General features: G+C 38.2%; 55 protein-coding genes and 2 other annotated features (1 of these 57 running past the window's edge). Of the genes, 35 read left to right on the plus strand and 20 right to left on the minus strand.

The features are described from left to right. Positions 1 to 94: 94 nt before the first annotated feature. Entirely contained in the window at positions 95 to 1,288 is a 1,194-nt protein-coding gene (locus tag AC07YC_RS03675) for an MFS transporter (protein ID WP_494918387.1), read from the minus strand. 119 nt (positions 1,289 to 1,407) lie between these two features. Continuing rightward, positions 1,408 to 1,707 carry an ArsR/SmtB family transcription factor gene (locus AC07YC_RS03680; RefSeq protein ID WP_171364840.1) on the minus strand — a complete coding sequence of 100 codons (300 nt, stop codon included), beginning with the start codon at positions 1,705 to 1,707 and terminating at the stop codon, positions 1,408 to 1,410. Positions 1,708 to 1,810: 103 nt separating this feature from the next. After that, positions 1,811 to 2,031, plus strand: a binding site (T-box leader). A 45-nt stretch (positions 2,032 to 2,076) separates the two neighbouring features. Here AC07YC_RS03680 and argS point away from each other — a divergent pair. The 4 genes from argS (at position 2,077) to recQ (ending at position 8,171) form a co-directional block, all read left to right on the plus strand. Beyond that, the gene (argS, locus tag AC07YC_RS03685; RefSeq protein WP_336634681.1) at positions 2,077 to 3,750 is read left to right on the plus strand and encodes an arginine--tRNA ligase; all 1,674 of its coding nucleotides are present in this window, start codon (positions 2,077 to 2,079) and stop codon (positions 3,748 to 3,750) included. A gap of 109 nt (positions 3,751 to 3,859) precedes the next feature. Then, positions 3,860 to 5,035 (plus strand): MFS transporter, encoded by a 1,176-nt coding sequence (locus AC07YC_RS03690; protein ID WP_494918388.1) that lies wholly within the window; start codon positions 3,860 to 3,862, stop codon positions 5,033 to 5,035. A gap of 255 nt (positions 5,036 to 5,290) precedes the next feature. After that, positions 5,291 to 6,391 (plus strand): hypothetical protein, encoded by a 1,101-nt coding sequence (locus AC07YC_RS03695; RefSeq protein WP_494918390.1) that lies wholly within the window; start codon positions 5,291 to 5,293, stop codon positions 6,389 to 6,391. Positions 6,392 to 6,398: 7 nt separating this feature from the next. After that, positions 6,399 to 8,171 (plus strand): DNA helicase RecQ, encoded by a 1,773-nt coding sequence (recQ, locus tag AC07YC_RS03700; protein ID WP_494918391.1) that lies wholly within the window; start codon positions 6,399 to 6,401, stop codon positions 8,169 to 8,171. A 54-nt stretch (positions 8,172 to 8,225) separates the two neighbouring features. Here the strand turns inward: recQ and msrA are convergent, their stop codons facing one another. After that, positions 8,226 to 8,747: a peptide-methionine (S)-S-oxide reductase MsrA gene (gene msrA, locus AC07YC_RS03705; protein ID WP_089986547.1), complete on the minus strand. Its 522-nt coding sequence runs from the start codon at positions 8,745 to 8,747 to the stop codon at positions 8,226 to 8,228. A 177-nt stretch (positions 8,748 to 8,924) separates the two neighbouring features. Between msrA and AC07YC_RS03710 the strand changes: the two genes are divergently transcribed. The 3 genes from AC07YC_RS03710 to AC07YC_RS03720 all read left to right on the plus strand — a co-directional run bounded on the left by AC07YC_RS03710 (position 8,925) and on the right by AC07YC_RS03720 (position 11,574). Then, positions 8,925 to 9,875 carry an LCP family protein gene (locus AC07YC_RS03710; protein ID WP_494918392.1) on the plus strand — a complete coding sequence of 317 codons (951 nt, stop codon included), beginning with the start codon at positions 8,925 to 8,927 and terminating at the stop codon, positions 9,873 to 9,875. Between the two features lie 64 nt (positions 9,876 to 9,939). Then, positions 9,940 to 11,139 (plus strand): AI-2E family transporter, encoded by a 1,200-nt coding sequence (locus AC07YC_RS03715; RefSeq protein WP_494918393.1) that lies wholly within the window; start codon positions 9,940 to 9,942, stop codon positions 11,137 to 11,139. A gap of 69 nt (positions 11,140 to 11,208) precedes the next feature. Then, positions 11,209 to 11,574 (plus strand): cupin domain-containing protein, encoded by a 366-nt coding sequence (locus AC07YC_RS03720; protein WP_494918395.1) that lies wholly within the window; start codon positions 11,209 to 11,211, stop codon positions 11,572 to 11,574. A gap of 43 nt (positions 11,575 to 11,617) precedes the next feature. On the opposite strand, the gene AC07YC_RS03725 is transcribed toward AC07YC_RS03720, so the two are convergent. After that, positions 11,618 to 12,793, minus strand: a complete 1,176-nt coding sequence (locus tag AC07YC_RS03725) for an aminotransferase class I/II-fold pyridoxal phosphate-dependent enzyme (protein WP_494918396.1) — start codon at positions 12,791 to 12,793, stop codon at positions 11,618 to 11,620. 270 nt (positions 12,794 to 13,063) lie between these two features. Between AC07YC_RS03725 and AC07YC_RS03730 the strand changes: the two genes are divergently transcribed. Next, entirely contained in the window at positions 13,064 to 13,879 is an 816-nt protein-coding gene (locus AC07YC_RS03730) for an ATP-binding protein (RefSeq protein ID WP_336634674.1), read from the plus strand. A 46-nt stretch (positions 13,880 to 13,925) separates the two neighbouring features. Here AC07YC_RS03730 and AC07YC_RS03735 read toward each other — a convergent pair whose 3' ends face one another. Then, positions 13,926 to 14,720, minus strand: a complete 795-nt coding sequence (locus AC07YC_RS03735) for an enoyl-CoA hydratase/isomerase family protein (protein ID WP_494918397.1) — start codon at positions 14,718 to 14,720, stop codon at positions 13,926 to 13,928. 358 nt (positions 14,721 to 15,078) lie between these two features. Between AC07YC_RS03735 and AC07YC_RS03740 the strand changes: the two genes are divergently transcribed. Next, positions 15,079 to 15,954, plus strand: coding sequence for a tyrosine-type recombinase/integrase (locus AC07YC_RS03740; protein WP_494918398.1), 876 nt, complete (start codon positions 15,079 to 15,081; stop codon positions 15,952 to 15,954). A 51-nt stretch (positions 15,955 to 16,005) separates the two neighbouring features. Here AC07YC_RS03740 and AC07YC_RS03745 read toward each other — a convergent pair whose 3' ends face one another. The 3 genes from AC07YC_RS03745 to AC07YC_RS03755 form a co-directional block, all read right to left on the minus strand. Then, complete coding sequence (locus AC07YC_RS03745) at positions 16,006 to 16,860, minus strand: transglutaminase family protein (RefSeq protein ID WP_008177642.1); 855 nt, start codon at positions 16,858 to 16,860, stop codon at positions 16,006 to 16,008. A 61-nt stretch (positions 16,861 to 16,921) separates the two neighbouring features. Beyond that, positions 16,922 to 17,887 (minus strand): alpha-E domain-containing protein, encoded by a 966-nt coding sequence (locus tag AC07YC_RS03750; protein ID WP_494918399.1) that lies wholly within the window; start codon positions 17,885 to 17,887, stop codon positions 16,922 to 16,924. Then, positions 17,841 to 19,331 carry a circularly permuted type 2 ATP-grasp protein gene (locus AC07YC_RS03755; protein WP_494918400.1) on the minus strand — a complete coding sequence of 497 codons (1,491 nt, stop codon included), beginning with the start codon at positions 19,329 to 19,331 and terminating at the stop codon, positions 17,841 to 17,843. Before AC07YC_RS03755 ends, AC07YC_RS03750 begins: the two co-directional genes overlap by 47 nt. A gap of 74 nt (positions 19,332 to 19,405) precedes the next feature. Here AC07YC_RS03755 and AC07YC_RS03760 point away from each other — a divergent pair, with 74 nt between their 5' ends. The 7 genes from AC07YC_RS03760 (at position 19,406) to proS (ending at position 26,390) form a co-directional block, all read left to right on the plus strand. Further along, positions 19,406 to 19,819, plus strand: coding sequence for a hypothetical protein (locus AC07YC_RS03760; RefSeq protein WP_494918401.1), 414 nt, complete (start codon positions 19,406 to 19,408; stop codon positions 19,817 to 19,819). 340 nt (positions 19,820 to 20,159) lie between these two features. Next, positions 20,160 to 21,122, plus strand: coding sequence for a tyrosine recombinase XerC (locus tag AC07YC_RS03765; RefSeq protein ID WP_494918402.1), 963 nt, complete (start codon positions 20,160 to 20,162; stop codon positions 21,120 to 21,122). Positions 21,123 to 21,175: 53 nt separating this feature from the next. Further along, a complete protein-coding gene (locus AC07YC_RS03770) occupies positions 21,176 to 21,691 on the plus strand; it encodes a DinB family protein (RefSeq protein WP_494918403.1) in 516 nt (171 codons plus the stop codon). A 322-nt stretch (positions 21,692 to 22,013) separates the two neighbouring features. Next, positions 22,014 to 22,163 (plus strand): hypothetical protein, encoded by a 150-nt coding sequence (locus AC07YC_RS03775; protein ID WP_004230023.1) that lies wholly within the window; start codon positions 22,014 to 22,016, stop codon positions 22,161 to 22,163. Positions 22,164 to 22,348: 185 nt separating this feature from the next. Then, a complete protein-coding gene (locus tag AC07YC_RS03780; protein WP_144789088.1) occupies positions 22,349 to 22,519 on the plus strand; it encodes a transcriptional regulator in 171 nt (56 codons plus the stop codon). 383 nt (positions 22,520 to 22,902) lie between these two features. Continuing rightward, the gene (locus tag AC07YC_RS03785) at positions 22,903 to 24,618 is read left to right on the plus strand and encodes a putative bifunctional diguanylate cyclase/phosphodiesterase (protein WP_494918404.1); all 1,716 of its coding nucleotides are present in this window, start codon (positions 22,903 to 22,905) and stop codon (positions 24,616 to 24,618) included. 45 nt (positions 24,619 to 24,663) lie between these two features. Continuing rightward, positions 24,664 to 24,886, plus strand: a binding site (T-box leader). Positions 24,887 to 24,953: 67 nt separating this feature from the next. Beyond that, positions 24,954 to 26,390, plus strand: coding sequence for a proline--tRNA ligase (gene proS, locus AC07YC_RS03790; protein WP_324728051.1), 1,437 nt, complete (start codon positions 24,954 to 24,956; stop codon positions 26,388 to 26,390). A gap of 48 nt (positions 26,391 to 26,438) precedes the next feature. Here proS and AC07YC_RS03795 read toward each other — a convergent pair whose 3' ends face one another. Together AC07YC_RS03795 and AC07YC_RS03800 are read right to left on the minus strand one after the other, a co-directional pair. Continuing rightward, positions 26,439 to 27,095: an HAD family hydrolase gene (locus tag AC07YC_RS03795; protein WP_494918406.1), complete on the minus strand. Its 657-nt coding sequence runs from the start codon at positions 27,093 to 27,095 to the stop codon at positions 26,439 to 26,441. 23 nt (positions 27,096 to 27,118) lie between these two features. Next, positions 27,119 to 27,595 (minus strand): NUDIX hydrolase, encoded by a 477-nt coding sequence (locus AC07YC_RS03800; protein ID WP_494918407.1) that lies wholly within the window; start codon positions 27,593 to 27,595, stop codon positions 27,119 to 27,121. Between the two features lie 224 nt (positions 27,596 to 27,819). Between AC07YC_RS03800 and AC07YC_RS03805 the strand changes: the two genes are divergently transcribed. The 5 genes from AC07YC_RS03805 to AC07YC_RS03825 all read left to right on the plus strand — a co-directional run bounded on the left by AC07YC_RS03805 (position 27,820) and on the right by AC07YC_RS03825 (position 33,839). Beyond that, a complete protein-coding gene (locus AC07YC_RS03805; protein WP_494918409.1) occupies positions 27,820 to 28,506 on the plus strand; it encodes a Dph6-related ATP pyrophosphatase in 687 nt (228 codons plus the stop codon). A gap of 213 nt (positions 28,507 to 28,719) precedes the next feature. Then, positions 28,720 to 29,046: an ArsR/SmtB family transcription factor gene (locus AC07YC_RS03810; protein ID WP_494918411.1), complete on the plus strand. Its 327-nt coding sequence runs from the start codon at positions 28,720 to 28,722 to the stop codon at positions 29,044 to 29,046. Continuing rightward, entirely contained in the window at positions 29,043 to 29,453 is a 411-nt protein-coding gene (locus AC07YC_RS03815; protein WP_025115303.1) for an SRPBCC family protein, read from the plus strand. The genes AC07YC_RS03810 and AC07YC_RS03815 overlap by 4 nt, the downstream gene beginning before the upstream one ends. 115 nt (positions 29,454 to 29,568) lie before the next feature. Beyond that, positions 29,569 to 32,739 carry an ATP-binding cassette domain-containing protein gene (locus AC07YC_RS03820; RefSeq protein WP_494918412.1) on the plus strand — a complete coding sequence of 1,057 codons (3,171 nt, stop codon included), beginning with the start codon at positions 29,569 to 29,571 and terminating at the stop codon, positions 32,737 to 32,739. A 146-nt stretch (positions 32,740 to 32,885) separates the two neighbouring features. Further along, positions 32,886 to 33,839, plus strand: coding sequence for a nucleoside hydrolase (locus AC07YC_RS03825; protein ID WP_336634660.1), 954 nt, complete (start codon positions 32,886 to 32,888; stop codon positions 33,837 to 33,839). Between the two features lies 1 nt (position 33,840). On the opposite strand, the gene AC07YC_RS03830 is transcribed toward AC07YC_RS03825, so the two are convergent. Genes AC07YC_RS03830 through AC07YC_RS03840 form a run of 3 tightly spaced genes read right to left on the minus strand, consistent with a single transcriptional unit; the run spans position 33,841 to position 37,610 of the window. Continuing rightward, positions 33,841 to 34,965, minus strand: coding sequence for a Ger(x)C family spore germination protein (locus AC07YC_RS03830; protein WP_494918414.1), 1,125 nt, complete (start codon positions 34,963 to 34,965; stop codon positions 33,841 to 33,843). Continuing rightward, the gene (locus AC07YC_RS03835) at positions 34,952 to 36,073 is read right to left on the minus strand and encodes a GerAB/ArcD/ProY family transporter (protein WP_336634658.1); all 1,122 of its coding nucleotides are present in this window, start codon (positions 36,071 to 36,073) and stop codon (positions 34,952 to 34,954) included. Before AC07YC_RS03835 ends, AC07YC_RS03830 begins: the two co-directional genes overlap by 14 nt. 16 nt (positions 36,074 to 36,089) lie before the next feature. Beyond that, a complete protein-coding gene (locus AC07YC_RS03840) occupies positions 36,090 to 37,610 on the minus strand; it encodes a spore germination protein (RefSeq protein WP_494918416.1) in 1,521 nt (506 codons plus the stop codon). A gap of 474 nt (positions 37,611 to 38,084) precedes the next feature. Between AC07YC_RS03840 and AC07YC_RS03845 the strand changes: the two genes are divergently transcribed. From AC07YC_RS03845 to argH, 7 genes are all read left to right on the plus strand, one after another. Next, a complete protein-coding gene (locus tag AC07YC_RS03845) occupies positions 38,085 to 38,966 on the plus strand; it encodes a GNAT family N-acetyltransferase (protein WP_494918417.1) in 882 nt (293 codons plus the stop codon). A gap of 147 nt (positions 38,967 to 39,113) precedes the next feature. Next, complete coding sequence (locus AC07YC_RS03850; protein WP_494918418.1) at positions 39,114 to 39,656, plus strand: glycoside hydrolase family 73 protein; 543 nt, start codon at positions 39,114 to 39,116, stop codon at positions 39,654 to 39,656. Between the two features lie 11 nt (positions 39,657 to 39,667). Continuing rightward, positions 39,668 to 40,306 carry a response regulator transcription factor gene (locus tag AC07YC_RS03855; protein WP_494918420.1) on the plus strand — a complete coding sequence of 213 codons (639 nt, stop codon included), beginning with the start codon at positions 39,668 to 39,670 and terminating at the stop codon, positions 40,304 to 40,306. Continuing rightward, positions 40,303 to 41,637 carry a sensor histidine kinase gene (locus AC07YC_RS03860; protein ID WP_494918421.1) on the plus strand — a complete coding sequence of 445 codons (1,335 nt, stop codon included), beginning with the start codon at positions 40,303 to 40,305 and terminating at the stop codon, positions 41,635 to 41,637. Before AC07YC_RS03855 ends, AC07YC_RS03860 begins: the two co-directional genes overlap by 4 nt. A gap of 157 nt (positions 41,638 to 41,794) precedes the next feature. After that, positions 41,795 to 43,090, plus strand: a complete 1,296-nt coding sequence (locus AC07YC_RS03865) for a hypothetical protein (RefSeq protein ID WP_494918422.1) — start codon at positions 41,795 to 41,797, stop codon at positions 43,088 to 43,090. A gap of 292 nt (positions 43,091 to 43,382) precedes the next feature. After that, entirely contained in the window at positions 43,383 to 44,954 is a 1,572-nt protein-coding gene (locus AC07YC_RS03870; protein ID WP_494918423.1) for an APC family permease, read from the plus strand. 31 nt (positions 44,955 to 44,985) lie between these two features. Continuing rightward, positions 44,986 to 46,305 (plus strand): argininosuccinate lyase, encoded by a 1,320-nt coding sequence (gene argH / locus AC07YC_RS03875; protein ID WP_494918424.1) that lies wholly within the window; start codon positions 44,986 to 44,988, stop codon positions 46,303 to 46,305. Positions 46,306 to 46,367: 62 nt separating this feature from the next. On the opposite strand, the gene AC07YC_RS03880 is transcribed toward argH, so the two are convergent. Next, a complete protein-coding gene (locus AC07YC_RS03880; RefSeq protein WP_494918688.1) occupies positions 46,368 to 46,976 on the minus strand; it encodes a hypothetical protein in 609 nt (202 codons plus the stop codon). Beyond that, on the minus strand, positions 46,976 to 47,608 hold the full coding sequence (locus AC07YC_RS03885; protein ID WP_494918425.1) for a hypothetical protein: 633 nt from the start codon (positions 47,606 to 47,608) through the stop codon (positions 46,976 to 46,978). The genes AC07YC_RS03880 and AC07YC_RS03885 overlap by 1 nt, the downstream gene beginning before the upstream one ends. A gap of 221 nt (positions 47,609 to 47,829) precedes the next feature. On the opposite strand from AC07YC_RS03885, the gene AC07YC_RS03890 reads away from it, so the two are divergent. The 5 genes from AC07YC_RS03890 to AC07YC_RS03910 are packed head-to-tail and all read left to right on the plus strand — an operon-like array spanning position 47,830 to position 52,033. Then, the gene (locus AC07YC_RS03890) at positions 47,830 to 48,462 is read left to right on the plus strand and encodes a hypothetical protein (protein WP_336634651.1); all 633 of its coding nucleotides are present in this window, start codon (positions 47,830 to 47,832) and stop codon (positions 48,460 to 48,462) included. Further along, positions 48,459 to 49,055, plus strand: coding sequence for a hypothetical protein (locus AC07YC_RS03895; protein WP_336634650.1), 597 nt, complete (start codon positions 48,459 to 48,461; stop codon positions 49,053 to 49,055). The genes AC07YC_RS03890 and AC07YC_RS03895 overlap by 4 nt, the downstream gene beginning before the upstream one ends. Positions 49,056 to 49,057: 2 nt before the next feature. Beyond that, positions 49,058 to 50,200: an ABC transporter substrate-binding protein gene (locus AC07YC_RS03900; RefSeq protein ID WP_336634649.1), complete on the plus strand. Its 1,143-nt coding sequence runs from the start codon at positions 49,058 to 49,060 to the stop codon at positions 50,198 to 50,200. A 13-nt stretch (positions 50,201 to 50,213) separates the two neighbouring features. After that, positions 50,214 to 51,215, plus strand: coding sequence for a FecCD family ABC transporter permease (locus AC07YC_RS03905; RefSeq protein ID WP_336634648.1), 1,002 nt, complete (start codon positions 50,214 to 50,216; stop codon positions 51,213 to 51,215). Further along, entirely contained in the window at positions 51,212 to 52,033 is an 822-nt protein-coding gene (locus AC07YC_RS03910) for an ABC transporter ATP-binding protein (protein ID WP_336634647.1), read from the plus strand. Before AC07YC_RS03905 ends, AC07YC_RS03910 begins: the two co-directional genes overlap by 4 nt. Positions 52,034 to 52,113: 80 nt before the next feature. Here AC07YC_RS03910 and AC07YC_RS03915 read toward each other — a convergent pair whose 3' ends face one another. Together AC07YC_RS03915 and AC07YC_RS03920 are read right to left on the minus strand one after the other, a co-directional pair. After that, positions 52,114 to 52,971, minus strand: a complete 858-nt coding sequence (locus tag AC07YC_RS03915; RefSeq protein ID WP_336634646.1) for a PhzF family phenazine biosynthesis protein — start codon at positions 52,969 to 52,971, stop codon at positions 52,114 to 52,116. Between the two features lie 128 nt (positions 52,972 to 53,099). Then, positions 53,100 to 54,308 (minus strand): MFS transporter, encoded by a 1,209-nt coding sequence (locus AC07YC_RS03920; RefSeq protein ID WP_494918426.1) that lies wholly within the window; start codon positions 54,306 to 54,308, stop codon positions 53,100 to 53,102. Between the two features lie 150 nt (positions 54,309 to 54,458). Here AC07YC_RS03920 and AC07YC_RS03925 point away from each other — a divergent pair, with 150 nt between their 5' ends. After that, positions 54,459 to 54,998 (plus strand): helix-turn-helix domain-containing protein, encoded by a 540-nt coding sequence (locus tag AC07YC_RS03925; RefSeq protein ID WP_336634644.1) that lies wholly within the window; start codon positions 54,459 to 54,461, stop codon positions 54,996 to 54,998. A 101-nt stretch (positions 54,999 to 55,099) separates the two neighbouring features. Here the strand turns inward: AC07YC_RS03925 and AC07YC_RS03930 are convergent, their stop codons facing one another. Then, positions 55,100 to 55,735: a TetR/AcrR family transcriptional regulator gene (locus AC07YC_RS03930; RefSeq protein WP_336634643.1), complete on the minus strand. Its 636-nt coding sequence runs from the start codon at positions 55,733 to 55,735 to the stop codon at positions 55,100 to 55,102. Between the two features lie 166 nt (positions 55,736 to 55,901). Between AC07YC_RS03930 and AC07YC_RS03935 the strand changes: the two genes are divergently transcribed. Continuing rightward, the gene (locus AC07YC_RS03935) at positions 55,902 to 57,092 is read left to right on the plus strand and encodes a YhgE/Pip domain-containing protein (protein ID WP_494918427.1); all 1,191 of its coding nucleotides are present in this window, start codon (positions 55,902 to 55,904) and stop codon (positions 57,090 to 57,092) included. Between the two features lie 60 nt (positions 57,093 to 57,152). On the opposite strand, the gene qoxD is transcribed toward AC07YC_RS03935, so the two are convergent. Further along, positions 57,153 to 57,437 carry a cytochrome aa3 quinol oxidase subunit IV gene (qoxD, locus tag AC07YC_RS03940; RefSeq protein ID WP_008177593.1) on the minus strand — a complete coding sequence of 95 codons (285 nt, stop codon included), beginning with the start codon at positions 57,435 to 57,437 and terminating at the stop codon, positions 57,153 to 57,155. Position 57,438: 1 nt separating this feature from the next. Beyond that, positions 57,439 to 57,671, minus strand: partial view of a cytochrome aa3 quinol oxidase subunit III gene (gene qoxC / locus AC07YC_RS03945; RefSeq protein WP_008177591.1) — the 3' portion only. 364 nt of this gene lie beyond the right edge of the window; 233 of the gene's 597 nt are visible here — the last part of the coding sequence; its start codon lies beyond the right edge, outside the window; its stop codon occupies positions 57,439 to 57,441.

Here is a 57,671-nt window from a genome sequence, read left to right on the forward strand (position 1 = left end):
CCGGTGCAATACCGAACTCATTTTATCCAAGCTGCCTAAATCGAAATAACCGTGTCTAACTATTAGGGGTCACTTCAAAATGAGGAGCGTTTTTTTAATGTGGATCGTTTGAATGCCGTCTGTAACTCATGAAGGTGAATGCAGATGCAATCAGTGCCAACGTTGCTGCTGCCCAGGCAAGATATTCTAGACTCCCTGAAGTGATGACAAAGCCTCCTATGGCAGCGCCTAATGCTATCCCCACATTAACGGCTACTGGTGTTAAGGAGGAAGCAAAATCTTTGGCTGATGGAGAATACTCTTCTGCTAAATCCATGAAGTATAGCTGAATTGTCGCGTTTACGGCATAAAGTATAACAGCCATTAACAGGATACTTATAAGTCCTAGCCAAAGGGAGGACATTGTAAAATAAAAGGAAAATAAGATGACTGCCTGAATGATAAAAATATAACGTAATTTACGTAATCCGTTTTTCTGTGCAATTTTACCTGCTAAAACATTACTAAAAATAGAAAATAAACCATATATTAGAAGGACGATGGCTATGTATTTTGTCGGAACACCAAGTTTATTTTCTAAAATAGGCGTAATGAATGTATAGATTGTGTATGTTCCTGCAATGGTGAAAATAGGAATTAAAAATGCAAGTATAACTTTAGGTTGCTTTAATAAGGACAATTGATCGGAAAGGGAGCCATTCTCCCCACTTAAACGTTTAGGTAACACAAACATGCTTATAATAAAAGCAACGCCCCCTAATAGGGCAGTTAACCAAAATGTCATATGCCAATTACTCCATTGCCCAATCATTGTTCCTAATGGTACACCCATGACATTAGCAATGGTAAAGCCCGCAAATATCGAAGCAATAATAGTGGATCTTTTTTCTTTTGGGATGACCGTATTGGCAATGGACATAGATAGAGCTGTTAAAACACCACTGACAACAGCAGTCATAATTCTAGAGCCCATTAGCACTACATAAGTGCTAGATAAAGCACTAATTATATTTCCAAGGATGAAAATGGCAATTAATACTAACATAAGTGGATATTTCGGAAATCTACTGACAAAGCCTGTTACAATGGGGGTGCCTATTGCATAGGCTATGGCGAATCCAGAAACCAAAGTGCCTGCTGTAGCAATCGAAATCCCGATAGATGTAGAAACCTCAGTTAATAGCCCTACAATTACAAATTCACTTGTCCCCATGACGAAAGTAAGCAAAATAAGCGTAAATGCTAAAATCTTATGCTTTTTACTAAGTGTCTGTTCTTCATGAACCATTGTATATTAAATACCTCCTTATATTTATATATCGAGAATTATCGATATATTAGATGTAATATCGGAACCTATATCTATTTATCGTGAATATTCGATATAATACTTGAATAGAAACCCACTTAATCTTTTTGGGTTTCTGATACTAAAAACATTGCAATTTCTTGAACAGTTTCTTCTTTTAGTTTGTAATACGTCCATTGACCATGACGAAAAGATTCAAGGAGACCAGCTTTTTGCATCATAGTTAAATAGTGAGAAACGGTCGATTGAGAAGTTTTTGCTTTTTCCTGAATATCCCCTACACAAACGCCTCCTTCAATACTCACTTTTGGAAAATGCTTCTCAGGTTCCTTCAACCATTGTAAGATGTTTAGCCTTGTCTCGTTTGATAGCGCTTTAAAAATTTCAATAGGTTCCATGTCTTGATGATATATCGAATTATCTCGATATGTCAATGATTAATGGATACAAAAAAATATTGACGTCAAGAAAGGACTCCTGTAGAATATGTCAAAATCATAGAAAAATTCGATGATAAAGAGAGTAATTGATGGGACAACTGGAAAGCGAGTTAGGGATGGTGTGAGCCTAATACAGAAACCATGAATGAAGCGCACTTTGGAGAAGGTTCTCGAACTACTAGTAGAGAACAGCGGGGCGTCACCTCGTTAACAATGTAAAGTGGTCATTATGCAATGGCAACTAGAGTGGTACCACGGGATTACTATGCTCTCGTCTCTAATTATAGAGGCGGGGGCTTTTTTTATTGAAAATGGAGGAGGATATACATGAATAAACAAATTGCAAACAGTATTGCTGAAATTTTAAAGCATCAGCTAACAGCTCAAGACGTGGAACAATTACTAGAAAAACCAAAAAGTTTAGAAGTTGGTGATGTGGCCTTTCCATGCTTCACTTTGGCTAAAATATGGAAGAAGCCACCTCAACAAATTGCAGCGGAAATAGCGAACCAATTGCAAAATGAGATGATCCATCAGGTGCAATCCATTGGTGGCTATGTCAACATCTTTTTAAATCAAGCAAAAGTAACGCAACAAGTGTTGGGCCTTATTATGCAGGAACAACAAAATTTTGGTACGAATCAAAACGAAATGGGCAGTGTCGTCCTCGACTTTTCTTCGCCCAATATTGCTAAACCGTTCTCTATGGGGCATTTACGTTCAACCGTCATTGGGAATGCCTTGGCAAATATTGCCGTGAAAAATGGTTACCAGGCTATTCGTATTAATCATTTAGGGGACTGGGGCACCCAATTTGGCAAGCTTATCGTTGCGTATCAAAATTGGGGTGATAAGGAAGCCATTACAGCATCTCCTATTGAGGAATTATTAAAGATTTATGTTAAATTTCATACGATGGCCGAACAAGATCCTACATTAAATGAAATGGCTCGCGCCGCATTTAAAGCATTAGAGGATGGCGATTCAGAGGCGTTAGCATTGTGGCAATGGTTCCGCGATGTTTCGTTAGATGAATTTCAAGCTATTTATGGGCTGCTAGGTATCAATTTTGATGAATATACAGGAGAAGCCTTTTACAATGATAAAATGACAGAGGTTGTGACTGAGCTACAAAACAAAGGGCTCCTAATCGAATCAGAGGGTGCCTTTGTAGTAGAGATGGAGGGAATGCCACCTTGTTTAATAACAAAAACAGACGGCGCCACGCTTTATGCAACTCGTGATTTAGCGGCTGCCTTTTACCGCCAACAACAGTATCAACCGAATAAAATTTTCTACGTAGTTGGCAATGAACAAACGCTCCATTTTAAACAATTATTTCAGGTGATCGAAAAGATGGGGTATAGTTGGGCAAAAGATTTGCAGCATGTACCATTTGGGATGATGCTTAAAGATGGTAAAAAAATGTCCACACGTAAAGGTAAAGTGGTGTTATTAGCGGATGTGCTAGCCGAGGCGATTGCCACAGCTAAGCGCAATATAGAAGACAAAAACCCTCATTTACAGCAGAAAGAGCGAGTAGCGCAGCAAGTAGGAGTTGGGGCGGTTATCTTTAATGACCTAAAATATCATCGCTTAAACGATATTGAATTCTCCATCGAGCAAATGATGAATTTTGAAGGGGAAACAGGGCCTTATGTACAGTATACCTATGCTCGTATTTGCTCTATCTTGGCAAAAGGCGATGTGCCCTCTCACATGAAGACATTTGCTCCATTAGGACAGCAGGCTTGGCCAATCATTTTATTATTGGAACAATTCCCGAAAGTGGTAGACACCGCTTTTAATCAGGCAGACCCATCCATTATCGCAAAATATGCTTTACAGCTAGCCCGTTTATTGAATAAATATTATGCCCATCAAAAAATATTAGCTGATGATGCCCAGCAAGCTTCACGTCTAGCGCTTTGTCATTGTGTAGCGATAGTGTTAAAAGAGTCATTAGCTTTATTGGGCATTGAGTCGCCAGAAAATATGTAGTGAACGGTCGCATATTGAAAGCATTGACCATTTATAGAATACATGGTAAAAGAATAGAATAATAAAAGAAAACTCTTCCATTGACTGGCAGCAGAGAGGATTAAATCAAATGGATAAAAAACAATGGACCCTTTCACTGATTTTAGTCATAATAAGTATATTCTTTGTAGCACTTAATATGAGACCCGCAGTAACGGGAATTGGGCCACTCTTTAATGTCCTTATGACAAACTTACAGGTTTCCAATACGAGTATGAGCTTTCTCACATCTATCCCAGTTTTTTGCATGGGTTTATTTGCTCCGATTGCTGTACCATTTCAGCGTAAGCTTGGAACAAAATTAGCAATCGTGGTTTTAATGGTTATACTCATCTTCGCAAATGGGCTACGCTTTTTCCAAGAAAGCTACCTTTTATTAGTTGTCACTAGTTTTGCGGCAGGCTTGGCTATTGCGATGATTGGACCTATATTAAATGCATTTATTAAGAAAAAATTTCCTCAACGCTTTACGATTGTTATTGGCATTTATTCATTTGGCATCGGCGTTGGTGCGACATTAAGTGCAGCATTGACAGTGAGCTTTTATCAGTATTTTGATAATCAGTGGACAGTTGCACTGGGCATGTGGGCCTTACTTGCTTTGGTCGCCCTTATTCTATGGAGCTGGGTAATTCCAAAAGAACAAGGGGCAGATGGTGAAGAATTAGCTAAAAATGAACCGGCACGTAATCCTTGGGTAACTGGACGTGCTTGGTCAATTTTATTGTATTTTGGTTTACAAACCTCACTGTTTTTCTCTATGATGTCGTGGCTTACACCTCTTTTACAAGACAAAGGAATGACGCTTAAGGAAGCGAGTATGATGCTGACGTTTATGTCTATTGTACAAATGATTGGGAATATTGCTGTGCCGATGCTAATGGAGAAATGGACTAATCGATTAGCGTGGGCAGTGGCATTAGGCTGTTTAGGGCTGATAGGCTTTACATTATTATGGCTTTTATCCGGTATTTATTTGTGGCTAGCCGTATTGATAATCGGCATTGTTCTAAGTGGGCTATTTCCAATCGGCCTGCTGTTACCGCTTGATGAAGCTAGAAATGATCAGGAAGCCAACAGCTGGTCATCGATGGTATTTTCAGGTGGCTTTATGCTAAGTGCCATCATTCCTGTTTTGATTGGCGTTTGCTATGACATAACAGGTAACCATACATGGACGTACGTGATCTTCCTAGCATTAATGTTAGGAATAATCGCGACAACAGGGCTATTGCGAAAAAATTAATTCAAGAAGGCATGCTATTCAAAACGCATGTCTTTTTTTTGTCAAAAATATTTTGAAGGCCTAAAATCCATCCATTTTCACAGCAAATCAGAAAATCCATAAATTTTAATAGGTAGAATGAAATAGAACTAAAGCGATTGCTCTATTTTACTACTAGATAAATTCAAATAATAATATTATGTAAACTTGAAACATCCTAAGACCTTGATTATGATAGATAAGTGAGATAGTTGAAAAGAAAGTTTTGGTGAAGGTATGTATAAAAAGATGCTCGTTTTAGGAGCGGCTACAATACTCATGACAAGTTGTGACAGTCAAATAGGTGCAGGCTGGTTTCAAGCAGAAAAAGCAGAGATGTCAGCAAAAACAGTGGCCAAGCAAGAAGAAAAGATAGTGCCTGAGGTCAAGGTGATAGGTGAGCATGGAGTTGGTGCAGGCATTATTATTCAGCAAAAGGATGATGAGCTTTATATTTTAACAAATGGCGCGCTAGTATCCTCAAAGCCAACTGCCCTTGTGCAAATTGGTCCGAATAAGCTAGTGGCAGCGAATGTTCATTTTATGTCAACGGCACATAATGTTGCACTTTTGCAGGTGACCTATAAAGCGAATGTAAAAGTACCTAAACTGTATGAGGGGGAGCTCGATCAGCTATCAGCTTATGTGGATGGCTTACCTTATACGATTCAAAAATACAAAGATAAAATTGCTGCTTATTATATTGATACAGAGGAAAAGCTACCTTTGGGAAGTCCCGTAATGGAGGCGGAAAACGGAGCAATTGTCGGTCTTTATTTTAACCGTCAGCAGCAAGGGGAAGCACAACCATACATATTGCCAATAAAGGAAATTCAACCGTTTATGCAGAAGTGGTTAAAGGAAGGCATGAAGGCGAGTGTACGCCTATCCCAATCAAAAAATTTATATCCTTATATTGAACAGGGTGATCAAGAAGCCGTACAGCAAGCCATCGACCAATATGGTGAAAATATATTTGCGTATAATATAGATGAAATCAATCTTTTTTTAGATACATTCCATAAGCATTTAAAAGGCGCTGTCACAATTCAAGATGCAAGTGTGATGGAGCCGATTGTAGGGTCAGAAGATTTGCAAGACACTTTGGCAGGTATGGTTGCCTACTATGCCTCCAAACAGGCAAAGATTCATTTCTCGAATACGGACATTCAAGATATTCGTATAGTGGATCAGCATCTACAGGTACGAGCTAAAACGGAATATGTATTGACCAATGCAGCTGGTCAGGAGGCACTTGCCCATTCCATCATGCTGTATGAAATTATGAAAAATGAACAGGGCGAGTACAAGCTACTTCGTCTTACTACTGAGGAGTGAACTTTGCATGGAGCAAGCAAGACAAATGCTACAGCATCATTTTGGCTATGAAGCCTTCCGGCAAGGACAAGCCCAAATTATTGAACAAACTTTACATGGACAATCGAGCCTTTGTGTCATGCCAACAGGTGGAGGGAAGTCTATTTGCTATCAGATTCCAGCGTTAATGCTTGAGGGGCTCACAATTGTCATATCGCCTCTTATTTCTTTAATGCAAGATCAGGTGGAAGCTTTACGAGCAGCCAATATTCCTGCTGCCTATATAAATAGTACATTAACAGCACAAGAAGTGAATGAAACGATGCAACTAGCTAGTGCTGGTTATTTAAAACTACTGTATATCGCACCTGAAAGACTTGAAAGTGCTTCCTTCCTTCAAGCATTGTCCTATTTATCCGTGCCATTAATTGCGGTGGATGAAGCACACTGTATTTCTCAATGGGGCCATGATTTTCGACCAAGTTATCGCTCCATTCAAAAGCTTTTTACACTGTGGCAGCAAAAGCCAACTGTTTTAGCGCTTACCGCCACTGCGACACCTGCTGTTTGTGAGGATATTCGGAAAATATTAACCATTGATGAAGATGCAACAGTGATGACAGGCTTTACACGTGATAATTTGGCCCTTTCGGTGTTAATTGGTGAAAATAAAGAACGTTATATTAAAAATTACTTGCAGAAAAATAAACAGGAAGCCGGTATTATTTACGCCGCCACACGAAAAGCAGTAGATGCGATTTATGACATGCTTAGTCGGTCGGGTGAAGCGGTAGCCAAATACCATGCTGGGCTATCAGAGGATTTACGGATGGCGGAGCAGGAGCGTTTTTTAAAGGATGAGGCACGCATTATGGTGGCTACCAACGCCTTTGGTATGGGAATCGATAAAAGTAATGTGCGCTTTGTGCTGCACTATCAAATGCCTCGCAACATGGAGAGCTATTACCAGGAAGCAGGGCGAGCTGGTCGAGATGGTCTTCCAAGTGCTTGTATCCTACTGTATGCCTCAGGAGATGTTCAAACTCAACGTTTTCTCATTGACCAATCACAAGATGAAGCACGAATACCACAGGAATTAGCGAAGCTCCAAACAATGGTCGATTATTGCCATACAGAGGGCTGCCTACAAAATGCAATTTTAGCGTATTTTGGTGAAGTTCAAGAGGAGCCTTGTGGTCGCTGCAATAATTGTAATGATGGCCGTACTGTGATGAATGTGACGGAGGATGCACAGAAGGTACTCGCCTGTGTTGTACGGATGGGTCAAAAATTTGGCAAGACAATGGTGGCACAAGTACTTATCGGCTCCAAAAATCAAAAAATGAATGAATTTGGATTTGCACGTTTATCAACCTATGGCATTTTGAAAGGGCATTATTCGTCTAAAGATGTTTCGAACTTTATTGAGTTTCTAATTGCCGAAGGCTTATTGGCAGTTAAGCACGGCACGTATCCGACTATTTATGTGTCAGCCGATGGCAAAGAAGTTCTACTTGGCCAACGACAGGTCATGCGGAAGGAAGCTGTAACGGTTAAAAAACTGGTTGATAATGATCCTTTATTTGAACATTTACGTGTGCTGCGAAAAGAAATTGCAGATGAAGAGAAAGTTCCACCATTTGTAGTATTCTCAGATAAAACTTTACGTGATCTATGTGACAAGAAGCCCGCAGTACTGGATGATTTACGCCATATTAGCGGTATCGGTGAAGTGAAATTTGATAAATACGGCAAACGTTTCTTTGATGCACTACAATCATTTTTAGAAACACCCATCTAACATTAGTTAAAAAAGAGAGGTGTCTCAATGGAAAATTGAGGCACCTCCGTTTGTTTATTTATCCCAATGCTTAGTTAGAAACTCATCACGGCCGGAAACAGCACGGTCTTGCTTATAGTGATCAGCTTCTTTTTTATAGTAATCTTGGTGATAGTCTTCCGCTGGATAGAAGCGTTCAGCATCGCGAATTTTGGTTACAATAGGTTTATCGAAGCGTCCACTAGTGGCAAGCTTTTCTTTAGATGCCTCGGCGATTTGCTTTTGTTCATCCGTGTAAGTAAAGATGGCTGTTGAATAGGACTCTCCACGGTCATGAAACTGCCCAAAAGCATCAGTGGGATCGATTTGCATCCAATAAATGTCTAGCAGTTGTTCATAGCTAAAAATGGCTGGATCAAATTCAATTTCGACGACTTCTAAATGGCCAGAAGTCCCTTTCTTAACATCCTCGTATGTAGGGTTTTCTAAGTGGCCGCCCATATAACCAGATGTTACTTTATGTATACCATCCCACTCGACGAATGGCTTAACCATGCACCAAAAACAACCGCCAGCAAATGTAGCTTTTTCTATCATGTACATCATCCTTTCTTTTGTGAAAATATTATAGCATTGTTTGGCGAAAAAACTGAGCATTTGGGTGTAAAATAACAATAAGATAGATGAAGATGGGACTTCCTCTATCAGCCATATGAAACTTTCCGGCTAATCAATCGTTACATTAACTATAAAAAAATAGAGGAGTTAGTCATTATGGAAGAGCAAGATTATACAAGACGCTCACAACGTCCTACAAAACGAAAGCTACGTAAAGCGAGAGCAATTTTCACATTATTAATACTCTGTGTCATGGTTGTGGCAGGTTACTCTATCATGCAGTACCGCAGTGGACTAAAGCTTGCCAATCAAACACAAGTTGAGCAGGAGGATTTTTCTGGCGATACATTAAAAGGTGATATCGAAAATTACTTAATCCTCGGTGTCGATACACGTGGCGAGGAGAAATCTCGAACAGATACGATGATGGTATTATCTTGGAATAAATCAAACAATGATATTAAGCTCGTATCCTTTATGCGTGATATTTATGCGGAAATCCCAGGTTATCAATCCTATAAACTGAATACAGCGTACTACTTAGATGGCGTACAGCTGCTGAAGGATACACTGACGAACATGTTCGGTTTACCGATTCACCATTATGCCCTTATCGATTTTAAAAACTTTGAATCGTTGGTGGATATTTTAGCGCCAAATGGTGTGGAGATGGATGTTGAGAAGGATATGTCTGAAAATATTGGGGTAGAGTTAAAGCAAGGTGTTCATCACTTAAATGGACAGGAATTACTAGGCTATGCACGATTCCGTCATGATGCGGAAGGTGATTTCGGTCGTGTAGCACGTCAGCAAAAGGTTATTGAGGCTTTAAAAAATGAATTGTTAACACCTGCGAATGTATTGCATTTACCAAAATTCGTAGGGGCAGCACAAGGCTATATTACAACCGATTATTCTTCTGCTGAAGAAATGCAACAAGTGCTGAAATTGTTATCTAAGGGCAAGGTGAACATTGAAAAAGCAACGATTCCAATTGAAGGTAGCTATCAATTCCAAAACTTTAGTCATGCCGGCGATTCAATCGTAATAGATGTGGAACAAAATAAGGCCTTTTTAAGTGATTTTTTAGGCATTTCACTGGAGTGATATTTAGCAAAATCCAACATTATCCTGTAATATAAAGGTAGAGCTTTTTGATTGGGGTGGATATATGGAAAAAGAAAGACCAAAAGAACGTTCAAACCTGTTAGCAACCAAGTTTATTCGTTTCTTAGGTGGCAGAAACCTATTATTTACGCTGGTTATTTTATTATTAGTTGCATGTGTTATTTTTATGTTTAATCAAGTTTCCTTTATCTTTACCCCGCTTCAAGTATTATTTGAAGTAGTCATTTTACCAGGGGTACTAGCCGTCATTGGCTACTATTTATTACGTCCATTGTTGGCAATCTTGGTTAGATGGCGTATCCCGAGAATTTGGGGTATTTTAATTCTCTACATTGCGGTCATTGGCGTCATTACACTGCTTGTTGTGTTGGTTTATCCGTTTTTACGTGACCAATTCACGAACCTTGTACAGGAATTCCCAGAGTATTTTATGAAGTTTACGGAAAAATTTGTTGCATTCTTTAATCATTCACGTTTTAACGATTATTTAGATAAAATTAATTTTGACTACAATGAAGTGGTTAAAAACTTCACTACAGATATGGTGAAAACTGTGAAGGATACAGCTGCAAATATAGCACAGGGTGTCGCATCCGGTATTACGGGCTTCCTCTCAACGTTAACAGGCATTGTTCTATCGCTTGTAACCGTACCATTCATTCTGTTTTATTTACTGAAAGAGGGCGAAAAGTTACCGAAATTTATGCTGAAAGTTTGCCCACCGCGTATGCGTAAAGAAGTGACTGAAATTTTCCATGATATGGACAAGCAAATTAGTTCTTACATACAAGGGCAAATTTTAGTATCGATGTGTATTGGTGCAATGGTAACGATTGGCTTCTTAATTATTGGAATGAAATATGCTTTATTGCTCGGCTTCCTTGCGATGATTACAAGTGTGGTGCCTTATTTAGGTCCTGTTATTGCCATCACACCAGCCGTTATTATCGCTCTTGTCACATCACCATTGATGCTGATTAAGCTAGCGATTGTATGGACTATCGTGCAGTTAATCGAGGGAAAATTCATTTCTCCACAAATTATGGGGAAATCGCTCAGTATCCACCCGATTACAATTATCTTTGTATTATTAACGGCAGGCTCGCTATTTGGTGTCCCAGGTGTCATTTTGGGGATTCCAGGATACGCAATCTTTAAAGTGCTGGTGACTCATCTATTCAAGCTATTTAAACAGCGCTATAACCGGTATGAGGACGACGTTCACCAAAAATATGATGCATAAGAAGATACAGCTACTGCCGCCTGACAGTAGCTGTATTTTTAATAGGAGATGAAGGATGGTGGAAAGAGAATGGCATACACACCGATTAATTTTCAAGAAAAATTAGCGAAATTCCAAGAACACTGGTCACCAAAGGTAATTGCTGAAATGAATGACTATCAATTCAAGCTTGTTAAAGTAAGGGGAGATTTTGTTTGGCATAAACATGATAATACAGATGAAGTGTTTATTGTTATTGAAGGGGAGCTCGTCATCGAATTCCGTGAGGGAGAAGTGAGATTAAAGGAGGGAGAAATGTTTGTCGTACCACGCCAAGTTGAACACAAGCCTTACGCCGCTGCCGAGTGTAAAATTTTACTTGTAGAGCCTGCTGGAGTAGTGAATACGGGGGAGGGAAAATCTGCGCTTACTGCCGAAAATGATGTTTGGATTTAATTAAGAAAACCCTTCTAGCATGTTGTTAGAAGGGTTTTCTATGTTAGTTTTCTTGTAGTACTTGTACTTGTGCTAAACGATTGACAGCTTCCTGAAGGATTTCCGCTGGCTGCACGAGTGCTAAGCGTAAATAACCTTGACCTGCCGTGCCAAATACAGTACCTGGAACTGACACAATGCCAACCTGCTCGATTAATTTAAAGGCAAGTTCTGTGCAGTCCATATCATATGGGTATTTTGCCCAAACAAACATACCGCCGTTGGAAGGTGCAGCGTCCCAACCTAGTGCCTGTAAGCCATTCATCAGTGTTTGATGACGCTCAGAGAAGGTTGCACGTAAGCTTGCCGTAATTTCTTCAGCATGGTCGAGGGCAACAACAGCTGCATCCTGAATAGGCTCAAAAATACCGAAATCTAAATTCGATTTTAATTGCTTTATAATCGAGATCATTTCAGCATTTCCTGCGATATAGGCAATACGTGTTCCTGCCAAACTAAAGCTTTTGGAAAGGGAGTTAATTTCCATCCCTACTTCTTTCGCACCTGGGGTAGCAAGGAAGCTAATCGGCCCATCACCCGTAAAATAAAACTCAGAATAGGCTGCATCATGCAGAACGATGATGTTATATTTTTTAGCAAAGGCAATCACTTTTTCAAAATAGGCTAAGGATGGCATCGCTGGTACTGGGTTTCCTGGTAAGTTTAAAATTAATAGCTTTGCTTTTTGGGCAATATCTTCTGGTACAGCATCTAAGTCTGGAAGATAGTTGTTGTCAGCTGTTTGAGGCATGTAATAGGGTGTTGCACCAGCTAAGTGAATGCCTGCATCATACGCAACGTAAGCTGGGTTTGTTGATAGCACGATGTCTCCTGGATCACAAAAGGCCATTGGAAGATGCACTAAGCCCTCTTGAGAGCCAATCGTTTGAATGATTTCAGTAGCGGGATCTAAATCAACATGGCTACGGCGCTTATAGTAGCGACTGACTGCCTCATAAAAACGCTGTGTGCCTGTAAGTGTATAGCCATACGATTCAGCTAAACCTGCTCGATAAGATAGATGTTCACGAATTTTGGCATGTGGGGGAAGGTCTGGGCTTCCTAAGCTTAAGTCAATCAGGGTCATGCCCTTTGCTTGCTGCTCTCTCGCAAAATTTTTCAAATCTCCGAAAATTGCTGGTGTAAATAATGACATTTTTTTAGATGGTACGATTTTCAAGACTAGTACACTCCTTGTAGTTGTATAACAGAATAGTAGTTCACATTTTATCATACTAAAGCACAGAAAGGGGCAGATATTCTGAAAAAAGAAAATATTTATATAATGTAGAGGATGTGCGCATAGGCTAGCGAAAATGGATTGCCTAATGTTGGGGAAACCTACTGTAAATTCCGTAAATCTAGAAGTTGTATTATACTTACTATATAGCTTTTCAGGGAGAATCAATGGATTTAGCTGCTATCATTAGCATAAGAGGGGGTGAGGGCTTTGAAGGTATATTCGTTAAGTGGACCGAGTGGCACAGGAAAAAGCACTAGTGCTCTATCTTTTGCTCATAAAATTGGCGTACAGGCGATTATCGATGATGGATTACTCATTGTCAATGGCGTGAGGGTCGCAGGAGTTTCTGCCAAATTTGAAAAAAATACAATTACCGCTGTTAGGCGTGCTATTTTTACGGATCAAGAGCATCGTGAGGCCGTCAAGAAAGCGCTAGCGAGCCACCGAGTGGAGTCTATTTTACTTATTGGGACGTCAACGAAAATGACGAACAGTATTGCAAAGCAGCTGGAGCTAGGGGCTATCGAGCATTATTATGATGTGGAAGATGTTCGTTCCTTTAAGGACATTCAAAAAGCTCGTTTTATTCGTCAAACGCAAGGGAAGCATGTTATGCCGATCCCTTATCGACAAGTTGAGCAAAACTTCTTTAAGCGGCTGGTGCTAAAGGGAATGGAGATTTTTTCAACAAAACGTGAAAAAATAGGGGAAACAACCATTGTTCGTCCTGATTTTCAACGGGAGTATATTGAGATTAGTAACCATGTTTATGTCCAGCTACTTACGTATTGCTGTCAACAACAAGATTTTGTGCAAAAGGTGGAGCAAGTCCAATTTGTGCTAGGTGAACAGGTCCAAGCTATATTGTCCCTACAGGTCAGGCTACCGATCGATTATCCGTTGGCAGAACGTTTATATAACTTACAGCAAGCAGTTCAGACAGAGTTTTATGAGCATTTTGGCTATGAGTTGGATGCTATCCATATTCATGCTAAATCCGGAATACAGAAGAAAAAGTCATAAAAAACAGGTACTCCCGTCGCTATGGGGCGAGAAGAGTACCTGTTTTTTATTTAGGTTGACGCGTAAACAGTGGCTGGCGCTTTTCAACGAATGCTCGGCAACCCTCTTCAAAATCATTGCCGACAAATGGCGTGGAGCCTTGCCATAAGGCTGGAACACTATCCAGGCATTCTTGGACAGATTGCTTTACAGCCAATAAGGATTCAGGAGACATCCCCGCCACAAGCTTACCCATGCGGATCATGTATTTATTTAAATCCTTCTCTGCTACAAGATAATTGAGCATCCCAAGCTTGTAAGCTTCCTCTGCTTTAAACATTCTTCCTGTAAATACTAAATCCTTGGTTGTTGCAGGGCCGACAAGCTGTACTAAACGCTGTGCAAATTTATTGTTTAAGGTGATCCCCAATTTACCAACAGGAATGCCGAGTTTGGCTTTATCAGAGCCAATACGGATGTCGCAGGCTAACGCTAATTCCAACCCAGCCCCCATGGCAGGCCCATTAATCACACCAATCGTAGGAATCGGCAAGCGCTCAATAGTGGAAATGGTCTTTTCCATATGTATAAACGCCTCCTCAGCCTTGTCGAGAGAGATGGCATTAAATTCTTTAATGTCAGAGCCAGCAGTGAAATTTTGTCCTGAGCCTCGTAAAATAAGGACTTTATTTTTAGGATTATCTAATACTTGTAGGGCGATTTTTGCTAATTGATCCCACATATTTGCGGTTAATGCATTTTTCGCTTGTGGTCGATGGATCGTAATAATTGCTAGCCCAGCAGTTTCTTGATAAATAATTTTTGCATCTTCTGCTTCCAGTCGAGTCGTCTTTACTTGCATGTTAGAGAGCCCCCTAATTTGTTTATACCATTATTATATAGCACAAGGAACGATAAACACGAAATTATACGAATTTTCATATAAAATTGCATTGTTACACAAAATAGGTGGAATAAATAGCAATTGTTCTACAATGAAGGAACGGAATTTACTATTGTAAGAAAGCAAAAGGTATGAGAAACTAAAAGTCGAACATTTGTTTCTTAATGATGTAAGAAGCATTTGAAGGAATGGAGAGGGTATGAACCTTAAATACAGATTATCCGACACTACTATATTATAATAAAAACAAGAACATACGCACCCAATATATAGTAAAATCAAGATAAATACCGCTCAGCTAACAAGGAGGGAATGAATGATCACACTCAAGGACGCGTGGAACAGATATATGTTGCTGTTGCAGTCATTAAAGAAAAGTGCCGCAACGATGAAGCAGTACAATATGGACGGGCAGCATTTTTTATCCTTCGCCCATGAAAAAAATTACTTGTATGTAGATCACCAATTTCAAGAGTTATTACAAATTTATTGTCACGAAATAAAGGAAACCTATAGCAATATCAATACGTTTAATCATAAAATAGCAACAATGCGCGGCTTTGTAGACTTTATTTTCTTACGAGAATGGGTGGAGCCCTTTGATTATCAACATATTTTACAGCCGAGAAAAAGGCAAAAAGAGGCGTTACAAGTACTCACAAATAAGCAAATCGGACAAATGGCTAATGTTTGGCCTACTTATTTTCAATATGCAAAAACAGCAGAGCATGCTTGGCTGGCGAGACGGAATGGTTGTATTGTTCAAGTTTTGATAGAAACTGGTTGTAAGCCAGCGGAGCTTGTACGAATGAAATGGTCGCATTTCCAAAAGGAAAAATCAACTCTTTTTATTGCTAATCGAAACGGACGCCGTGAGGTAAAGTGTTCACCCTTACTTATGGACATGCTAGGACATTATAAGGAAGAAACAGAATCCATGCATGATAAAGAGGTAGAGGAATGGGTGTGGGTGAGTGAGGCAAGTATGACAAAGCCGATTACGACGAAGACAGTGGAACGTATTTTTCAAACGATGTCTAAAGATATTGGAAAAAACGTCAGAGCTACCGACTTGCGTTATACCGTTATGCAAAGGGCGTTTCAGGAGGAGAAGACACTGGAGCATATTCAGCAAGATATGGGCTATGTTCGCAAATGGGTACTAACAGAAAGACAACAGCGCTTTGAATAAAAAAATGTGCAGCAATCGCGTATATCGCCATTCCTGCACATGTCATTATTTTTATAAGTGATTTAATGCTTTGACACTTACTTTTACGGTTAAATCATGCTTGCCACCTGAATAAACCCCTTCAACAGGGCTTATATCACTATAATCTCGACCAATACACAAAATAATATGGTTTTCTAATACCTCCACATTATTTGTAGGATCAAGGCCAATCCAGCCAATACCAGGTATCATAACTTCTACCCAAGCATGTGTTGCAATATCGCCGACGAGAGCTGAATTTTCATCGACATATAAATACCCACTAACATAACGTGCTGGAATTCCTTTAGAGCGTAATACACCTAGCATAACATGAGTGAAATCCTGGCATACGCCCCGTTTTAGGGCAAATGCCTCACTGGCTGTTGTACCTACATCTGTTGCTGAAGGATCATATTCAAAGCTAGAGTATAAGTATTGCATTAAATTAAGCGAAAAGAGCACAGGATTTTCAGCATGGCCAATTGCATGAAAAACTTCCTCCAGCTGTTGTTCTGTCATATACGTAAAATGAGTTGTTTTTAAATAGGGAAGATAATGTTCATAAAATAGCTGTGAGTGAAAAATAGTCTGCATTTCGGGCGAATATTGAATACGGTGAATAAATGGCGCACGCTGGATACTGACAATCGACGATGTATGAATTTCTAGTACTTGATGCTGCTCAGGAATATAAAATGAACCTACTGTATTTCCCCAAATATCCGTATGCTCACGAGTAAGAGAGGATGGAGTAATTGCAATTCGATAGGATAACAAGCGTTGACGCTCATCACTCCGCGGCTTTAACCGAATCGTATTTAAGCTTTGATCGACTTCAGACTCATACTGAAAAATATTTGTATGTTGAATTTCAAATTTCATCGTGTCCGCTTCCTTCTGCTTACTGACTTGCCTGTTGAAAGGGAGCTGTGATGGATTCCTTTCAAGGTTGTATGCTGGGTTCATATAAATGATAGATTGTCGAGAATGTTTCGCTAAAGGCAATCCATTGACTCAATCTTTCCTCCATTATTGTGATGGCTTCCTCAACGCTCATTGACCAAAAATCAAGATGATCGATTGCTAGGACGAAGCTTTTGATGGTCGAATGAAGCGTTAAACATTTTGACGACAAAGGATCATGCTCGATGGACTTGAGAGCTTCTTCTAACTTTTTTAGACAAAACATGATCGAGCTAGGAAAATGTTCATCCTGCAATAAATATCGAATGACCGTTAAGAGATTGGTTTGACGGTGCTTCTGCAAAAATGATTCCTTTGCGGCAGCAAGCTCCAATAGAAATGTACCATCCATTTCATGTAGGGATGAGCCGGTTATTTTCTGTTGTTCGAGAATAATTAACGTCATCCGCATTGTTTTTTCTGCTCTCTCCAGCCATTTCCCAATCTGCATGAAATAAAAGGGGAGATCCCGATCCATCGTGCCTTCAATTAATCCAGTCACCATCCACAACGTCTTCCGAACTTCCTGTAAAAAAGCTTGAAGATCAATTAATGGGATAGGCCGATCCATTGTTAGTATGTCCTGTTGCTTAGTTAAATAAAAGGCATTTTGTATTTCCCATAGCTCCGCAGGTATACGATCTCTCGTAACTCGGGCATTTTCTCGAATGGCGCGTAATGTAGCATGGAGAGAGTTGCCGTTTTTCTCAGAAAACAGAAGATAATCAATTAATGGGTTTACACGTATAGCTGTATAATTGGCTAAATACTCCTCCTTTGAGGCGCAAATATTTAGTACAGCCTCCCAATGATCAATATAATCATGTTCTTGCCCAGATTGCTCCAACATATTCAACAGCTGTACCTGTAATATATGTGTATTGGTTTGTGTGCGTTCACTATACCGTGCCATCCAATATAACGCGTCGGCTACTCGACTCAGCATGCTGCAACTCCTCCTTTAAGATCCATGTATCCTTAGCACCACCGCCCTGCGATGAATTGACCACTAGGGAACCTTCTTGTAAGGCCACCCGTGATAATCCACCTGGCAATACATAACAATCCTCACCCTTCATGGCGTACACACGTAAATCTACATGGCAAGGATAGAATCGCCCATTTTGAAAGGATGGCGCTCTAGACAATTTGATAGTTGGCTGGGCAATGTATTGGCATGGATGCATCATAATTTTATCCTTAAATAAAGCAATTTCCTCCTCACCTGCATGGGGACCAATCAGCATATCATAGCCCCCGGATGCACTCACATTTTTAATGACTAGCTCCTGAATATGCTCCAGTACCCAAGCTCGCTGTTGCTCATCTTCTAAATGATAGGTTTTCACATTTGGTAATATGGGCTCTTCCTGTAGGTAATAGCGAATCATTTCAGGGACATAGGCATACATCGCTTTATCATCTGCCACGCCATTGCCAACAGCATTTAAAATGGCCACATTACCTGCTTCGTAAACTGCCATTAAATGAGGAATACCTAATAAAGAGTCCTCACGGAAGGCAACCGGATCTAAAAAATCATCATCAATACGGCGATAGATAATATCGATTTGCTGTAAACCATAGATGGTTTTCATATAAACCTTTAAATCCTGTACGACTAAATCGCGGCCTTCCACCAGTTGAATACTTAAATGCTGAGCTAAAAATACGTGATCATAATAGGCCGAGTTGTACATTCCTGCTGTTAGTAGCACAGCTTTTGGTTCTTGCCCTTCATCCATAGTAGGCGGGCGATGGGCAAGCAGTGCTTTTTTCATGTTAGCCATCTGCTTATCAAGAGATAAAATGGTATGCTTAGAAAAAAATTCTGGATACACTTCCTTCATGACGTCACGGTTTTCAAACACATAAGAAATACCAGAAGGGTTCCGTAAATTGTCTTCCAGCACGAAATAGTCACCTTTTTCATCCCGTATTAAATCAATACCTGCTAAAAATATATGATTAGCAATTGGCACCTTAAGCCCCTGCATGATTGGCGAGAAATAGGGATTCTTTTCTACTAGCTGTCTAGGGATATAGCCATCACGGATGATTTTTTGTTCAGCGTATACATCCTGTAAAAATAAATTCAGTGCTTCCACACGTTGTTTGACGCCTGCCTCAATAATTGCCCACTTTGTTTGAGGAATAATGATAGGGACGCAATCAAAGGGCATGGTCCTTTCGGTTCCATCTTGTGCACCATAGACCGTAAAAGTAATTCCTTGTCTGAGAAAGCTTGCTTGGGCTTGACGATATTTCTCTTCGAGTTGCTCCTGCGAAAAAATGGATAGCTTATGATGAAAAGATCGATAATGGGGCTTCGGTTGATTGCCATCAAACATTTCATCGAAAAACAGACTAGAATCATATAAATTCATCATATGGATCCCTCCGAATTTGAGTAGTAATAAAAACATGGTACACTGTGAGTAATACATAAAAGGAGCTAACATTCATGACAATCATTAATCTAATGCAAGCTTATGAACTTGATAAACTTTCTAAATTAAATTTTTCAGACGAGGAGATATTACGTGCTTTACGGGCGGGGGATGTATCAGCTTGGCAGGAACTAGTACCAAACTATGAATTTAGTGAAACAATGGCACTTTTTCAGGATGGAGAACAAGAGTTCTTAGATGCGTTACATGGCCATTATCGAATCAAGTATGTAACATTGCCTGGCATCCAACGTTTATTGCACCTGCGCTTTAACCTTGAAGAAGGGGTAGATTACCAACTTTTAGAAACGGGTATTCAACATTTGGTGTGTGATGAGGAAACGGTCACAAAACTACAGCAAATGCTATCGACGAACTGGTCTCTTACAAAACAAGCCGATCAAAAGTACTCGGTTTTTGTAAAATAGTCGTTTTATCCAAATAATACCATGCGTGTTGTGAGATGAATCGACATGGGTAGTTACCCACCTTTCTATTTTTCGAGTCGCCTCACAAAGCAATAGAAGTATACTAGATTTTAATATTCATCAAACATCAACTTTATACCTAAAAACCAAAAACTGTCACAATTCTTTACTTAATTTAGTCAGAAGGTCCTCCATATAAAAAGGGGATCTTTTTTTATTTGCATGTATCGAACGTACGTTTCTTCGATGCAGAAAAATAGCTTGTTTTTTCAATAAAGTTCCCAAATTTATATTTGGGAATGTTTTTTATGGTAAAATAGAGCAAATAGAGGTGATTGGGATGCAAAAATCAAAACAACCAAAAATCATGAAGGACTTTCTTGTTTATTTAACGACCATCAAAGGAAAGTCCCAGCGCACAAGAAAAGAATATGAATATGATTTGACTTTATTTTTCCGTTTCCATACAGCTGTCCAGGAGGATCTGGATATAGAAAATTTAGCAGTCATTGATATTGCCACCATTACAATAGAAGAAATTCGTGATATTACATTGGAGGACCTTTATTACTTTATGGAGTATTGTGAGGTACAGCGTGGAAATTCTGCCGCCTCAAGGGCACGGAAGGTTGCGACATTAAAATCCTTTTTCAAATACTTAAAAGGGAAACGGCGACTAATGGAGGAAAACCCAGCAGAGGAATTAGAAACACCGAAAATTGGTCGAAAAAGACCCATCTATATGAATTTTCAAGAAGCTACACAGTTTATAGATGGCATACCTGCTAATCAGGCATCACCAAGAAATTACTGTATGATGATGTTTTTCTTAAACTTAGGAATTCGTGTGACAGAGCTATGCCAGCTTAATATTACCTCTATACAAGGACGTCATTTAACCGTTGTCGGGAAGGGCAATAAGGAGCGTACGGTTTATTTGAATGATAGCTGCATGCAGGCACTAGCAGACTATGAGAATAGTGGGAAAACACCGTATAAGGGAAACGGAGATGAGCCTCTTTTTGTCTCCCAAAAGGGAACACGTTTTACGCGGCAAACAATAGCTAAAATCGTGAAGCGTATTAATCAGCATTCAGGTCTTCAAAAGGAGCGACTTACACCACATAAGCTGCGCCATACTTCGGCAACGATGATGTATAAGGCCGGTGCTGATATTAGGAGCCTACAGCACATCTTAGGGCATTCAAGTGTAGCCACCACTCAAATTTATACACATATTGAGGATGAACAGCTACAGCAGGTGTTAGAAAACAATCCATTTAATATGGTGAATGAAAGATGATTTTCACCCATCTCTGTCGAATATAAAGGTATAACGAATGAAGGGGGTAGCGTATGATTATATTTGCAAAGGATCAATTTGATGCCACAAGAGATCAATTACTTCAGGAAATTAATCATTTAAGTGATACCGAATTTAATGACAAGCCAGATGCACAAAATTGGAGTATAGCACAAGTTTGTCACCATTTGATTTTAGTAGAGGAAGCTACAAAGAAGGCTGTTACATGGGGCTTACAATCACAGGAACAATCGTCACCTGAACGAAAGAATATGCAGCAGCTGTTAGACCGTACACGAAAATTTCAAGCACCTAGCATAGTAGAGCCTTCGGAAGATCCTTTCCATGTTCAAAAGATGGTGGAATTGCTAGCAACAGCAAGAGCAGAATTTCTCGGTTTTTTAGAAACGATTGAGGACACTGATGCCTTAGCAAAGCGCACTGTGAAGCATCCAGCTCTTGGTGAATGTCCGCTTGATCAATGGATTGAGCAAATTTATTTCCATGAACAACGTCATATCCAGCAAATTCAGGAAATAAAAAATAGCTGGCAACAGGCATCAAATTAATTTGAAAACTCATCTATCTATTCAACAGATAGATGGGTTATTTTTTTGCGAGTGATCATTGATCAGGAAGCTTTTGTATAAGGTCGGAAAAAGTTCATCTTAAGGCTTCGCTAGAGGCGCTTAGAATGCAGGGTATTGGCAATCATTCCAAAACCAAAAATTTAAAACAATTAATGCTATGGTGTATTTAGGTGTACATTAACGCTTACAATGTGATGAATTTTTCTGTCATAAGTACTTGACGTCTATCATAATCTGTTATATATTAAATAAAAATAATAATAACTGTTATAATACAGATTCAGCTAAGGAGGAATTTTTAATGTCAAAGTATCGAGATGGGTATGAATTTTATTGTGAAATGTGTGAGCGTTATGGATTAGAACCAATTTCTTTCCGCTATTATGTATTACAGTTATCGCAGCAGCAACTTTCCGCTTATAATATGCAAGCAAAACAATTAGGGATTTAAAAGAATATGGTGATGACGGAAGCCGACGCGAATATTTTATGAAAAGCCCAGCCATACTAAGTAAAATGGACTGGGCTTTCATCATTTCAAAAAAAGATTTCGGAAAATTCGTTGATTTCTAAAGTAGAGTGTAACGATATTATACGTACAAGGAAAAGTAGTTCAAGTGAAAGGGAGAAATAAAGATGACTGATTATCGAGAAGGCTACGAATATTATCGACATATATGTGAGGAGCATGGGCTAGAGCCCATCAATTTTCACTATTATATTTTAAATTTATCGCAAGAGCAGTTAAATGCTTATAATGAGCATGCTAAAACATCTGGAGGATCAATAGAATATGAGGTCTCCTAGCTATTAAAATGCCTTACTGCGCTTATGAGTGACAGTAAGGCATTTTGTTTGATCCTTTTTACAATCTGATAAATTTATAAGTTATTAGTATTTTGTATTTAATGGAGAAATAGCCTAAGGAAAATACTATCAATAGTACAAAAGTATTCAAATACCTTAAAATTAGACATTTTAGAGTGTTAATAATAACTATTATTTGTATTTTATATCAAAAACTATCCCAACCTTGACTTGAATGATTTCATATTTGGGTTGAATTAACTGCTTTTCTAAGACTATAATATAATTACAGAAAAAAGGGCGATATACCACAACTTTATACCTCGCTGTAAAATAAAGCAAAAGTACCAAACCCTTCATATTTTAATGAATGGAGAATGAAAATGATGAATATCACGCCGAGTAGTAATCAAATGAACTACAGTCTTAAAGAATTGCAAGATATTTTTTCCGCTATGAATAGTTCCATTATTGTGGCAATTACAGATCGTACCGGAAAAATTACTTTTGTTAATGATCATTTTTGTAAAATTTCGAAGTATACGCGTGAAGAATTAGTAGGCCAAGATCACCGTTTACTGAACTCAGGCTATCATCCTAAATCTTTCTTTAGAGAGATGTGGAGAACAATCGGTAATGGTGAGATGTGGAATGGCGAGGTTTGCAATCGTGCGAAAGATGGCAGTTTATATTGGGTGAAGACTACTATTTTCCCATTCCTTGATGAGCAGGGAAAGCCTTATCAGTATATCGCAATACGCGTCGATATTACAGCGCAAAAGGATATTAAAAAAATTACCCACATAGCCTATCACGATGAATTAACAGGGCTACCAAATCGTCGTAAATTAGAACAGCGTTTAGAAAATGAATTCCATCAATCTCGACGTACAGAAGAAAAGTTTGCGTTATTTTTCATTGATGTGAATCGTTTTAAACACATTAACGATGGGCTTGGTCATATTATCGGTGATATGTTTTTAGTGGAAATGTCGAATCGTTTACGGAATATTGATTATACCTCTAATTCTTTCTATCGTCACAATAGTGATGAATTTGTCATGATTTTAAATGATGTCAATCGTATAGAGGAAATGGCCAAGGAAATTATTAGTGTCTTTAATGAAAGCTTTGTAGTAGATAACTATGAATTTTATGCAAGTATAAGTATAGGCATTAGTATTTTCCCTGATCACGCAAACACTGTAGAAGAATTACTGAAAAATGCTGATATTGCGATGTATGCTGCTAAATCTACGCGAGGAAATCAATATCGTCTCTACCGTGCAAATATGGATGAAGCGAATGATAAATGGCTTTTACTAGAAACAAAATTACATCAAGCTTTAAAAAAGGATGTATTAGAATTACATTACCAGCCAAAAATTGATTTAAAAACAGACACAATTATTGGTATGGAGGCATTATTACGCTGGTATGATCCCGAATTGGGGCATATCCCGCCAGATCGGTTTATTCCATTTGCTGAAGAATGTGGACTAATTAATGATATTGGTGTCTGGGTGCTAGGCAAAGCCTGTGCACAGGCTAAACTTTGGAATGAATCACATAATCTCAGATTACGAGTAGCTGTTAATATTTCACCGATTCATATAAGCACTTCAGGCTTTGTAGATATGGTAAAGGGAGTCATTGCGGGAACAAGCATTGACCCACATTTATTAGAAATTGAAATTACAGAAATGAGCATGCTTGATTATACAGAAGATTTAATTAATACGATTAATCAATTGCGAGCGCTTGGGATTACGATTTCATTAGATGATTTCGGGACAGGCTATTCATCTTTAAATTACTTAAAAAAATTCCCTGTGGATGTCCTTAAAATTGATCGTGCTTTCGTTCGGGATATCGTTCCTGAAAAATCAGGTATTGCGATGATTTCCGCCATGATTTCATTAGCTCATGCGCTCAACCTACAAGTAGTGGCTGAAGGGGTCGAGGAAGAAGCTGAATTAAATGTACTTCGTGAGCATGGCTGTGAGTATGTTCAAGGCTATTATTTTAGTAAGCCTCTTTCTGTAGAGGATTTTACAAATTTAATCGTACAGTCGTTCACAAATAGTTCCAGTTATTAATTGCTATTCATGAATGATTTTGTTAAAGTGAGAGATAATATAAATTACAATTTGATGATGTGGCCAAGTAAGTAAGAATAGTGAAACAGAAAATATAGCATTTGCTGAGAGCTATATCACCGCTTCTTTACTGAATACCTACCACGGAGAAGTTATGAAAAACATAACCGAGTCGTTTTCGTTACTAAACGCTAGAGGGTTTTAAGCATAGCTTAAAGCTAAATTCAAGGTGGTACCACGTCGGGTCCAGCACAAAGACGTCCTTTATACAAGGACAGCTTTGTGCTTTTTTTATTCATCAAATGGAATACTTACAAAAAATGGAGGTAATCACTATGTCAAAACAGCTAGAGGATTTTTCAAAATGGTATATCGAAACCATTCAAAAAGCAGATTTAATGGATTATACGCCAGTTCGTGGCTGTATCGCCTTTAAACCAGATGGCTATGAAATTTGGGAGCATATACAGGAGGCAATGGACCGTCGTTTTAAAGACACAGGCCATCGAAATGCCTATTTTCCTATGCTAATTCCTGAATCCTTCTTCCAAAAGGAAAAGGATCATATTGAAGGGTTCTCACCTGAGCTTCCTTGGGTAACAGAAGCAGCAGGTGAAAAATTAGAAGAACGCTTAGCACTTCGTCCCACATCTGAAACGATGATTGGCCATCTTTATTCAAATTGGATTAAAAGCTACCGTGACCTACCTGTGCTCATTAATCAATGGGCCAACGTCTTCCGATGGGAAAAGAAAACATTGCCTTTCATTCGTACCTCAGAATTCCTTTGGCAGGAAGGGCATACGGCTCATGTCGATGAGGAAGATGCACGTAAAGAAACGATGCAAATGCTAGACATTTATAAAGAAGTGGTGGAGCAAGTTCTAGCAATTCCAGTTTATGACGGACAAAAAACGCCATCTGAACGTTTTGCAGGAGCTGTCGATACGTATTCGATTGAGGCAATGATGAAAAATGGGAAGGCTGTGCAAGCAGGTACGTCTCATTATTTAGGAACAAAATTTGCAGAAGCCTTTAACATAAAATATTTAAATAAAGCGAACCAGCACGAATATGTACACACAACATCTTGGGGGACATCTACACGATTAATTGGTTCCGTCATTATGGTGCATGGGGATGAGCAAGGATTAGTTTTACCTCCACGAATTGCTCCAACCCAAGTGGTTTTAATTCCAGTAGGACCTTGGAAAAAGAATCCTCAAATTATGGAGCAGCTGGATGCAATTTTTGCGGCATTAAAAGCGAAGGGGATTCGCGTACGACTTGATGATTCAGACCAATCGCCAGGCTTTAAGTTTAATGAATGGGAGCTAAAAGGAGTGCCTGTTCGTATTGAATTAGGCCCACGTGATCTTGAAAACAATCAAGCATTACTGAAAGCACGTGATGAGGATGGCAAACAAACGATTGAATTATCAACTATTGTGGCAGCCATTGAGGAAGAATTAACGACGATGCAAACACGTTTACTAGAGAAGGCTCGTCGATTCCGAGAGGCACATGCTCATTCAACGATTGATACACTGCCACAATTACAGCAGCACATTGAAACAGCTAAGGAAAACGGCACTATTCCAGGTTGGATACTTGCTGGGTGGTGTGGGGAAGATGTGTGCGAGGAAAAAGTAAAGGAAGAAACGAAATACACGACTCGTAATATTCCATTCAATCCACCAACAACAAAAACGACTTGTATTTGCTGTGGTAATGAAGCAAAACATACTGTTTGGTTTGCCCAAGCATATTAAATAGTACGGACACGAACCCCTGGGCGAAAACTCAGGGGTTTTGTCCTTTTATTTGAAATAGCTTCCTAAACGCTCCAACGAATGAATCTCAGCATATGGCTGGATAGCAGTGTCATTTTTGCGCATGGACGGATTAAACCAGACGCCCCTTATATCGGCCTGTTGACACCCATCAATATCCTTTTCTAAGTCATCCCCAACAAAAAGAGTATCCTCTGGATTGACATCCAGTCTTTTTAAGGCCATTTCAAAGATACGCTTATCTGGTTTACTAAATCCCACTTCTTCAGAAATAATGACCGTATCAAAACAGTGATCTAAATTTGTGTAGGCTATTTTAGCTTTTTGTCTTTCTACAGAGCCATTTGTAATGATGCCCACTTTCACTTGCTGCTTTATACGATGAATGAACGTTATCGTATCCTGATGAACAGCAAAACATTGAGGGAAGTGAAAATTCCAAAAGTCTTGAATAGCATGGTTTGGCATGCCGTTTTGCGGCGGAAATTCATCAAAAATGGATGCGATAACATCTGTTTTATCATGCTGACCAAAGTATTTTCCATCGTATACTTTAAATAGTTGCCGCATTTCATTTTCTAACGTATGATCAACATCCCTGTAACACGTTTCTACTAGCTTGAAAAATAATCTATCTACTGCCTCATCTCTATTAAGTAAGGTGTTATCTAAATCAAATAGCATTGCTTTAAAACCGTTCAACGAAGTCACGACCTTTCATCTTTAGAGAAGTTTTCCTTTAATAAGTAGGTATCGATAATAGCTATTGCTTTCTTGACGGTATTAGATGGCAACGCATCTAAAGAAAAATAGGCTAGCTGTAGACTTTCACCATCAACCATCGCAAGCTGTCCATCTATTTGTTCTGCCATAAAAACAGCCGTTACCCCATATACTTCATCTCCATTTGGATAGTGAAAATAATCCTGCTGACCAGATAGCATTGTTATAAAACGAAGTTGGGATGTATGTAGGCCCGTTTCCTCAAACAGTTCACGTCTAGCGGTATCCTCTAAACTTTCACCAGGCTCCATCGCTCCCCCAGGTAACCCCCACATTTTTATATCAGAGCGAAGCTGGAGAAGAATTTGTTTCTCGTCATTCAAGACAATAATCGTTGAACCTACCAAAATAAGAGGCATTGTCCCAACCTGTTGTCTTAGTGCTTTTACATAATCACTCATAATATTCCTCCTTTTTCCATCAACTGTTCCCTATACCATAACATAAATATCCAGATACTCAGCATGCTTGTGCTAAAATAAAGGGGTGATATCCTACATCTCTATTATGTAAAATAATCAATAACCTCGTTGAGCAAAATAGATGAAGAAGCCAATTTATTAGCGACTACCTAATAAGAGCGAAGAAGGATTAATCTTCATGGACAGTAAAAGGAGATATAGAAATGACAGAAACAACTGGCTGGAAAAATAATGTGCAAAATCATCCATTCATCGCTTCATTTAGTGGAGGAAAGGATAGTGTATTAGCTTTATATAAAGCATCACAGGTGGGACGAGCGATTGGTCTGATTGTCATGCTGGAGGAGGAAGGGAAACGTTCTCGATCGCATGGTATGCCCCCTGAGCTTATACAGGCTCAAGCCGATTCTATCGGATTGCCAGTTTATACGGCTGCGGCAAGTTGGACGGATTATGAAAATGTATTTATCGAACTTTTAAACAATGCGAAAAGTCAAGGGGCAGAGGTGTTAGTTACGGGAGATTTAGATATGCCTGCACATGGCTGCTGGCATGATGAGGTGACGAAAAAAGCTGGATTAAAGCTTGGCATGCCGTTATGGGAGATGAATCATCGGGATGCTGTTGATGAGTTTATTCGCTTAGGGTTTGTTACGATGGTAGTGACAGTTAATCTGTCATTAGGCATGACAGAAGAGGATTTAGGACGAGTACTTACCCCTGATTATATAAAAGAGCTGGAAGAGCGTAATATCGACCCTTGTGGAGAAGGGGGAGAATTCCATACTACCGTTTTGGATGGACCGCTTTTCCAATTTCCTATCAAAGTTCGTAAATGTCCCATTATTCGAGATGGGGAATATGCATTTTTACCATTAGAGCTTGCTTAAAAATAACCTAAAAACAATGATGGATGCCTGGTTTATGGCATGTCCAAAGCAGAATTATCATCAATACAAGCACAAAGGAGCTCACCTTTGTGTTTTTTGTATTGATAAGTATAAAATCCATAGCAAAATGTCCAAAATAGTAATTGACTAGACACTAAACGGTGTCATATAATTAGGACACCATTTAGTGTCCTATTAGAAAGGGTGGTGGTTTTGAATAACAATCATCAAGAGCGTGACGTGTATGTAGCCATTGCTGACCCTACAAGACGCCAATTGATAAATTTATTGGCTAAGGCAGATGAGCTACCGCTTCACGAATTAACGGATCACTTTGATATGGGACGTACTGCCGTGTCAAAACATTTAACTATTCTGAAAGACGCAGGTCTTGTGATCGCTCGAAAAGAGGGTAGAGAAACAAGATATAGGCTAAATGCGGCTCCATTGAAGGAAATACAAGATTGGATATCGATTTACGAGGATTTTTGGAAAGCAAGAATTTCAAAATTACATTTATTATTGGGGGAAGACAAATGAAACCAGATGTAGCATTAGATTTTAAATTTACAAGTTCCATCGAGCAAGTATGGCATGCCTTAACTGATTCGGACACACTCGCAAAATGGATTTGGAGCAATGATTTTCAGCCGATTGTTGGCCATAAATTCCAGTTCCGAGCTGAACCAAACGAATGGTGGGATGGTATTGTCGATTGTGAGGTACTTGAAATTGAAGAGCCACATAAACTATCTTACACTTGGACAAGTGCGGGTGAAACAACAACCGTAACATGGACATTAACGCAAGCATCTGATGGGACAACACAGTTACATCTCGATCAAGGTGGATTTAGTGAAGAAACAAAAGCTCGTCAAGGAGCAATTGAAGGAGCTAAATACGCTTGGACTAACATGGCTAGTCAGCTTGAAAAAGTATTAGCCTAGCAATCAAATCAACCTTTATGAAAAAGAGCGCAATTCCTTCAAATGAATTGTGTTCTTTCATTTTCTGAAGGTCGCTCTTCCTAAATAAAAATAGTAAACACGGAAGGAAAACAGAATGAAGATTAATCAACTTATTGCCAACAATATTAACCGTTTAGATGTCGACTTACCTGAAGATTTATCCCTCGGCATTGCAGGCTTGTCTGGGTCAGGGAAAACCACTTTTTGTCAAACAATAGGGGAAGAATCCAAAAAACGTCTTGTTTCTTTATTACCTAAAGCTGAATACCAATATTTGTTTCCAGCGATTATGGAAACGAATTTTAGTGCCATACAAATGGAGGATATGCCATTAGTTCTTTTTCTAGGGAAATCATCTATATCTTCGAATCCACGCTCCACTATCGGTACGCATACAGGTGTATTTAAGGAAATACGTGATCGATTAGCGGAGGAGTTTCATTTATCTCCAGAAGTTTTTTCCTTTAATAATGCTCTAGGCTGGTGTCCGGCGTGTAAAGGGCGTGGGACGACGAAAAATGTTGAATGTAAAAAATGTCAGGGGAAGCGCTATAGCGAGGATGTAGAACAGCACCATCTAACAGTAAGAGGTGGACAATATAGTATTTCGGATATCCATCAATTAAGTGTGGAAACGATCTATTCCTTATCAGCAGAATTAAAGATTAGTGAAGAGAAGCAGCATATTCTTCAAAATATTATCCAAATGAATATTGGCTATTTAACATTAAATCGCATTATGGGGACATTATCAGGAGGAGAATTAACAAGACTCTATTTAGCCGAGTTTATGGCAACGAGCGAAAATACGGTAATTATTGTTGATGAAATCTCGGTAGGTCTTGATCATGACACACTCTTGAAAATTTTAGAGCAGATTCAACAACTTGGCTCTAAAAATCAAATTTGGCTAATTGATCATTCGGATACGGTTTTAGATACTGCAGATAAGCATCTATTCTTTGGACCAGGGAGTGGAAAATACGGAGGAAAAATCGTGGAGGAATCTCCTCGACCAGAACCTATCTATTGGGAACGTAGTCAGCTAAAGCCAAAGACCTTCTATCAATTCCGTGAACTCCATTGCCGCAATATCCAAATTGACGAGATAGAAATTCCGCAAAATCAACTGGTCACCTTCACAGGAGAGTCTGGCTGTGGGAAATCAACTCTAGTAAATGAGTGTATCGCAAAGGATTTTCTTAAGCGCTATCCAAAAGATAAATTAGTGATGGTTGGGCAAGATCGAAATCAATCGATTACAAGCCGATCTACTGTTGCGACATTTCTTGATATAAAAAAGAAATTGACCAAATATAGTGACGAAATCGATGATATTTTTCTACGCTCGATTGAAGATATTATCGAGGACCTCCCAACAGAAGATATAGCTCATAAACGTTTAAGCTTGCTCATCAAACTCGGTCTAGGCTATTTAACGCTGGAAAGAAAAACGCAAACTCTCTCAACCGGTGAATTCCAATGTGTGCATTTAGTGTCAGAGCTGTTCGCCAATACGCGAAATCCTCACACACTGTTTATTTTTGACGAGCCTTCCAAAGGATTATCTCAAAATATTTTGAACCAATTTATTGATAGTGTTAGGGATATTCTGAAAGATGATTCGATCTCCATTGTCATGATTGAGCATAATACCTATATGCTTGAAAGCTCTGATTATATTGTAGACTTTGGTAAAAGACAGCAGGGGCCAGTGACACATCTTGATGTAGTGGATCATGAAGCATATTTTAAACAATCACACCTTACGAAAAGCAATGCTGATTTACAAATCACATCTACCTTAGCATCGAAAAAGGGTATTCATTACTTACAAGACAATCCTATTCGCTATTTTAAAAATGCCGAAAATATATACAAAGGTGGCATCTTAAAAAGCCTTTCTTCGATGGCCCGTCTAATTTACGGAGAATATGAATCGAATAAAATCGCGCCTGTCATTGCGATTGATCTTGAACGACATTTATACAGCCAATATAGTTTTCTATATGAAATAGGTGGTCTTATCAATCATATTGTGGCTGCCCATCCGACGAATAAGGATACGAGAAGCTTTGATTTCTTTAGCCAAGAAAATCATTGTCCTAGCTGTTCAGGACGATTACAGATTGAAGAATTCGATTTTGATTTAGTCGTTCAACATAAAAATGTGCCATTCTGGGACGGCTTATTGTATCCAGAGGTGATGGATGTTCTAAAATACTATCAGCATTCAAAATTAGCTTTCCTTTTTGAAGAGATTAAAAATGAACTGGGTCAAGACATCAGTAAGAGCTATAATGATATGACGGAAGAAGAAAAGCATACATTCTTATATGGGTATTGGGACAAATCATTTTATGATAAAGCAACAAAATCCTCTAAAAAATGGGAAGGCTTTAATTTGATTATTGGCCGTTATATGGTCATCTCTAAATCCATCATTAAAGAGCAGATGAAGGAAACAAGAGAGTTGGTTCCTTGCCCAATTTGTCATGGCACGGTCCTTAATCACCAAAAGAAATTACGCTTTGGTGACACGGATATTCGAGAAATAATTCATCAACCAATTGATGAGGTCATCAAATTAGTAGGACATTTGCCACAGCTTGAAACAATCAAAGCCATTGTAGGCAGTGATATGTCACTCATTCAGGATGTTTCATTACTGCCAAGAGAAACGCAAGTAGCGCTGAAAATGCTGGAATTAGAGCTTGCCAGCTTTGTTGGCTACGAGATTGTTCTGCAAAACACATTACCATTCTGGGAGAAAATCAAAGATAATATGGCTGCCATCAGCCGTAAAAATCAAGTGACGATTTGTGATTTCCCGAATATTTATGAAACGAGAGACACAATCATCGATCAATATTTTACGAATGGTAAATATAAAAAACTGACGTATGTTTATGAAGCTTTTGGCTATAAAAAAATAGTGACGCAAATCAATAAAGTGAAAGGGAGTCATTCATGTCCATTCTGTAAGGGGAAAAAGGTTCTCACGGAAGATGGACTACATGATGGCGTCTATAAATTAACGGTTCCATGCGTCAGCTGTAGTGCAACTGGTATTAATGATGAGGGCCAAAAGGTAATCATTGAAGGCATTGACGTACATACATGGCTAACGGGTATCGTCAGCGATGTGGTAACGGAAGGAAACCAGTTGGAAGCAGTGGCGCAAATTCCTATTTTCAATCGTATTAGAGAGTTAAATAAACAAGAAATGATGGCGGTTTATCAGTTCCTTGAACAGAATCGTTAATATATTCGTTTCAAAGCCCATCTGTTATTAGCAGATGGGCTTTTTATGTACTAATTTTTCCAAAAAAGTAAACAATCAGTGTCGTCTTGGTCATTGGAACCGTACTATAAGGATAGCTGAATTGGCAGTAAAAGGGAGGTTTATGTTTGATGAAAAAGGTGTTATTATTCGGAGACATTGGCATCGACGATACGATAGCATTGATTTATGCAAGATTACACAAAGAAATCGAAATCGTTGGGTTAATTGCTGATTATGGAAATGTCTCAAGAAAAGATGCTGTATCTAATATTTATTATGTCATGAAATTATTTGATTTTCCCGAGGGAATTCCCGTTATTTTAGGAGCAGAGATCCCTCTAACTGGCGAACAGCCAACATATTATCCAGAAATACATGGAGAGCATGGGCTTGGTCCTATTATTCCGAACGAAGATCATGAAATAAAAATTGAAAACTTTTTGGAGATCGTTCAAATCATTGAGAAATATAAGGATGATGAGCTAATCATTGTTAATATTGGGCGTCTTACATCACTAGCGACCATGTTTATTCTTTATAATCAGCTCATGCAGCATGTGAAGGAATTTTATATTATGGGTGGGGCTTTTTGGGTACCGGGGAATGTGACGACCGTAGCAGAGGCAAACTTTCATGGGGACCCATTTGCGGTGAATATTGTGCTCAACTATGCAAAAAATGTCACAATTATTCCATTGAATGCTACACAGAAGGCGATTGTGACACCTGGGATGGTTGATTATATAGACTCCTTCGGCAAGACAAAAATCCTCAAACCTCTAATGGAATACTATACAAAATTTTATCAGGAACGGGACCCGTCACTACTAGGTAGCCCCGTCCATGATGCGTTAACACTAATGGCAACGATTTATCCTGAGATGTTCATTTATGAATCCTACCCTGTAACGGTCATTGAGAAATTAGATGGACCTGCTAGAGGGCAGAGCATTGCCGAAACACGACCATTTGAAAATGTAAATAACGGAGAAAAAAAACATCGTATTGCATTTGATATTCACTATGACATGTTCTTTCATCATTTTATATCCATTATGACGGGCCATGATTGGCAATAGCTTATTCAAAAACACCGTCTCGTAAGACCACAAAATCAACATGTACATTTACTTTCATATCTTTATACATTTCATGCCATTTGTCCTTTGTTAAATTAGAATGTCTCACAACGCTTCTATATTTCTCACCAAAGCCAAAAATATCGGATTCCACATCCTGACTATGGGCAATGACTCTTGCAATTTCCTTCGTCAATTTATTTTCAATGGCTTTTTCAAGGGCTGACACGCTTTCTCGGTCACCTTGATTAATATCTGGAAATACTTCTAATACCCTTGACTTGATTTTAATATTTAAATCAAACTCAGGATTTTTTGCATCAATTAATTTCATCTCTCTATTCGAGTGGATGGCATCAAAGGCTACTGTTATTTTATCCGCAGGCTTATGGAGTAATTTAGGTGGAATATCTTCTTTCTCCAAAATGGTTTCATATAAACCTACTTTAAACGTATCTCTGACAATTTTTACATAAAAGCTATCTTTTGCTGGAAGCGTACTAACCATTTTGCCACCTTTAAAGAGAGCTACGCCATTTAGCTCCACAAACTCGCCATCTCTTTTGATGGTTGGCATAGCTAAATCTCGTCCAATGGAATAATAATCATGAGCAATCTGATGAAGAGTCGCAGAAATCATATATTCCTGTTTCACATTTTGCTCGATTAATCTGAATACATGCTGACCAATATCCTCAATATTTTTGTATTCGTAATTCAGAAAGGGTGCTGCTTTACCTTCCACTACGGCCATATAAATACCGTTGCTGACGCTTGCATTTTCTAGACTAGTATCAATATAATAACGTAAATCTTCTTTTGCTAATTCTTCACCAAACAAAATAACCCTCATTTGACCGACCATTACTTTTTTAGAAAGCTTCCTGTTTGCTTCCATACGATTTCCTTTACTCGTTTCATTTTCTGTCGTCAACACCTCTACTTTACTTTGGAACTCTGGATTGACTTCACGAATAACGGCTGTCGCAGCTATTTTGCTTTCTGTTCCTACATCGTAGCCAACTAGTGTGGTTAATCCTACTTTGTCCAATACATTCGTTTGAGCACACCCATATAAAAAAATCAATGACAGAAAAACAATAAAAGAGCATCTAAGCTTGTTCATTTTTGGGCACCTTCTTTGATGAAAACTTCTTTTTTACGATAGCCAAGATCCATAACAAAATAGGGTAAATAAAAATAACGTAAAATGCTATATTGCCAAATTCGGTGTTAATCTGATCAATTTCTGTACGTGTTTGAATGATCAATGTGAAAATGAAAACGATGAAGGAAAAAAGCCAAACGAATGTCGTGGCGCGTATTTTAACTAATCGAATTACCCCTCGATAAGCAGCCCATAAATACAGACATAGATTGGGTATAATAATGAGCATCCAAAAACAAACGGCTATAAATTCAAAGCGCTCTATAAAAGGAAAGCTAATAAAGCTAAACAATGTTAATGTTGCCCAGATGGTTTTTAATAGTTTTCCTTCACTGTAATAAGCAATGGACACCATCATGACTACTACATAAATCAATGTTGTAAACAATAACCCTAAATGAACAGGCTTGTGAATGTTTTTTTTGTCCTTTACAAAGGGATAAATAACATTTAAGATTTCGAAGCCGATAATGGTAAAGGTCATGGAATGGGCACCCTTTAAAATGGAACGAATATCGTTTTCGAAAATCGGAAATAAACTTTCCGCTGAGGCAAACTTCATTGGAAAAGCTAGCATGGGTAAGATCCATAGGGAGAGTATAATACTGAAAAAGGATACACCCACTATGACTCGAAGTCCACCTGTAAAAGCATAAATAATAATGATTAATAAAGTAGCTGACAGAAACCATGTCCCAATACTAGGGAAGATCCATGCGTGGATTACTTCGATATAATTACGTAAAACAGAAAAAAAGGCGACGGAGCAATAGGTGATATACAGAGCATTTAAAAAATTGCCAACCCATTTTCCGAAAATATCTTGTTGGATACCATATAGATCATTGGAGCCGTAAATCTCCAAGGTTTTAATCATACAAAATGTGACGATATGGGTGGCAATACCAGCTAAAAGAACAGAAATCCATGCATCCTGCCTTGCGTCTTGATAGATAATACGTTGAAATCCCTGTATGCCGACCCCAATTTGAGCGCCGTGCACGACAAAAAAGAGCAAATAAGCGTTAATCATCTCTTTGGGGTTAAGTTGTATAGGATTATTCATTTATTTCACCTTCAGTTCAACTTTTTTCCGGTTTTATTGGCTCAGGCTCGAATTTATATTTATCCTTTGGTCTCGTTAACGCAGGTCTTTTCGCTGTATATGGAATAGGCATTCTAATAATACTATCCCGCATTTCTTTCAACCTTGGTGGATAGAATGGAGACATATACGGAGCACCCAGGCTTGATTGACGTAAAAGATGAATAAGAATAAAACAAAAAGCTAGCATGATGCCATAAAAACCCCAAAAGCCTGCAAGGATAATGATTGGGAAACGAATCAAACGAATGACATTGCCCATCATATAACTCGGTGAAGTGAAGGATGCGAGTGCACTTAAAGCAATGATAATTAATAGAATATTACTCGTAATACCTGCTTGCACAGCGGCAGTCCCTATGACGATACCGCCTACGATACCAATAGTTTGTCCAATTTTAGTTGGTAGCCTTGCCCCAGCTTCTCGCAGTAGTTCAATAATAAACTCCAATAATAATGCCTCGAATATAGGTGGGAAAGGAACTAAGGCTCTGGATTCACTTAATGGCACTAAAAAGGCTTGCGGAATTACCTCATAATGAAACGTTAAAGCCGCTACATAAAAGGGTGTTAAATAGACGGATATAAAGAAGGCAGCAAGTCGTAATAAACGAAGAAAGGTAGCAATTTGCCAGCGTAAGTTTTGATCTTCCTGGCTTTGAAAAAACTCAGTAAATGTTTGCGGGCAAATAATGGCCATTGAGCTTCCATCCACTAAAACGCCCATTTTGCCATCTAATATCGCATCACAAAATCGATCAGGCCTTTCCGTCAGTAGCATCTGAGGGAATACTGACAATGAATTATCATCAATCATCTCTGCCAGAACGGCACTATCAAGTAGTTCATCGACATAAAGATCCGTGATTCGTTGGCGCATTGTATTGACCATTTGCTCATTAGCAATGCCATTCATGTATAGCAGTGAGACCGAGGTATTTGTACGCGTGCCGATTTTTAGTTTTTCATTGCAAAGGCTAGGACTTACTATGTAGCGACGGATTAAAGAAATATTTGTAATTAAACTTTCATTAAACCCAACCTGCGTCCCAATTACTTGTGATTCATTTTCTGGCGCCGATAATGATCGAGATTCTCGAGTAGCGATATTGCCGATAAGAACTTCAGAGTAGCCGTCTATATGAAGTATGACAGACCCATTGACCATCGATTCTACTGTTTCCTGTAGTAGATTGGATTTGACAACTTCGGGAATAGAAAGAGTCATCTCAATGCCTTCAAGTGTTTCCTGAGGATTATTCAGCAAATTAGCAAGAATGTCATTGTTCAATGTCTGATCATCGACTAAATTATCTATATAAATAAGCGTAACATTCGGTGGGATAGCCTTCATGATTAAATCAGCTGGGTTATTCGTCGCATTTTGAATCGACTGAATAAAATGATCAGTGGTTGGGGCGACCCTTATAAGATTTTCTTTTGGTGCCTCTTCGAAGGATGGTAGTTGTTTTTTATTGAAAGGTAGTTTAAATTTCATGCTGAATTGTAGGCTCCCTTCATGATTAACTTCGTTTATAGATTTAACATTTGAAGGATTTTCTATACTTATTTCATGCTTTTTCAATCTAAACATTGTCAATATATCGCTAGACAACATTTAACAAAAAGTGGTAAGCTTAGAGTATTCTTAAAAACAGAGGGAGATTAGACATTTATGCTAAAACTTATTATCGCAAATTAAATTCCCATGAATTTAATAGAAGGGCTATTCTATCATGCTTAAAACATGATAGGTCTATTTAGTATTGCCCTTTTGCGATAACGTAGAGAAGCATAATTTTGTCTGATCCATATAAACAGATACTATCGTAGCCACTACAGTGGTTAGCGTTGTTTTCTGTATATACGCAGAGACTTTATGAGATTTTCTCATAGAGTCTTTTTCTGTTTTTAGGAGGTGATGAATCCAATCATAGTGAAGTATAAATAGATAAAATCGGAGGGAATACACATGGAAAAGTACGAATTAGTTAGCGATTATCGTCATGATGATCGATTAAAGGAAAGCTTTAATGATTTAGCGATAACAACGTTTGGATTGGATTTTCGAGATTGGTATAGCAAAGGGTATTGGAACGACCAATATATTCCTTATTCATTTGTTCAAGACGGAAAAGTAATTGCGAATGCTTCTATTTATAAAATGTCGATTCGCATAAACGGCGAGCAATTAAAGGGGATTCAGATTGGTACGGTGATGACCGATGAACATTATCGTCATCAAGGCTTGGCAAAGCAGCTGATGCTGCATATCATGAAAGAGTATGAGGGGACCTGTGATTTCATGTATCTCTTTGCCAATGAAACAGTACTAGATTTTTATCCGAAGTTTGGCTTTACTCGTATACATGAAAGTGAATTCAGCTTAGACCTTACAGCAAGTCCTATTCAACAAAAGCAGACCAGCGTCCAACAGCTGACAGTTGAGCACGATCTAGCACTCCTTGAGAATTATGCGAAAAAACGATATATCCATTCAAGTATGATCGCTGTTGAGCAAAATGAAAGTTTATTAATGTTTTATTTTACGTTAGTTTTCCCCCATGCCATTTACTATTTAGAAGAATTAGAAACAATAGTATTTATGGAGGAAGAGGAGGGGGTATTACATATTTTTGATATCATCTCCTTACAGCCCATTCATATAGAGGAGTTGTTAGCCAATATTGTGAAAGATTCTACGCAAAAAGTGGTGTTTTATTTCACGCCGGAGTTTACCTTGAATGGCATGACCGCGACCATCCAGCCTAATGATGACGACGCATTATTTGTTCTTTCAAAAAAGGCGATTCTGCAAGGGAATTTCATGTTCCCTTTAACTTCACATTGTTAATCGGAAGAGGTTGAAACAAACTATGCGCAAGCCCGTACTTTAAAAGGACGGGCTGTTTTTTTACAACTTTTAATGTTTTGTCAAATAACTGTAACATTGCTGTTTTACGATACAACCATCAGTTAAATGGAAATGAGGTAAAACACAATGAAAAAAATCAGTATTCTATTACTTACCGTTATTTTAGCCCTTTATATGGCCAAGCTATTTGGACAAGGCCATCGAGACGAAGTTGAATTTATTGATGAAATAGCACCAATAGCCGTTGCATTAAATAAGCAAGATCAAGAGATATTGCCTAGTGTAATCATTGCGCAGGCTATATTGGAGTCGAATTACGGTAAAAGTGAATTAGCGGTTAATGCAAATAACCTGTTTGGGATTAAAGGTAGGTATCAAGGAAAGTCTATTAAAATGCCGACAGTTGAATATGAACAAAATAAAAGCTTTACAACTGAAGCAGAATTTAGAGCTTATCCCGATTGGAAAAGTGCATTAAAGGACCATCGTCAGCTATTATTAGAGGGTACCAGTTGGAATGAACAACAATATGAAGAGGTTCTGGCTGCTTCTACCTATCAGCAAGCTGCCTATGCCTTGAAAGAAAGTAATTACTCAACAGATCCTTTATATCCTGAAAAATTAATTGCTATTATCGAGCAATATAATCTGGAAAAATATGATGATTAGGAGTTTCATACATGAATATTCTCATTGCAGATGATGAAGTAGATATGTTAAAGATTTTACAAAACTATTTTCAAAGAGAAGGGTTCACGGTTTTTACCGCAACAAATGGAGAGGAAGCACTTACCATTTTTTATCAAGAAAGAATTGATTTGGCCATTTTAGATTGGATGATGCCTAAAATAGATGGGATGATGGTTTGTCGTGAAATGAAAAAAACACAAAAGATTAAGGTCTTAATGCTTACAGCAAGGGACACTGGTGAAGATGAATTTCAGGCGTTAGCAGAGGGGGCTGATGATTATGTCAATAAACCCTTTTATCCTAAAGTACTGATAATGAGGGCAAAAAAATTACTGCAAATTGAAGCTATTCAACAACTGCATGATGTGTCCTTCGATGTTACAAGTAAACGTGTTTGGCGAGCAGGGGCAGAAATAGAGTTAACGAAAACGGAATTCGAGCTGTTACGAATTTTTAGTCAAAATCGGAGACAAATTTTGACGAGAGATCAATTACTAGATTTAGTGTGGGGATTGGACTATATGGGAGATCCGCGAACAGTAGACACACATATTCGACGATTGCGAGAAAAAATAGGAGAGAACATAATCCAAACACATAGAGGGATTGGATATAGTACAAGCGAATGAAACAAAAAATCGGCACAAAACTAACCATTTATATTACTTTAGTAGTGATTCTTACATTTTCGATTTCCCTTGTTGTAAGCCAGTTTTTCCTCCCTAAATATTATTTATATCAGCTGAATAAAAAAGTATCAGAAGCCTTTGAAACTTATCAAGTATTAGAGGATGTAGAAATGGTGGAGCGACAATTTGATGTCACGATTGTAGCAGTCCCATTAGAGGACCCCATCAATGACCTGAATGATAATTTAAGACTTCAGCTGTCGAGAGAGCATATAGCCTTAAATAAATTTTGGGTCTCCGAGGAAGTGCTACAAACTATCTCGGAGGATAAAATTGTAGGTAAGCTTTATGATCAGGGAAAACAAAAGTCTAGCTTTATTGTGCATTATGCGAAAGAAGGGGATCAGCTTGTCATGATTGGAGCCTCTATGGCCCATTTTACAGATATATCCTATTTTATAAATCGTTTTAATTTAGCCTTTCTGATAGTGAGTATTTTAATCATTATTATGGTCACGGCGCTACTATCTCGGAAGATAACCAATCCATTACATGAATTGCAACAAGTTGCAAAGGAAATTGGGGAACTGAATTTTCAACAAACTACCATTCAAACAGGTGATGAAATCGAAGAGTTAGCAAAGAGCATTAATAAAATGAGTACAACGCTTGAATCAGCCCAGCAATTATTAACACAACGAAATCTAGATTTAAAACAATTTATGATCGGCTTAACACATGAGTTGAAAACACCTCTCGCCCTAATCAATGTATACTCAAGTGGGATCGAGGATGGGTTGGATGATGGCACCTATTTAACAGTTATACATCAGCAAGTGGATCGTATGGAGAAAATCATTACAGATATGCTTTATTATGCCCGAACAGAAGAAAATGCTTTGAACCTATCACGTTTTGACTTTTACCAGCTACTACAAGAAATCATCCAAAGCTATCAGCCTTTGCAGGGGGAAAAACAGATCTTTCTTCAATCGGACGTAACTGAATTTATGCTCAATAGTGAGCAGGAAAAGGTCTATTATATGGTAGAAAATTTGGTGAGCAATGCACTAAAATATACATCAGACAAGGAAATACAGATTTCCTTTACTTCGGGTATATTGGAAATAAGTAATCATACCACACTACAAGATATTTCCAAAATATGGCAACCATTCTATGTAGGCGAAAGCTCTCGAAATAAGCATTTCTCTGGAACAGGACTTGGTCTCGCGACAGTGAAAAGTATTGCCGAACAATTAGGCTTTGGAACGAATTCCACACTAACAAATGGAAAAATATCATTTACGATAGATTTTACAAGCAAGTAATTGTACTCTGTACAAATCTCTTCTTATTTACCATCCGACAAATGACCATTATTGCCATCGGATGCCTTATTTATGGGGAGTTTTTAAATGACACTATAAAAATTGGGCATTTCTCTATAGAATGGTATATATCAAGTAATTTTACTAGGAGGAAATAATGTATACAGTTGGAGTCATTGGCCCTAATTCATCTGTAGAGCGCATCATTAAATTAGGCAAAGAATACGAAATGACTATGAATTTTATAGCATTTCCATATCATGATTTTCATGAAACCGTCAATATCGTAAAGGAAAATCATCACGCTGTGGATGCATGGTTTTTTTCTGGTCAAATTTCTTATATGGTTGCGAAAAATACGTTACATTCAGGTGAAAACTTAGTTTATATTCAACATACTGAATCTGGCATTTATAAATGCTTGTTGCATATGGGCTTTTATCAGGGAGAATTTTTAAACAAGGTAAGTATTGATGAAATCACGACCTCTCATTTGGAGCAAGCCGTAAAACAGCTAGATTTTGCGCCTAAAGAGATCTATGTCAAAACCTTTGATGTAAACACTAGTACAAAGGAGTTAGTAGATTTTCATATTGATTTATGGAATCGTGAAAAAACGGCAGGTGCTTTAACTTGCTTTCAAGCTGTCTATTTAGCACTGAAGGAGGCGGGTGTTCCAGCTTATCATATATCGACTACAGATATGGAAATTCTTCAAGCATTACGAATACTAGAAGAAAAACGTAGAACTTTTTATTTTAAAGATACTCAAATTGGTGTTCAAATTATCGAAATCGAGCAATTTGACAAGATTTCTCAAAAGGCGAAAAGCACTTATCATCTTCAGTATTTAGAATTAAAGTTAAAAGAAACCTTACTGCGATTTTGTGAGCAACTAGATGGTTCTCTGTTAGAGAAGGGGAATGGCCGCTATATTATTTTTAGCTCTCGTGGGGCGATTGAACGGAAAATTAAGGACTTGCAGGAGACAATCTTTCAGCTTTCACATGAATCAAATACGACTGTCACTGTTGGGATTGGCTATGGGGTAACTGTTCATTCGGCAGAAATTAATGCGCAGCGCGCTATTCAGCTATCAAAAGAAAAGTCTGAGCTGCCCATTGTCATCGTGCAGGAAAATGGAACGATCATCGAATCAGTAGGTGAAGAAGATGAAGTCAGTTTTTCATACCATAGTAATGATGACATTTTATTAGAAAAATTGAAAAAAGCAAAAATTAGCTTAAAAAATTATAATAAATTATGTGCAATCGTCAAAAAAATGAGCTGGCAAGAATTTACCATTAAAGATTTAGCTGCTCATCTTTATTGGGATGAAAGCAATGCTAGACGGATTTTAACAAGTCTTAGTGACGTAGATCTAGTAGAGTATACAGGCAAAGACGCTCAGATTAGCAGAGGAAGACCAAGTAAAATTTACCGTTTGAAATGACCATCTTCATGGATGGTTATTTTTTTTTGAAAAAATATGTTGAAAAATTCAAACGATTAAAATAAAATCATTTTAAGGTAAACACCTTTTAATTACCTTTAATTGATGGTAACTAAAAAAACGTGTGCAATGTTTCATCATCTAGAAAGGAGCACAATTTATAACAATCACCTACACTACATTGCACTGCAGAGTAAAATATCTAATTTTTTTCTGCCAAGACGTCATTTTATTGAAGCGTCAAAATTAAAAGGGTCATACCAATATTCTCTTTTCAGAGAGGGGAACATTCATGAGTCAAGAACAATATTTGAAAAAGAAAATGGGGTTTTGGTCACTTACAACATTATCTCTAGGGGGAATAATTGGATCTAGTTGGCTCTTTGGACCATGGGTAGCTGCAAAATTGGCAGGCCCGGCAGCTATTCTGTCCTGGATCATTGGTGCGTTTGTTATCACACTTATAGCGCTTGTTTATGCTGAGTTAGGAAGAGTAAAACCTGAGACAGGAGGCTTAGCCAGATATCCGCTTTATTCACACGGAAAAATGCTTGCTACCGTTACTAGTTATTCCATCTGGTTTGGCTATTGTGCTACTGCACCCGTAGAATCATCAGGTGTTATCCAATATGCCAATCAATTTTGGCCAGGATTATATGATGTTACGAAGGAGCAACTGACAACATCAGGTATTCTAGCAGCGATGGTGTTAATGGTATTTTTTGTTGTTTTTAATTATTTTGGGGTGAAATTATTTGCAGTCACAAACAATATTATTACAACCGTAAAATTTGTTGTTCCTGTTCTAACGATTATTGCCTTTTTTATGACAGGCTTTCATCCGGAGAATTTTTCAAGCCAAGGATTTGCACCAAGTGGCTATAGTGCAGGATTAAGTGCCATTTTAACAACCGGAATATTTTTTGCTTATACAGGGTTTGGCAATGTCATTATGATGAGTGGGGAAGTCGTCAACCCTAGAAGAAATATTCCACTCGCTCTCATTACGTCTTTAGGTGTTGCGGCAGTATTATATGTGTTACTTCAAATTACGTTTATCGGCGCAGTTCCAACAGAAATGTTAGCGAATGGATGGAGTGGCATTAAATTTGATTCACCATTTGCTAATTTAGCCATGATGGCTAATATGGTTTGGCTATCATGGATTATTACTGCTGATGCGATGATTTCGCCAACAGGTTCAGCTCTTACTTATACAGCTGGTACGTCAAGACATGTATTTGGTATGGCGAAAAGTGGTTTCCTTCCAGCTTATTTTGGAACAATTAATAAAAAATTCGGTGTTCCGACACGTGCACTTGCACTCAATTTCTTAGTAGGTTTATTATTTTTATTCCCACTTAAAAGCTGGACAGCTATCGTTGCGATTGTAGGAGCTATCGGTATTTTTAAATATGCATCGGCATGTGTAACGGTTATGGTTTTCCGGAAGGTAGGTCTGACAAAGAATAATGGGCTACCAGGTATGCAAGTCATAGCGCCAATGGCATTCGTTTTTGCCACATTGCTGATTTATTGGACAAATTGGAGTAAGGTACAACTAGCTATTACGGGACTTGTGATCGGTATTGCCTGTTATTTAGTGATTTACTTTATTCAAAAACATCAATCAGTGGAGTTCCTTGGTGGTATATACATTATCTTTTATATTTTAATGCTTGTATTCATGTCATTCCTGGGGAATTTTGGTGGTAAAGGCATAATCCCGGATCCTTATATGTCCGTAATTGTCGCTATATTTGGCTTAGCCTTTTACTATTTTGCTGTTTACAATGGTGTCTGGTATATGCGTAAAAGAGGAAATATTGAGGAATTACAGAAAAGCATTTCTGAAATAGCATAACATTAATAGATTGGTTGAAGGAGAATGAATGATGAAGCTTTGGGGCGGTCGTTTTAGAAAAGAAGAAAACAAATTAATGGAAGATTTCAATAGTTCATTAAAGGTGGATCAAAGACTTTATACGGAAGATATAAAAGGCAGTATTGCCCATGTCCATATGTTAGTAGAATGCGATTTATTGACGGAGAAGGAAGGACAAGATATTGTTAACGCACTTCTTTCCATTTTAGAGGATATTGATAATGGCACATTACGGATTGAAGGAAATTATGAAGATATTCATAGTTTCGTGGAGTCGAATTTGACTCAACGGATCGGTGAAACAGGGAAAAAGCTTCACACAGCAAGAAGTCGTAATGACCAAGTAGCAACAGATATTAGACTATATGCAAAAAACAAGGCGTTTGAGGTGATTGCCTCTATTGAAGAGTTACAACATAGTCTAGAACAAAAAGCTAAAGAAAATTACGTTATAATGCCAGGGTACACACATCTTCAACGCGCACAGGTTGTAACGTTTCAGCATCATTTGATGGCTTATTACAATATGTTAAACCGTGATAAAAAAAGAATTGTGAAAGCGATCGAAATTATGAATGAGAGTCCCCTTGGATGTGGCGCATTAGCAGGCACTACTCATGCGATTAATCGTGAATTAACAGCTAACGAGCTAGGTTTCTCTAAGCCAGTGGATAATTTCTTAGATGGGGTAAGTGATCGCGACTATTTATTAGAGCTAATGTCAGATTTCTCGATAATTATGATGCATTTAAGTAGATTAAGTGAAGAGCTCATTTTGTGGAGTAGCCAGGAGTTTAAATTTATTACGATTGATGATGCCTATTCTACTGGCAGCAGTATTATGCCGCAGAAGAAAAACCCTGATGCAGCAGAGCTTATACGAGGCAAAACCGGACGAGTATATGGCTCGCTAACGTCTCTATTAACAACAATGAAGGGCTTACCACTTGCTTACAATAAAGATATGCAGGAAGATAAGGAGCCATTTTTCGATGCATTGGATACGGTTTTATCTTGTCTACAAATCATGTCAAAAATGATTGCTACGATGAGGGTAAACAGTGAAAACATGAAAAAAGCTGTCAAAGGAGGGTTTCTAAATGCAACTGAGGTCGCTGATTATTTAGTGAGCAAGGGGGTTGCCTTTAGAGATGCTCATAGTATAGTCGGAGCCATCGTTATTTACTGTGAAGATCATGACAAAGCGATTGAGGAATTAACAATAGATCAATTGAAAGAATTAAGTTCATTTATTGATGACGATATCTATGACTATATCGATTACCATAATATCTTAAACAAAGGGATTAAAGTAGGTTTACTATCATAAAAACAAACCGTTATCTTGACAGTAAATGGTCAACATAACGGTTTTATTATTGAAAAGATGAATCAGATTTCTCCGTAAGCCAAATAAGGGAAGAAGCCCTCGAAAAATCTTTCAGTGGCTGGCATAAAGTAAGAGCCGAAATGGAAGTCTGGATCGAGCGTTGTAATAATCCATGTGCCATTAGTAGAAGCTTTGTCCATGTATAAAACAGCTCCTCCGTCTTCTGTTGAAATTAAAACTTCGGCATTGGCTGGTGGCCAAAATACTCCGTGCTGATGCCATGTACAATCTGCAAGTGTTAAATAATTTGTAAACAGTGGGTGAGTCGGCGCTTGTAATACGAGACCACTAGAAGCGTCTTTTTCAAGCCACCACCAGAAATTCGTAGGGCGTTCCTCCCATTGCTGTGCAGGAAGCCATTCCCATGGCTGAGGACCGAATGCGACGACAATTCCACCATTTTCTGCAAAGGATTGTATTTTAGCTACACTTTTTATTAATAAATGGCTATTCAGCTGAGAGGGGACAATGAGGACATCTAAATCATCAATGCTCGTCTCAAGAAAATGCGGATGATAGATTAATTTTTTTATATATTGATTAAATTTAGGTTCGTGAAATGTACGATAATGTGATTCATTCCCACTATAAATGACGCCAATTTTTCTCATCATTCCGATTTCTCCTTTAAAGAACGTACCTCTGCTTCAAGCCAAGCTAAAAATTGCGGACGAATACGGTCTGTCGTTTTGTTTTCATCTGAATAACCTAGTAAATCTCTCCCCGCATGGACCAAAATGGTACCATTTGTCGTCGTACGATCTACGTATGTAACTGGTTTACCGTTTGCAAAGGTTAGCAAAATTTCCGCATTTTTTGGTGCATGATGATAACCCCTAGCGAAAAATCCTGCCACTCCTTTTTTAAATGTCATATCTTCAGTCGTTACGCCTTGAAAGATGGAAGAATTTTCAGTTGGAAATACTTCATAATCTTGATAATTACGAATTAATTGAGGCATAAAGGGTCCACAGCCAGGTAACCATTCTCGAAATAAATGTCCACAATACACCACCATTTTTTTCTCAGCTAAAAAGCGAGCAATTTTCTCACGTTGACTATATAAAAACTCTTGGTCAATAAAATTTGGAACAATGAGTACATCTACATGTTCTAAATTCTCTTCGGCAAAGTCATATTGTTCAATGATCTTTGCTTCATTTCCTTTATCTTTTTGCATACGACCATTTACCCCAAATGCATGTCCAGGGTCTAACTTCAATAGGGTCAATTGTTCTCTCATCGCGCTTCCTCCATTCAATAGTGATTCAATGCTATACAATATTAGAAAAATAATTTATGCACAAGTCATTAGAGGAATATGCCATCAAAATGACTAAAAACCCCTGTAAATAAAAGGAATTATAAAAATACCGTTTGACATTGATAATCATTATCAATATACTGTAGTATGTATTTAAATGCAAGTGATAATCATTATCATCGAAAGAGGGTCGATTTTAGTTGAAGCCAATAGCTTATGTAGGCATTGATATTCAATTTTCAAGGCTGACAGAAGAGGATCGAAGTCGTGGATTAACATTTTTATATTTATATGATTTACCATACACCGATTTACGTGCTTATGCGGGTCTCATCATTACAAATTTAGTAGAGGAGAAGTTTTTATTCGAGCACAAATCTTTGTTGGAACAATATTTACAGCAGGGTGGCGTTATTTTTTCACTAACTGAAGTTTCAATGCCTTGGTTAGTTGGCGTACCAAATTGGAAGCGCTCTCCTATACCTCTAAAAGATCGAGAAATCATCATTAAAGAACCGAATCATCCTATTTTTGCGGGGATTGATGCCTATGATTTGAATTACCGTAAAGGGGTTAGAGGATTTTTCTCACGTGGCTATTTTGACAATATTCCATTACACGCGGAAGTACTTGTAACTGATCAAAGTGGGGCAGCCATTATATATGTGGATCGAAACTCAACAAATGGGACCATTTTTGCTGGAGCTGGCACGGATATATACCGCGTATTTATCCATGAAGAAAATTCCTCACGCCATTTAAGCATACAGATGCTGTCGTACATTCGAGAGGAGTATGATCGCAATCAAAAGAATGGGGTGGAGATGCAATGATTGGACTCGTAACAAATGGCCTACCTTTTCAAAATCGTTTTCTTGCAGAAGAGGAGTTTTATTATTTGTATGATGATGTTTTACATATTCGGGAATTACATCTGCATGATTTAACGAAGTATGACACGCTGATTTTATCGTGTCGTTTAGATCTTACTCATTTGAAGCGTTATCAGTCTCATCTCATCACCTTTTTGGAATCAGGAAAACGACTCGTTATTTTTGGTGAAATAGTAGATAACTGGCTTCCTACAATTGATTGGGAAGATTCCGAAGTCAATTTTAGCTGGTGGGTACGCGACGGCGGCGATCTTCCGATGCATGAGCAAAACACAGCACATCCTTTATTTAAATATGTCACGCTACGAGACATGAAATGGCATTATCATGGTTCATTTTTACCTCCAGTTGGTGCCCAGTCATTGCTGGATATACCTGATGGCCGATCTTTATTTTATATCGATCATGTTAGTTTCAATGGTGAACTTGTTGTGACTACGCTTGATCCTATGTTTCATATTGGGCTTGGTTTCATCGATCAGTCGAAGCCCTTTTTACACGGAATAGCAAAATGGTTAAGAGAGGAAGAATAACAATGAAAAAATATGGTTTTTTAGCAACATTAGCGTTAACTGCCATGCTTGCAGCTTGTGGTAGTCAGGGCGAAGAAACAGGATCTAAATCTTCATCTGAAGCAGCTAATTCAGAAGTACAAGCTACGGTAGAGGAAAAAATCGTGACTGATCAGCTTGGGCGCGAGGTAACGGTACCAGGGAGTATCGACCGTGTGGTAACAGGTGGGATATTACCCTATTTCTCAACATGGTATGTCGCAACAAATTCGACGAAAGAAATTGTCGGTATGCACCCAAATTCATATAATGCAGCCAAAAATTCCATCTTGGCAAAAATTTCACCAGATGTTTTAAAGGCCGATACTTCATTTGTACAAAACGGTGAAGTTAATGTTGAAGAATTAATGAAAATAAATCCTCAATTATATGTAGAAATAGCCACTGATGAAAAATCCATTGATAAAATTTCAGAGGCAGGTATTCCGGTTGTTGCAGTAAAAGCCATTGATGCAGCTGCTGCTGAGCCACTTGCCACATTTAATAGTTGGCTAACTTTAACAAGTCAAATAACAGGTACAACAGAACGTGCAGATCGTTTCTTAGATGAAGGGAAAAAGGTACAGGCTCAACTGGATGAACAATTAAAAGACGTTGAAAAGCAAGATAAGCCACGCGCTATGATTTTGTTTATGCACAATGATAAATCTATTACAGTGGGTGGTAAAAACTTCTTCGGTAATCAATGGCTTAATGCGACAGGGGCCATCGATGTTGCGGAGAATGATGTAACTGGGAAAAAAGAAGTAAATATGGAGCAAATCTATGCATGGAATCCTGATATTATTTATATCACGAACTTTACAGAAACTCAGCCTGATGACTTGCTTCAAAATAAAGTAACTGGACAAGATTGGAGTCAGATTAAAGCTGTGCAGGATGGGAAAGTCTATAAAATTCCACTGGGTATTTATCGCTGGTTCCCACCAAGTGGAGATGCACCTTTAATGCTTAAATGGATGGCACAGAAAAATCATCCAACCTTATTTGATTATAAAATTGAAGATGAGATAAAAACCTACTATAAAGATTTTTATGAGTTCGAAATCTCAGATAGTGAAATACAGTCTATATTAAATCCTTCTTCTGATGCAGCAAAATATTAAGGATGATGAATAGATGAAGAAATGGCAAATTATATTGTTATGGTTGCTACCAATTTTGGTAGCAATCGTTTCTCTAGGTGTTGGAAGATTTGAAGTGAGCCTTGAGCACATCATTAAAATTCTTGCTTCTCAAATCATACCCGTTGATCAAACATGGACACAGATGGAAGAAACAGTTGTGATGAATATTCGTCTCCCACGAATTTTACTTGCTCTATTAATTGGTGGAGGCTTGTCAATTGCTGGTGCTGGGTTTCAAGGGATGTTTGGCAATCCACTCGTATCGCCTGATATTTTAGGCGTTTCTGCAGGGGCAGGGTTTGGAGCATCACTCGGTATCCTATTATTTGGACAAAATTTTTCTGCACAACTATTGGCACTGCTGTTTGGACTGGGAGCAATCGGCTTTACTTATTTAATTGCTGGTGCAAAGAAAAACGCACCCATTTTTATGTTCGTGCTGGCTGGTGTCGTGACATCCGCATTATTTAACGCTTTAATTTCTTTAACAAAATTTATGGCTGATCCAGAAGAAAAATTACCGGCTATTACGTATTGGCTAATGGGGAGCCTAGGGACAGCAACCTATAAAGATTTATCTATTGGAGGCCCATTAATAGGGATTGGAATTGTCATTCTTTACTTATTAAGATGGCGCTTAAATATTTTAACATTACCTGAAGATGAGGCAAAATCAATGGGGATTCCCGTTGCTCGCTTAAAATGGCTCGTAATTTTGGGGGCAACTTTAATTACAGCTGCGTCTGTAGCCGTTGCAGGGATTGTCGGTTGGGTTGGTTTAATTATTCCACATGTTGCACGGATGCTAGTAGGGAATAATAATCAGCTTGTGTTACCATTATCCGTTGCAATCGGTAGTGTTTATTTATTAATTATAGATAATCTAGCTCGTTCATTAACAGCGACAGAAATACCTTTATCTATATTAACAGCCATTATTGGAGCTCCTTTCTTCGCCTATTTATTACGTCGTTCAGGAGGTGGATGGGCATGAGGATTGAAGTAGTCGATGGCAATTATCATTATGAGAAAAGACGAAAAAAATTGCCCGATTTATATGCACAAGATATTAATTTTACGTTAGAATCTGGCGAAATTATGGCGATTTTAGGGCCGAATGGAGCTGGGAAAACGACGATGCTGAAATGCATTACGGGGCTTCTAGAGTGGAAAAAGGGCAAGACATTTATTGATGATGTGCCACTTGAGACGTTGAACCGTAAAGAGCTATGGAAACGAATCGGCTATGTCCCACAAGCTCATAAAATGGTTTTTGGCTTTACTGTAGAAGAGCTTGTTATTATGGGAAGGGCTCCTTATATTAGCACACTAGCGCAGCCTTCTGCTAAAGACTTAGAGGCAGCCCATAAAGCACTGGAAACCATTAATATCCTCCATCTTGCTAAAAAATCTTGCAATGAAATTAGCGGTGGTGAATTGCAACTTGCCTTAATCGCAAGAACACTTGTATCTGAACCAGAAATTTTAATTTTAGATGAACCTGAATCACATTTAGATATTCAAAAACAAATGGTCATTTTGCAAACCATTAAACGACTATCCAAGGAACGGGGAATCTCTTGTATCATCAATACGCATTATCCAAATCATGCGTTTTATCTAGCGGACCGTGTCTTAATGACTGCCAAAGAAAAAGGTGTTGTCTATGGCCCTGTACGGGAAGTGATGACTGAAAAAAGAATGAAGGAGTTTTTCAGTTTAGAATTAAAAAAGGTAATTATTGAAGAGGATAATTATCTGCTTGAAACGATGATACCACGGGCGTTAGGGATTGAAGGTAGCAGAAGTTAATCATGCATTAAAACACGGTTTAGGCATATGCTTAAACCGTGTTTTAGATGGAAGACAATTACATTGTAATGTTTTTACGTTCACTCCATATTTTCTACAGTTAAACATTTAGTTTCACAGTAATAGCCTTTGCCGCCAACAAAAACTTTTTCTATTTCATTCTTGCTATTGGTTGCTAATTTCACTAATATTTCGGAAGGCGAGTGTAAAGAATAACCTTGTTCAAATACATAGACTTCTTTTTGCAAGTGGTGCTGTTCATAAAGGTAGCAAGCTAATGCACCGTTTGAAGTTCCAGTCGCTGCTTCTTCATTGATGTCGTATAGTGGAGCAAAATTTCTGCATATGATTCGATTGTCATTAAACGTATATACATGCATCCCAACAACATCATAAAACTCGCTGATTTCTTTAATGTTTTCAAAATTAGGTTGCAGTGCATGTAATTGTGTTTCACTTGTTATAGGAATTAAAATATCCTTTAAGCCCGTGGAGACAATTTGAATCGGGTAGTTATTGTCTATAGCTTTCCTGTCAATACAGTCGATGAACTCGTTTGGAGAAATAACATCATAGAATGTCGGTTTGTTTTGTTCCATGAATATGATGTCATCTTTTATCGTAATAGTAAGAACACCGCTGTTTGTTTCAATCGTATAGCGGTCCTTAAAAAGTTTATTTAAATGCATCAGTATCGTGAAAGAGCCAATTGTGGCATGACCACATAAATCAACTTCTTCTTTTGGTGTAAAATACTCAAATTTATAATCAGCCACTCCAGATTTTGTTATAAATGCGGTTTCCGCATAGCCCAGTTGTTTGGCTATGGCCATTTTTTGAGTAGTGGTCAATGTATTTTCATTCAATACCACTCCGGCTTTATTTCCGCCTTGATGATCCTTGCTAAATGCACTTGCAACGTAAACAGATATGTTCATAAGACTCTTCCTTCCTCACTTATAATGAATAGTATTTGCTATCAAGCAAGAGACAAACTATTTTAGCATCTGAAATCTCTAAATATAGTTTGTCTACAGTCTAAAACACGGTTGAAACACTTCGTACTTTATCTACTAGGAAGAACGCGAATAGTAGCTGATTCCGTCTTTGTTTTAACCTTTAACGTCAGCCCCATAATAACGATGATTATAAATAATAAAGTGAAAAGGGCAACGTCAAATGTATTCGTCATATCCTTGATGACACCAACAAGCATTGGAATGATGCCGCTAATGATATAGCCACCAAATTGAATCATCGCTGTCCATTCACTTGCCTCTTTTGGTGTAGTCGTTGCATCTAAAGGTAAAATCATTGCTAATGGGAATAAGCCACCAGCACCAATGCCCGTTAACATCGCACAGAAAATAGGTGAGATTCCGCCCAACATTAACATCATAATGCCAATAAAGGAGCTTGCAGCACAAAGTAGCATCCAAGGCTTCCTCTTTAAACTATTATTTATTAAGATGGGAATGATAAAGCTACAAATCATTTGCATGACAGAAAAAATAGTGACTGTTGTTGCGGCGTAGGCGTCACTATATCCCATATCCTGTACTTTGGGAGCGAGCCATGTCGCGAGGGAGTAATAAACGCCAGATTGTAAACCAAACATGACCATAAGAAGCCAAACATATCGGTTTCCCCAAGGTAGTCGACTTTTTTGACTTGCAGATTTCTCTAAGGATTCTTGAGATTGCTTAGATTTTTTAATAATAGGAATCCAAACAATAATCCCCATAAGAGCAAATACCGACCATATCGCTAAAGCTGCGTTCCAAGATTGATGAAAAGCATGCATGGCAGGTACAACTAAACCAGCACTTAAAGATGCTCCAATTCCCATGCCGGCAGAATATACACCGATCATCGTAGAAGAATATTTAGGAAATTCCTTTTTGATATAGCCTGAAATCAGTGGACCTGTTATAGCAATACCGATCCCACTCAGAATAGCGGTTGCTAATAAAAATAAAGGGAAAGTCGCCACTAACCGTAAAGCTGTTGATACACCAATTAATAAAACGGATAACCCAATCGTCCATTCGATCCCCCATTTTTCACTTAGCTTGCCTGCCAATGGTGCAAAAATCCCCATACAAAATACGGGGAGTGCCGTTAATAAACTTACAACAACACTCGTCATCTGCAAATCCATTTGTATATTTTTCAATACTGGCGAGATAGATGTTATGGAAGCTCGTAGATTCATAGACAGTATAAACAAAGAAAAAACGCTCCAAATTATCGGAAAGTTTTTTGATTTCGCCATCACTGAAAACACCTCTTTTAGTTATTATTTGATATACTATAGTTAACTTTTAATTTTCGAAAATAAACTATAATTAATCGACTTGTATACTATAATATACTAATTATGCAAAGTCAATAAAAGGGGTGCAATCGATTGCTGGAGGAGAATATGGATTTATCAAGTCAGGTAGGTATGAACTTAAGAGAGATTCGAAAAAACAAAAGAATGAGTCTCGAAGAGCTTGCGAGTATTAGTAATGTCAGTAAGCTAACATTAGGGAAAATTGAACGAGGGGAAACCAATCCAACTGTTAATATCCTGTGGAAAATATGTAGAGGGCTTCATATTCCATTAGTTTCTTTATTATCCTTTGAAGAAAATGTAGAGGTCCATCGTTTTGGCTCAGATTATCAGTTTGCTGGTCATAATAACGACTGGTTTGTCGAACCTTTATTCAAAACAAATGGCACTGAGTGGTATAGAGGTCGACTTGAACCTAATAGTGAATACAGCGAGTGTCACTTAGCAGGCTCAGAGGAAATTGTGCTTGTGTTGAATGGGCAATTGGAGCTAAGGGTAGGAGAGAAAACCCATCTGTTAAACCAATGGGATGTCATTAAATTCAAGGGGGAAGAACTTCACACGTATATCAATCACACAGATGAAAAAGTACATTTAATGCTGTCATTAACGTATACAACCCCATGATTGTCCCAACAGGAGAACAGGGCAGAAGCCTGTCATTTTTCTGTCTTGTTCATTCCTTTACCGTCTTAGGACAACTAGTTCCCACCATATACTATAGAAGATTATGATTTCTTTAGCCCCACATCCTTGTTAAAGCCAGCAGCAAAAAATGGTCCATTTAATGTGATGTTAGATAATATCAAAGCCATTTCTTCTGGAGATTCTTTTCTGTCATGAAGGAGCCATTGCTGCACTACTCCAATATGTGCCGACGCAATATACGATGCTAGATACTCTGCAGGTACTAGTAAATTTTCAGGTTTAAATAGTGAATCTGCGCTTTCAAATAATGTTTTCCACATAAAATCCTTTAATTTTGTTTGAAAAGATAATTCACCATTGTTTCCTAATACGGCTTTCATAAATCGTCTATTTTGATCTAAAAACGTAAATATTAAAACAGCTATATCCATTGATTGAAATTTAGCATTATTCGTATTGAAATCTGCAATTAAATTCGGTAGATTTTCTTTCGCAATTGAAGACATTTCATGCATAATTTCTCTTTGATAGCTATTCATTAGATCAAACTTATCCTGATAATGTGCGTAAAAGGTCCCCCTGTTAATTTTGGCTTTTGTTGTTATATCCTTGACGGTAATGGATTCAAAGCCTTTTTCCTCAATCAAATCAACTAAGGCTCCTTTAATACTTTCCACTGTTCGGATCACACGGAGATCTGTAAAATTCTCTTTCATAAAAACCCCTCCTAAATTTTAACCAACATAACTAATAAATGTGTTCGCTAAACGACACTTACACCTTTTTTGATGATTGAACCTTTCTTTTCCCATGACTATAATTTGAAGTGAAATAAACAACAGGTTGTTCATTATTATAACTTAGAAGGGAGAAGAAAGTGAAATGTTCAAAAATAAATTTGCATGGATTGCACCCATTTTAGCATTCGTCGTTATCTTTATCTTTTCACTAACATTATTTCCATCGGTGCAACCAAAACCGATTAATTTACCGATAGCTATAGTCAATGAGGATCAAGGGATGGAATTGCCTAATCAGCAAACTATTAATATGGGGAACAATATGGTGGAAATGATACAAACTTCATCTCCATCAACCACTAGGAAAGAGTCGGCTGTGAAGTGGGTTGTCGTAAAAAATACGGAAGAAATGCAAAAAGGGTTGAATAATCAAGAATACTACGCGGCATTCGTCATTCCAAAAGATTTCAGTATGAAACAATCCTCTTTACGGACAACTGAACCCTCTTCACCAGAGGTTCAACTCTATATTAATCAAGGAATGAATATGGCCGCTTCAACAATCGCAGGTCAAATACTCAATGGTGTAGTGGATACTATGAACAATAATGTTCGGACACAGCTTCTTGCAGAATTAGGGGCACAGCAAGCAACATTAACGGTTGAACAGGCGGCTAATTTAGTAACACCGATTTCGAAAACAGTCACAAATGTCAATGAAGTCGGGGAAAATACAGCAAATGGCAATGCGCCTGTATCTCTATTCCAACCACTGTGGATGGCATGCATGGCAGGTGCAGCCGTTGTCTTTATTGCAGTAAGCAAATTAAAAAATTACTCTCGTAAAGACCTACTTATCGCAAAGCTTGGTCAGATCCTAATAGGAATGATTGTAGGTCTAGTTGTAGGGTTCGGCCTTACTTGGATAGTAGATGGAATGGTCGGAATCCATATTGCTAATTTCGTGGATACTGCTTTATTTTTATCCATTACAGCATTTAGCTTTTTCTTATTAATCTCTGCTGTCCTTTCTTGGCTTGGAATCAATGGCATAATTCTATTTGTGTTCATCCTATTCTTTGGAGGACCACTGCTGGCGCTAGCACCTGAAATGATGTCATCCTTTTATCGCGATTGGATTTATTCTTGGTTACCCATGCGCTTTATGGTAGAAGGGCTACGAGAACTCTTTTTCTTCGGGAAAGGGCTCACATGGAATGCCTCAATGTCTGCTCTCGTCTGGATGGGAAGTGCTAGTATTGTCTTGATTCTACTTTCAGCTTTAAAAACGAAGTCTGAAAGTACGGATGAGGAAAGTCCTATTACTCACTAAGTGTACTGCCACAAAAAAATCGTCCTTACTTTATACAAGTAAAGGACGATTTTTCTCTATTTAAATATACCCCCAAATCATACATAATAATGTTCCGAAAATGGTAACGAGCGCAATGACTAGCCCATAATAAATATTCGTATAGATGGCTGGTTTATCATTGGTTTCACCAGCATGCATAAAGACAACTAACTGCAAGCCTGCCTGAATAAATGCTGTGACTAAAAGTATCGTCATTGTAATAGGCATTGAGATTTGAAAAAAGTAGACACATGCTGCAATGATGGTAAGGATGATCGACAAGGCAAATCCCATCACCTGTTTTAGTGGGAATAAATCACTCATATCACACCATTCCTTTCAAGTAAATGAAACTGAAGATAAAAATCCAAACCACATCTAAAAAGTGCCAGTATAAGGAGAAGATGAAAGATTTATTGGCTGTTTCAGGTGTTAATCCACGCGTTATTAGTTGGTAGACAATAAATATGCCCCAGAACACACCAAATGTGACATGGGCACCATGCGTTCCTAATGTTGTCAAAAGGGTAGCTGTAAAGGCGCTCGTTTGTAAGCCTG

Source organism: Lysinibacillus sp. GW247-5R2A, from assembly GCF_059424475.1.

Excerpts from the sequence above, each read along its gene's own strand:
- AC07YC_RS03675 (WP_494918387.1), bottom strand. The coding sequence starts at position 1,288 with ATGGTTCATGAAGAACAGACACTTAGTAAAAAGCATAAGATTTTAGCA.
- AC07YC_RS03680 (WP_171364840.1), bottom strand. The coding sequence starts at position 1,707 with ATGGAACCTATTGAAATTTTTAAAGCGCTATCAAACGAGACAAGGCTA.
- argS (WP_336634681.1), top strand. The coding sequence starts at position 2,077 with ATGAATAAACAAATTGCAAACAGTATTGCTGAAATTTTAAAGCATCAG.
- AC07YC_RS03690 (WP_494918388.1), top strand. The coding sequence starts at position 3,860 with ATGGATAAAAAACAATGGACCCTTTCACTGATTTTAGTCATAATAAGT.
- AC07YC_RS03695 (WP_494918390.1), top strand. The coding sequence starts at position 5,291 with ATGTATAAAAAGATGCTCGTTTTAGGAGCGGCTACAATACTCATGACA.
- recQ (WP_494918391.1), top strand. The coding sequence starts at position 6,399 with ATGGAGCAAGCAAGACAAATGCTACAGCATCATTTTGGCTATGAAGCC.
- msrA (WP_089986547.1), bottom strand. The coding sequence starts at position 8,747 with ATGATAGAAAAAGCTACATTTGCTGGCGGTTGTTTTTGGTGCATGGTT.
- AC07YC_RS03710 (WP_494918392.1), top strand. The coding sequence starts at position 8,925 with ATGGAAGAGCAAGATTATACAAGACGCTCACAACGTCCTACAAAACGA.
- AC07YC_RS03715 (WP_494918393.1), top strand. The coding sequence starts at position 9,940 with ATGGAAAAAGAAAGACCAAAAGAACGTTCAAACCTGTTAGCAACCAAG.
- AC07YC_RS03720 (WP_494918395.1), top strand. The coding sequence starts at position 11,209 with ATGGCATACACACCGATTAATTTTCAAGAAAAATTAGCGAAATTCCAA.
- AC07YC_RS03735 (WP_494918397.1), bottom strand. The coding sequence starts at position 14,720 with ATGCAAGTAAAGACGACTCGACTGGAAGCAGAAGATGCAAAAATTATT.
- AC07YC_RS03740 (WP_494918398.1), top strand. The coding sequence starts at position 15,079 with ATGATCACACTCAAGGACGCGTGGAACAGATATATGTTGCTGTTGCAG.
- AC07YC_RS03745 (WP_008177642.1), bottom strand. The coding sequence starts at position 16,860 with ATGAAATTTGAAATTCAACATACAAATATTTTTCAGTATGAGTCTGAA.
- AC07YC_RS03750 (WP_494918399.1), bottom strand. The coding sequence starts at position 17,887 with ATGCTGAGTCGAGTAGCCGACGCGTTATATTGGATGGCACGGTATAGT.
- AC07YC_RS03755 (WP_494918400.1), bottom strand. The coding sequence starts at position 19,331 with ATGATGAATTTATATGATTCTAGTCTGTTTTTCGATGAAATGTTTGAT.
- AC07YC_RS03760 (WP_494918401.1), top strand. The coding sequence starts at position 19,406 with ATGACAATCATTAATCTAATGCAAGCTTATGAACTTGATAAACTTTCT.
- AC07YC_RS03765 (WP_494918402.1), top strand. The coding sequence starts at position 20,160 with ATGCAAAAATCAAAACAACCAAAAATCATGAAGGACTTTCTTGTTTAT.
- AC07YC_RS03770 (WP_494918403.1), top strand. The coding sequence starts at position 21,176 with ATGATTATATTTGCAAAGGATCAATTTGATGCCACAAGAGATCAATTA.
- AC07YC_RS03775 (WP_004230023.1), top strand. The coding sequence starts at position 22,014 with ATGTCAAAGTATCGAGATGGGTATGAATTTTATTGTGAAATGTGTGAG.
- AC07YC_RS03780 (WP_144789088.1), top strand. The coding sequence starts at position 22,349 with ATGACTGATTATCGAGAAGGCTACGAATATTATCGACATATATGTGAG.
- AC07YC_RS03785 (WP_494918404.1), top strand. The coding sequence starts at position 22,903 with ATGATGAATATCACGCCGAGTAGTAATCAAATGAACTACAGTCTTAAA.
- proS (WP_324728051.1), top strand. The coding sequence starts at position 24,954 with ATGTCAAAACAGCTAGAGGATTTTTCAAAATGGTATATCGAAACCATT.
- AC07YC_RS03795 (WP_494918406.1), bottom strand. The coding sequence starts at position 27,095 with ATGCTATTTGATTTAGATAACACCTTACTTAATAGAGATGAGGCAGTA.
- AC07YC_RS03800 (WP_494918407.1), bottom strand. The coding sequence starts at position 27,595 with ATGAGTGATTATGTAAAAGCACTAAGACAACAGGTTGGGACAATGCCT.
- AC07YC_RS03805 (WP_494918409.1), top strand. The coding sequence starts at position 27,820 with ATGACAGAAACAACTGGCTGGAAAAATAATGTGCAAAATCATCCATTC.
- AC07YC_RS03815 (WP_025115303.1), top strand. The coding sequence starts at position 29,043 with ATGAAACCAGATGTAGCATTAGATTTTAAATTTACAAGTTCCATCGAG.
- AC07YC_RS03820 (WP_494918412.1), top strand. The coding sequence starts at position 29,569 with ATGAAGATTAATCAACTTATTGCCAACAATATTAACCGTTTAGATGTC.
- AC07YC_RS03830 (WP_494918414.1), bottom strand. The coding sequence starts at position 34,965 with ATGAACAAGCTTAGATGCTCTTTTATTGTTTTTCTGTCATTGATTTTT.
- AC07YC_RS03835 (WP_336634658.1), bottom strand. The coding sequence starts at position 36,073 with ATGAATAATCCTATACAACTTAACCCCAAAGAGATGATTAACGCTTAT.
- AC07YC_RS03840 (WP_494918416.1), bottom strand. The coding sequence starts at position 37,610 with ATGAAATTTAAACTACCTTTCAATAAAAAACAACTACCATCCTTCGAA.
- AC07YC_RS03845 (WP_494918417.1), top strand. The coding sequence starts at position 38,085 with ATGGAAAAGTACGAATTAGTTAGCGATTATCGTCATGATGATCGATTA.
- AC07YC_RS03850 (WP_494918418.1), top strand. The coding sequence starts at position 39,114 with ATGAAAAAAATCAGTATTCTATTACTTACCGTTATTTTAGCCCTTTAT.
- AC07YC_RS03855 (WP_494918420.1), top strand. The coding sequence starts at position 39,668 with ATGAATATTCTCATTGCAGATGATGAAGTAGATATGTTAAAGATTTTA.
- AC07YC_RS03860 (WP_494918421.1), top strand. The coding sequence starts at position 40,303 with ATGAAACAAAAAATCGGCACAAAACTAACCATTTATATTACTTTAGTA.
- AC07YC_RS03865 (WP_494918422.1), top strand. The coding sequence starts at position 41,795 with ATGTATACAGTTGGAGTCATTGGCCCTAATTCATCTGTAGAGCGCATC.
- AC07YC_RS03870 (WP_494918423.1), top strand. The coding sequence starts at position 43,383 with ATGAGTCAAGAACAATATTTGAAAAAGAAAATGGGGTTTTGGTCACTT.
- argH (WP_494918424.1), top strand. The coding sequence starts at position 44,986 with ATGAAGCTTTGGGGCGGTCGTTTTAGAAAAGAAGAAAACAAATTAATG.
- AC07YC_RS03880 (WP_494918688.1), bottom strand. The coding sequence starts at position 46,976 with ATGAGAAAAATTGGCGTCATTTATAGTGGGAATGAATCACATTATCGT.
- AC07YC_RS03885 (WP_494918425.1), bottom strand. The coding sequence starts at position 47,608 with ATGAGAGAACAATTGACCCTATTGAAGTTAGACCCTGGACATGCATTT.
- AC07YC_RS03895 (WP_336634650.1), top strand. The coding sequence starts at position 48,459 with ATGATTGGACTCGTAACAAATGGCCTACCTTTTCAAAATCGTTTTCTT.
- AC07YC_RS03900 (WP_336634649.1), top strand. The coding sequence starts at position 49,058 with ATGAAAAAATATGGTTTTTTAGCAACATTAGCGTTAACTGCCATGCTT.
- AC07YC_RS03905 (WP_336634648.1), top strand. The coding sequence starts at position 50,214 with ATGAAGAAATGGCAAATTATATTGTTATGGTTGCTACCAATTTTGGTA.
- AC07YC_RS03910 (WP_336634647.1), top strand. The coding sequence starts at position 51,212 with ATGAGGATTGAAGTAGTCGATGGCAATTATCATTATGAGAAAAGACGA.
- AC07YC_RS03915 (WP_336634646.1), bottom strand. The coding sequence starts at position 52,971 with ATGAACATATCTGTTTACGTTGCAAGTGCATTTAGCAAGGATCATCAA.
- AC07YC_RS03920 (WP_494918426.1), bottom strand. The coding sequence starts at position 54,308 with ATGGCGAAATCAAAAAACTTTCCGATAATTTGGAGCGTTTTTTCTTTG.
- AC07YC_RS03925 (WP_336634644.1), top strand. The coding sequence starts at position 54,459 with ATGGATTTATCAAGTCAGGTAGGTATGAACTTAAGAGAGATTCGAAAA.
- AC07YC_RS03930 (WP_336634643.1), bottom strand. The coding sequence starts at position 55,735 with ATGAAAGAGAATTTTACAGATCTCCGTGTGATCCGAACAGTGGAAAGT.
- AC07YC_RS03935 (WP_494918427.1), top strand. The coding sequence starts at position 55,902 with ATGTTCAAAAATAAATTTGCATGGATTGCACCCATTTTAGCATTCGTC.
- qoxD (WP_008177593.1), bottom strand. The coding sequence starts at position 57,437 with ATGAGTGATTTATTCCCACTAAAACAGGTGATGGGATTTGCCTTGTCG.